Annotated in this window: 65 protein-coding genes and 1 riboswitch (1 of these 66 only partly in view); of the genes, 58 read left to right on the plus strand and 7 right to left on the minus strand. The window is 42.5% G+C overall.

Translation table 11 applies throughout. The features are described from left to right. Positions 1-7: 7 nt before the first annotated feature. The 9 genes from AC58UU_RS23935 to AC58UU_RS23975 all read left to right on the plus strand — a co-directional run bounded on the left by AC58UU_RS23935 (position 8) and on the right by AC58UU_RS23975 (position 6,723). Positions 8-733, plus strand: a complete 726-nt coding sequence (locus tag AC58UU_RS23935; RefSeq protein ID WP_497319427.1) for a class I SAM-dependent methyltransferase — start codon at positions 8-10, stop codon at positions 731-733. A gap of 151 nt (positions 734-884) precedes the next feature. Continuing rightward, the gene (locus tag AC58UU_RS23940) at positions 885-1,790 is read left to right on the plus strand and encodes an S-layer homology domain-containing protein (protein WP_497319429.1); all 906 of its coding nucleotides are present in this window, start codon (positions 885-887) and stop codon (positions 1,788-1,790) included. A 172-nt stretch (positions 1,791-1,962) separates the two neighbouring features. Then, entirely contained in the window at positions 1,963-3,009 is a 1,047-nt protein-coding gene (locus AC58UU_RS23945) for a rod shape-determining protein (protein WP_497319430.1), read from the plus strand. Between the two features lie 14 nt (positions 3,010-3,023). Continuing rightward, complete coding sequence (locus AC58UU_RS23950; protein WP_497319431.1) at positions 3,024-3,404, plus strand: hypothetical protein; 381 nt, start codon at positions 3,024-3,026, stop codon at positions 3,402-3,404. 15 nt (positions 3,405-3,419) lie between these two features. Continuing rightward, positions 3,420-3,680: a hypothetical protein gene (locus AC58UU_RS23955; protein WP_171644114.1), complete on the plus strand. Its 261-nt coding sequence runs from the start codon at positions 3,420-3,422 to the stop codon at positions 3,678-3,680. A gap of 139 nt (positions 3,681-3,819) precedes the next feature. Continuing rightward, on the plus strand, positions 3,820-4,170 hold the full coding sequence (locus AC58UU_RS23960; protein WP_497319432.1) for a VOC family protein: 351 nt from the start codon (positions 3,820-3,822) through the stop codon (positions 4,168-4,170). 23 nt (positions 4,171-4,193) lie between these two features. Continuing rightward, the gene (locus AC58UU_RS23965) at positions 4,194-4,670 is read left to right on the plus strand and encodes a GyrI-like domain-containing protein (RefSeq protein WP_497319433.1); all 477 of its coding nucleotides are present in this window, start codon (positions 4,194-4,196) and stop codon (positions 4,668-4,670) included. Positions 4,671-4,750: 80 nt separating this feature from the next. Next, the gene (locus AC58UU_RS23970; protein WP_497319435.1) at positions 4,751-5,296 is read left to right on the plus strand and encodes a GrpB family protein; all 546 of its coding nucleotides are present in this window, start codon (positions 4,751-4,753) and stop codon (positions 5,294-5,296) included. A gap of 197 nt (positions 5,297-5,493) precedes the next feature. Continuing rightward, a complete protein-coding gene (locus AC58UU_RS23975; protein ID WP_497319722.1) occupies positions 5,494-6,723 on the plus strand; it encodes an MFS transporter in 1,230 nt (409 codons plus the stop codon). A gap of 85 nt (positions 6,724-6,808) precedes the next feature. On the opposite strand, the gene AC58UU_RS23980 is transcribed toward AC58UU_RS23975, so the two are convergent. Further along, entirely contained in the window at positions 6,809-6,991 is a 183-nt protein-coding gene (locus tag AC58UU_RS23980) for a hypothetical protein (RefSeq protein ID WP_497319437.1), read from the minus strand. 140 nt (positions 6,992-7,131) lie between these two features. Here AC58UU_RS23980 and AC58UU_RS23985 point away from each other — a divergent pair, with 140 nt between their 5' ends. The 36 genes from AC58UU_RS23985 to AC58UU_RS24160 all read left to right on the plus strand — a co-directional run bounded on the left by AC58UU_RS23985 (position 7,132) and on the right by AC58UU_RS24160 (position 37,956). Next, positions 7,132-7,638: a DUF3189 family protein gene (locus tag AC58UU_RS23985; RefSeq protein ID WP_497319439.1), complete on the plus strand. Its 507-nt coding sequence runs from the start codon at positions 7,132-7,134 to the stop codon at positions 7,636-7,638. Between the two features lie 43 nt (positions 7,639-7,681). Beyond that, on the plus strand, positions 7,682-8,530 hold the full coding sequence (locus AC58UU_RS23990) for a VOC family protein (RefSeq protein ID WP_497319440.1): 849 nt from the start codon (positions 7,682-7,684) through the stop codon (positions 8,528-8,530). 294 nt (positions 8,531-8,824) lie between these two features. Beyond that, entirely contained in the window at positions 8,825-10,312 is a 1,488-nt protein-coding gene (locus AC58UU_RS23995) for a spore germination protein (RefSeq protein ID WP_497319442.1), read from the plus strand. Between the two features lie 19 nt (positions 10,313-10,331). Beyond that, positions 10,332-11,438, plus strand: a complete 1,107-nt coding sequence (locus tag AC58UU_RS24000) for a GerAB/ArcD/ProY family transporter (RefSeq protein ID WP_497319444.1) — start codon at positions 10,332-10,334, stop codon at positions 11,436-11,438. Beyond that, positions 11,438-12,565 carry a Ger(x)C family spore germination protein gene (locus AC58UU_RS24005; protein WP_497319445.1) on the plus strand — a complete coding sequence of 376 codons (1,128 nt, stop codon included), beginning with the start codon at positions 11,438-11,440 and terminating at the stop codon, positions 12,563-12,565. The genes AC58UU_RS24000 and AC58UU_RS24005 overlap by 1 nt, the downstream gene beginning before the upstream one ends. A gap of 126 nt (positions 12,566-12,691) precedes the next feature. Further along, positions 12,692-13,219, plus strand: a complete 528-nt coding sequence (locus tag AC58UU_RS24010; RefSeq protein WP_497319447.1) for a GNAT family N-acetyltransferase — start codon at positions 12,692-12,694, stop codon at positions 13,217-13,219. Positions 13,220-13,553: 334 nt separating this feature from the next. Then, a complete protein-coding gene (locus AC58UU_RS24015) occupies positions 13,554-13,787 on the plus strand; it encodes a hypothetical protein (protein WP_497319448.1) in 234 nt (77 codons plus the stop codon). A 164-nt stretch (positions 13,788-13,951) separates the two neighbouring features. Then, the gene (locus AC58UU_RS24020; protein WP_497319450.1) at positions 13,952-14,308 is read left to right on the plus strand and encodes a hypothetical protein; all 357 of its coding nucleotides are present in this window, start codon (positions 13,952-13,954) and stop codon (positions 14,306-14,308) included. Between the two features lie 68 nt (positions 14,309-14,376). After that, on the plus strand, positions 14,377-14,793 hold the full coding sequence (locus tag AC58UU_RS24025; RefSeq protein WP_497319452.1) for an Rrf2 family transcriptional regulator: 417 nt from the start codon (positions 14,377-14,379) through the stop codon (positions 14,791-14,793). 107 nt (positions 14,794-14,900) lie between these two features. After that, on the plus strand, positions 14,901-15,767 hold the full coding sequence (locus tag AC58UU_RS24030) for an SDR family oxidoreductase (RefSeq protein ID WP_497319454.1): 867 nt from the start codon (positions 14,901-14,903) through the stop codon (positions 15,765-15,767). Between the two features lie 132 nt (positions 15,768-15,899). Then, positions 15,900-16,196, plus strand: coding sequence for a hypothetical protein (locus AC58UU_RS24035; protein ID WP_497319455.1), 297 nt, complete (start codon positions 15,900-15,902; stop codon positions 16,194-16,196). A 104-nt stretch (positions 16,197-16,300) separates the two neighbouring features. Then, complete coding sequence (locus AC58UU_RS24040; protein ID WP_497319456.1) at positions 16,301-17,107, plus strand: uroporphyrinogen-III synthase; 807 nt, start codon at positions 16,301-16,303, stop codon at positions 17,105-17,107. Between the two features lie 359 nt (positions 17,108-17,466). Beyond that, positions 17,467-18,153, plus strand: coding sequence for a class I SAM-dependent methyltransferase (locus AC58UU_RS24045; RefSeq protein WP_497319457.1), 687 nt, complete (start codon positions 17,467-17,469; stop codon positions 18,151-18,153). A gap of 112 nt (positions 18,154-18,265) precedes the next feature. Then, complete coding sequence (locus tag AC58UU_RS24050) at positions 18,266-18,640, plus strand: Rid family detoxifying hydrolase (RefSeq protein ID WP_497319459.1); 375 nt, start codon at positions 18,266-18,268, stop codon at positions 18,638-18,640. A 573-nt stretch (positions 18,641-19,213) separates the two neighbouring features. Next, the gene (locus tag AC58UU_RS24055; RefSeq protein ID WP_497319460.1) at positions 19,214-20,689 is read left to right on the plus strand and encodes a phospholipase D-like domain-containing protein; all 1,476 of its coding nucleotides are present in this window, start codon (positions 19,214-19,216) and stop codon (positions 20,687-20,689) included. A gap of 264 nt (positions 20,690-20,953) precedes the next feature. Further along, a complete protein-coding gene (locus AC58UU_RS24060) occupies positions 20,954-21,427 on the plus strand; it encodes a MarR family winged helix-turn-helix transcriptional regulator (RefSeq protein WP_497319461.1) in 474 nt (157 codons plus the stop codon). Between the two features lie 47 nt (positions 21,428-21,474). Further along, complete coding sequence (locus AC58UU_RS24065; RefSeq protein WP_497319462.1) at positions 21,475-22,650, plus strand: ArsA family ATPase; 1,176 nt, start codon at positions 21,475-21,477, stop codon at positions 22,648-22,650. Between the two features lie 21 nt (positions 22,651-22,671). After that, a complete protein-coding gene (locus AC58UU_RS24070; RefSeq protein WP_497319464.1) occupies positions 22,672-22,917 on the plus strand; it encodes a hypothetical protein in 246 nt (81 codons plus the stop codon). 54 nt (positions 22,918-22,971) lie between these two features. Continuing rightward, positions 22,972-23,325, plus strand: a complete 354-nt coding sequence (locus AC58UU_RS24075) for a DUF6463 family protein (protein WP_497319466.1) — start codon at positions 22,972-22,974, stop codon at positions 23,323-23,325. An 83-nt stretch (positions 23,326-23,408) separates the two neighbouring features. Further along, positions 23,409-23,954 carry a DinB family protein gene (locus AC58UU_RS24080; protein WP_497319467.1) on the plus strand — a complete coding sequence of 182 codons (546 nt, stop codon included), beginning with the start codon at positions 23,409-23,411 and terminating at the stop codon, positions 23,952-23,954. Positions 23,955-24,174: 220 nt separating this feature from the next. Then, on the plus strand, positions 24,175-24,456 hold the full coding sequence (locus AC58UU_RS24085; protein ID WP_497319468.1) for a late competence development ComFB family protein: 282 nt from the start codon (positions 24,175-24,177) through the stop codon (positions 24,454-24,456). A 139-nt stretch (positions 24,457-24,595) separates the two neighbouring features. Further along, on the plus strand, positions 24,596-25,966 hold the full coding sequence (locus AC58UU_RS24090; protein ID WP_497319469.1) for an ABC transporter substrate-binding protein: 1,371 nt from the start codon (positions 24,596-24,598) through the stop codon (positions 25,964-25,966). Between the two features lie 64 nt (positions 25,967-26,030). Continuing rightward, the gene (locus AC58UU_RS24095) at positions 26,031-26,912 is read left to right on the plus strand and encodes a carbohydrate ABC transporter permease (RefSeq protein ID WP_497319471.1); all 882 of its coding nucleotides are present in this window, start codon (positions 26,031-26,033) and stop codon (positions 26,910-26,912) included. After that, positions 26,913-27,743 carry a carbohydrate ABC transporter permease gene (locus tag AC58UU_RS24100; protein WP_497319473.1) on the plus strand — a complete coding sequence of 277 codons (831 nt, stop codon included), beginning with the start codon at positions 26,913-26,915 and terminating at the stop codon, positions 27,741-27,743. After that, entirely contained in the window at positions 27,743-28,951 is a 1,209-nt protein-coding gene (locus AC58UU_RS24105; protein WP_497319474.1) for a trans-sulfuration enzyme family protein, read from the plus strand. The genes AC58UU_RS24100 and AC58UU_RS24105 overlap by 1 nt, the downstream gene beginning before the upstream one ends. Then, the gene (locus AC58UU_RS24110; RefSeq protein WP_497319475.1) at positions 28,917-30,104 is read left to right on the plus strand and encodes a GntR family transcriptional regulator; all 1,188 of its coding nucleotides are present in this window, start codon (positions 28,917-28,919) and stop codon (positions 30,102-30,104) included. The genes AC58UU_RS24105 and AC58UU_RS24110 overlap by 35 nt, the downstream gene beginning before the upstream one ends. Before the next feature lie 29 nt (positions 30,105-30,133). After that, positions 30,134-30,916, plus strand: a complete 783-nt coding sequence (locus tag AC58UU_RS24115; protein WP_497319477.1) for a phytanoyl-CoA dioxygenase family protein — start codon at positions 30,134-30,136, stop codon at positions 30,914-30,916. 223 nt (positions 30,917-31,139) lie between these two features. Beyond that, positions 31,140-31,898 carry a class I SAM-dependent methyltransferase gene (locus AC58UU_RS24120; protein WP_497319478.1) on the plus strand — a complete coding sequence of 253 codons (759 nt, stop codon included), beginning with the start codon at positions 31,140-31,142 and terminating at the stop codon, positions 31,896-31,898. 37 nt (positions 31,899-31,935) lie between these two features. Next, positions 31,936-32,661: an SDR family NAD(P)-dependent oxidoreductase gene (locus AC58UU_RS24125; RefSeq protein WP_497319480.1), complete on the plus strand. Its 726-nt coding sequence runs from the start codon at positions 31,936-31,938 to the stop codon at positions 32,659-32,661. Between the two features lie 25 nt (positions 32,662-32,686). Then, entirely contained in the window at positions 32,687-33,322 is a 636-nt protein-coding gene (locus tag AC58UU_RS24130; RefSeq protein WP_497319481.1) for a ThuA domain-containing protein, read from the plus strand. Positions 33,323-33,368: 46 nt separating this feature from the next. Continuing rightward, complete coding sequence (locus AC58UU_RS24135; RefSeq protein WP_497319482.1) at positions 33,369-34,559, plus strand: alanyl-tRNA editing protein; 1,191 nt, start codon at positions 33,369-33,371, stop codon at positions 34,557-34,559. Between the two features lie 170 nt (positions 34,560-34,729). Then, a riboswitch (cyclic di-GMP riboswitch) is annotated at positions 34,730-34,810 on the plus strand. 116 nt (positions 34,811-34,926) lie between these two features. After that, entirely contained in the window at positions 34,927-35,010 is an 84-nt protein-coding gene (locus AC58UU_RS24140) for a putative holin-like toxin (protein ID WP_367618672.1), read from the plus strand. A gap of 244 nt (positions 35,011-35,254) precedes the next feature. Beyond that, the gene (locus tag AC58UU_RS24145) at positions 35,255-36,217 is read left to right on the plus strand and encodes a S8 family peptidase (RefSeq protein ID WP_497319483.1); all 963 of its coding nucleotides are present in this window, start codon (positions 35,255-35,257) and stop codon (positions 36,215-36,217) included. Positions 36,218-36,385: 168 nt separating this feature from the next. After that, positions 36,386-36,550, plus strand: a complete 165-nt coding sequence (locus AC58UU_RS24150) for a YozQ family protein (RefSeq protein WP_171688122.1) — start codon at positions 36,386-36,388, stop codon at positions 36,548-36,550. Between the two features lie 90 nt (positions 36,551-36,640). Beyond that, on the plus strand, positions 36,641-37,327 hold the full coding sequence (locus AC58UU_RS24155) for a DUF7002 family protein (protein ID WP_497319484.1): 687 nt from the start codon (positions 36,641-36,643) through the stop codon (positions 37,325-37,327). 131 nt (positions 37,328-37,458) lie between these two features. Next, positions 37,459-37,956 (plus strand): DinB family protein, encoded by a 498-nt coding sequence (locus tag AC58UU_RS24160; RefSeq protein ID WP_497319485.1) that lies wholly within the window; start codon positions 37,459-37,461, stop codon positions 37,954-37,956. Positions 37,957-38,088: 132 nt separating this feature from the next. On the opposite strand, the gene AC58UU_RS24165 is transcribed toward AC58UU_RS24160, so the two are convergent. After that, entirely contained in the window at positions 38,089-39,345 is a 1,257-nt protein-coding gene (locus AC58UU_RS24165; RefSeq protein ID WP_497319486.1) for an ATP-binding protein, read from the minus strand. 225 nt (positions 39,346-39,570) lie between these two features. Here AC58UU_RS24165 and AC58UU_RS24170 point away from each other — a divergent pair, with 225 nt between their 5' ends. From AC58UU_RS24170 to AC58UU_RS24185, 4 genes are all read left to right on the plus strand, one after another. Then, positions 39,571-41,283 carry a spore germination protein gene (locus AC58UU_RS24170; RefSeq protein WP_497319724.1) on the plus strand — a complete coding sequence of 571 codons (1,713 nt, stop codon included), beginning with the start codon at positions 39,571-39,573 and terminating at the stop codon, positions 41,281-41,283. Next, complete coding sequence (locus AC58UU_RS24175) at positions 41,231-42,352, plus strand: GerAB/ArcD/ProY family transporter (protein WP_497319487.1); 1,122 nt, start codon at positions 41,231-41,233, stop codon at positions 42,350-42,352. The genes AC58UU_RS24170 and AC58UU_RS24175 overlap by 53 nt, the downstream gene beginning before the upstream one ends. Continuing rightward, a complete protein-coding gene (locus tag AC58UU_RS24180) occupies positions 42,324-43,547 on the plus strand; it encodes a Ger(x)C family spore germination protein (RefSeq protein ID WP_497319488.1) in 1,224 nt (407 codons plus the stop codon). The genes AC58UU_RS24175 and AC58UU_RS24180 overlap by 29 nt, the downstream gene beginning before the upstream one ends. A 66-nt stretch (positions 43,548-43,613) precedes the next feature. Continuing rightward, the gene (locus AC58UU_RS24185) at positions 43,614-43,814 is read left to right on the plus strand and encodes a CLC_0170 family protein (RefSeq protein ID WP_497319489.1); all 201 of its coding nucleotides are present in this window, start codon (positions 43,614-43,616) and stop codon (positions 43,812-43,814) included. A 93-nt stretch (positions 43,815-43,907) separates the two neighbouring features. Here AC58UU_RS24185 and fabF read toward each other — a convergent pair whose 3' ends face one another. Continuing rightward, positions 43,908-45,143: a beta-ketoacyl-ACP synthase II gene (gene fabF / locus AC58UU_RS24190; RefSeq protein WP_497319491.1), complete on the minus strand. Its 1,236-nt coding sequence runs from the start codon at positions 45,141-45,143 to the stop codon at positions 43,908-43,910. Between the two features lie 118 nt (positions 45,144-45,261). Here fabF and AC58UU_RS24195 point away from each other — a divergent pair, with 118 nt between their 5' ends. From AC58UU_RS24195 to AC58UU_RS24215, 5 genes are all read left to right on the plus strand, one after another. Further along, positions 45,262-46,116 (plus strand): helix-turn-helix transcriptional regulator, encoded by an 855-nt coding sequence (locus AC58UU_RS24195; protein WP_497319492.1) that lies wholly within the window; start codon positions 45,262-45,264, stop codon positions 46,114-46,116. A gap of 69 nt (positions 46,117-46,185) precedes the next feature. Beyond that, positions 46,186-46,650, plus strand: coding sequence for a DUF1905 domain-containing protein (locus AC58UU_RS24200; RefSeq protein ID WP_497319493.1), 465 nt, complete (start codon positions 46,186-46,188; stop codon positions 46,648-46,650). 220 nt (positions 46,651-46,870) lie between these two features. Continuing rightward, a complete protein-coding gene (gene desA / locus AC58UU_RS24205; RefSeq protein WP_497319495.1) occupies positions 46,871-47,926 on the plus strand; it encodes a Delta(5) desaturase DesA in 1,056 nt (351 codons plus the stop codon). Positions 47,927-48,004: 78 nt separating this feature from the next. Further along, complete coding sequence (locus AC58UU_RS24210) at positions 48,005-49,141, plus strand: sensor histidine kinase (protein WP_497319497.1); 1,137 nt, start codon at positions 48,005-48,007, stop codon at positions 49,139-49,141. Beyond that, positions 49,138-49,737: a response regulator transcription factor gene (locus AC58UU_RS24215; RefSeq protein ID WP_029197103.1), complete on the plus strand. Its 600-nt coding sequence runs from the start codon at positions 49,138-49,140 to the stop codon at positions 49,735-49,737. The genes AC58UU_RS24210 and AC58UU_RS24215 overlap by 4 nt, the downstream gene beginning before the upstream one ends. Positions 49,738-50,336: 599 nt before the next feature. Here AC58UU_RS24215 and AC58UU_RS24220 read toward each other — a convergent pair. After that, entirely contained in the window at positions 50,337-50,879 is a 543-nt protein-coding gene (locus AC58UU_RS24220) for an NADPH-dependent FMN reductase (RefSeq protein ID WP_497319499.1), read from the minus strand. Positions 50,880-51,012: 133 nt separating this feature from the next. Next, positions 51,013-51,390 carry a hypothetical protein gene (locus tag AC58UU_RS24225; RefSeq protein ID WP_497319501.1) on the minus strand — a complete coding sequence of 126 codons (378 nt, stop codon included), beginning with the start codon at positions 51,388-51,390 and terminating at the stop codon, positions 51,013-51,015. A gap of 153 nt (positions 51,391-51,543) precedes the next feature. Here AC58UU_RS24225 and AC58UU_RS24230 point away from each other — a divergent pair, with 153 nt between their 5' ends. Beyond that, the gene (locus tag AC58UU_RS24230) at positions 51,544-51,885 is read left to right on the plus strand and encodes a zinc ribbon domain-containing protein YjdM (RefSeq protein ID WP_497319503.1); all 342 of its coding nucleotides are present in this window, start codon (positions 51,544-51,546) and stop codon (positions 51,883-51,885) included. Positions 51,886-52,118: 233 nt separating this feature from the next. Further along, positions 52,119-53,099: an aldo/keto reductase gene (locus AC58UU_RS24235; protein ID WP_497319505.1), complete on the plus strand. Its 981-nt coding sequence runs from the start codon at positions 52,119-52,121 to the stop codon at positions 53,097-53,099. A gap of 53 nt (positions 53,100-53,152) precedes the next feature. On the opposite strand, the gene AC58UU_RS24240 is transcribed toward AC58UU_RS24235, so the two are convergent. Both AC58UU_RS24240 and AC58UU_RS24245 read right to left on the minus strand, forming a co-directional pair. Beyond that, a complete protein-coding gene (locus AC58UU_RS24240) occupies positions 53,153-54,670 on the minus strand; it encodes a response regulator (RefSeq protein ID WP_497319507.1) in 1,518 nt (505 codons plus the stop codon). Further along, positions 54,667-56,394 (minus strand): sensor histidine kinase, encoded by a 1,728-nt coding sequence (locus AC58UU_RS24245; protein WP_497319725.1) that lies wholly within the window; start codon positions 56,392-56,394, stop codon positions 54,667-54,669. The genes AC58UU_RS24240 and AC58UU_RS24245 overlap by 4 nt, the downstream gene beginning before the upstream one ends. A 183-nt stretch (positions 56,395-56,577) precedes the next feature. Between AC58UU_RS24245 and AC58UU_RS24250 the strand changes: the two genes are divergently transcribed. Then, entirely contained in the window at positions 56,578-57,483 is a 906-nt protein-coding gene (locus AC58UU_RS24250; RefSeq protein WP_497319508.1) for an ABC transporter permease, read from the plus strand. A 12-nt stretch (positions 57,484-57,495) separates the two neighbouring features. Beyond that, positions 57,496-57,671: the beginning of a carbohydrate ABC transporter permease gene (locus tag AC58UU_RS24255; protein WP_497319509.1), read on the plus strand. Its footprint extends 760 nt past the window's final position; 176 of the gene's 936 nt are visible here — the first part of the coding sequence; it begins with the start codon at positions 57,496-57,498; its stop codon lies beyond the right edge, outside the window.

The following is a 57,671-nucleotide window of genomic DNA, read 5'->3' on the forward strand; positions in this document are numbered from 1 at the left end:
AACAACAATGGATAATAGGATCAAAATCATTAGAAATGAAGAGCGAAAATATCATGAAGCTTGTTATGATAACTACAAATTATTTGAAGAGGGATCATGGCTCTCAAAACCAGTAAAAACAGTGATGGATACACTAACTCATTTTAACTCCAAAGAAAATCTCACTGTATTAGATTTAGGTTGTGGAGTGGGCAGAAACAGTATTCCAATTGCTGAATCACTGAAGGAACGCCAGACAGGACAAATTGTTTGTGTGGATATTATTGAATCTGCACTTAAGAAATTAGTAGATTATAGTGAACAGAATGGAGTTCGTGCGTACATAGAACCGAAGCTATCAGACATTGGAGACTATCTCATCGAAGAGAATCATTTTGATTACATCATTGCGGTTTCTGCATTAGAACACGTGGAATCAGTCCCGAAATTTACTCAAGTCTTAGAGAGAATGGCACGAGGAACGAAAGAGAACGGGATTAATTGCGTTATTATGAGCACCAACATACAAGAAATAGATGTAGTATCAGGAATGGAATTAGATCCATTTATGGAACTTAATTTGACAACAAATGAAGCGAAACAGTTATTATCATCGGCGTATCCAGACTGGGAAATAACCTTCACTAATTTAAAGGCATTGCAATTTAATATAGAGAGAAATGGGCGTAAAATTCTGCTTAAGAGTGATTGTTTGACGTATGTCGTTCAAAGAATTAAGGAGAATAAATTATAATAAGCAATTAAGTTTGAACTTCATTTAAAAGATGATTAGGCTGGGGGTAATCCTTCGGTTTTTATTTTTTTTAAAATCACTGAAACATTTATCACGTACTATACGTTTAGAGTTTGTAATAAGATAACCTACTAAAAGGAGAGAATTAACTATGAAAAAGATAGCAGCTTTAACTTTAACGACAGCTTTGGTCAGCAGTTTGACTTTTAGCAGTGCCTTCGCTTTTACGGATGTAGAGGAAGGACAAGCTGCAGCGATCTCTGCTCTACAAGATCGAGGAATCGTGAGTGGTATTGATAAGGATCATTTCGTCCCAAAAGGAAAGATTAGTTATGCACAAACCATTCAAATGATTGTTAAAGGCATGAACTTGAACTTAGATACGATGCGCTTCATTAAACAACCATTAGCTTCTGACATCTTTACCAACATCCCTAATGATGCTTGGTATGCAGATGCCTTTATCATAGCGCACTACAACGGTATGAACATTCCTAAGGATGTAAACCCGAACGCTACAATCACTCGTGAACAATTTGGAGAAATGCTAGTACGTGCTTTAGAAAAGAAGGGCAATTTCCCGCTAGTGAAAATGTTTATTCCGATCAAAGATGAGGCTCAGATCACTCCCGAATATCAAGGCGCTTTACAGCGATTACTGCTTTACAAAATTGCCGAGCTTGACAAGGAAGGTATGTTTAATCCCAAAGCTGAACTTACTCGTGGCCAAGCCGCAGGTTGGATCTATAATGCGATTAAAGTCTTAGACACACATATCCAAAAACCGGCACCTATTGAAGATGTATCCGTAACTGTGGAGAAAGTAACTGACGATGTGAACAAGGTTACCCTATCAAGAGGTCAAAAACCGAATTCTGGTTACAGTATTGCCATTCAAAATGTTCAATTTGACCAAAACGGTCAAGCGGTGATTTCGTATACCCTGCAAGATCCAAAACCGGACACGATGTATGCTGATGTGATGACGGAGGCGAAAGCAGTAACTTACGTTTCCTCAGCTTATAAAGCAGTAGCAGAACCAGCAGCTGCAAACTAAATTAAGTTTACTTGAGAGTGCCGCTCACCTATATGGTGGGTGGCATTTTTTGGGTTACCCCCCTAGAATGGCTGCTTTATGCGAACAAGTATGAAGATGCAGTTAAGTCAAAATCAACTAATATACACGCTACTATGGGCATTGTCTATTAAACAGCGAGAAGGAGCGAGTCATGTTAAAGAGATTAGAAGAACTGTTTGGTGTGGATTTGGGCACCTGTAATACACTTATTTATCAACAAAAAAAAGGGATTGTTCTGCAAGAGCCGTCTGTCGTCGCCATTCAAACGGATACGGGGGAAATTAAAGCTTTTGGTCAAGAAGCCTATAATATGATTGGAAGAACTCCAGCTAATGTGGAGGTTATCTATCCATTAAAAGATGGGGTAATAGCCAACTTCGATATGACCTTAGCGATGCTGAAATATTTTATAGGCAAAATAAAAAGAGGTTATCAATGGTTTCGCAGCTTCCAAGTGCTGATCTCCGTGCCTTGTGGAATAACGAATGTGCAGAAGCGTGCCGTCGAAGAGATGATTGTACATAAAGGAGCAAGGAGATCTATGACTATTGAGGAGCCGCTGGCTGCGGCAATGGGCGCCGGGCTTCCAGTTGCAGAGCCAATTGGTAGTATGGTCCTTGATATCGGCGGAGGGACAAGCCAAGTAGCCATCATTTCTCTTGGTGGAATTGTAGTAAGTGAGTCGGTTCGCCGTGGAGGCATGTCGATTGATCAGGATATCATTGAATATGTGAAGAAAACTTATAATATGGCCATTGGAGAACGTACTGCGGAGGAAATCAAGAAGAACGTCGCCGCTGTTGTGATGCCTGTAAAAGAAGTGAAGATGGATATAAGAGGCCGTGACCTCATGGAAGGTTTGCCTAGAACGATATCGATTTCATCGCAGGAAATTTACGAGATTATGGATGATTTTGTGAAATCGATTCTAGAATGCATTCGACTCGCGATGGAGAAATGCCCGCCTGAACTTGCTGGTGATGTGATGGAGCAGGGCATTCTGTTATGTGGGGGCGGCGCATTGCTGGAAGGATTGGATAAGCGGCTTCAGCAAGACATAGGCGTTCCGGTTCATCTAGCTGAGCACCCGATGGAATGTATTGCTCAAGGTACAGGAAAAATGCTAAACTTCAATGGGGCGATTATTATAGACCGGTCTGAAAAGATTGTGACAGAAGATCGAGAAAGCGTCCTGTAAAGGAGGCTTTTCTATTGAAGTTTAGAGCTGTATCTGATCAGACGAAAATGAATGTTATGCTTTGGAGTATTAAAAAGGAAATCATGAAAGAGAATAAGTATTTAGCATCCCTACCTTATGACCCTACGCCAATTATGGAGGTCGTGAAACTCCACATCGATAGATGGGACCCCGTAAAGCTTCTAGCGATGGATTGTCCGGATGATGAGTATGATGGTGAAGCGCGAACGATAACCATTTATATCACTAAACATCTAGATGATCTGGATGCTCTATCCTTTGGCAAGGCGATTAATAAGGTATTGGGTGATTCCTTTCGTGATGAATTTCAAGCAGACGAAAAGTCAATTGAAATTGCTTCAAGTATCATTCATTCACTAAGATCAGGCGTATAGAGATGGGGTGTTGTTGTGAGCGAAATGCTAAACAAATACTGTGCCAAAATATTCGGTAAAACAGGTGTTATTATCGAGATTGGTGTCGTTAAAAAAGTTGCGAGTAGGACGGTTCACGTCGATTGGGGAACCAAAACGTGGATCTATCAGAATAAAGATTTCATTTGGGCACCGCTATCTAAAGAAGAGTTTGAAGAGAAATATAAGAAACCTAAATTTTCTGAAGGGGCGCTTGCCCGAGCTTTGGAATTAGGTTTAAAGATTACTTATAATTAATACCTCAAAGAAGCCGTTCCTTGGTCATCAAGGATCGGTTTTTTTATTTGTTCATCTCAAAAATAATTTCATTTACATGGGAACAAATATTCGGTATTATGGATATGGGTATAAATACCAATTGTGGAGGTTGAATCATTTGGGGCGTGTTGTATTATTTGAAATGAATAGTCAAGATCCGGAACGTGCTGCAAGTTTTTATTCGTCTGTTTTTGGCTGGAAGATTGCAGAACCTAACTGGGGATACCACTCAGTGACAACAGGAAATGATGATAAATCTGGCATTAATGGCGGTATTTCAAAGGGACCAAGTGATTTTCCACACGGAATAAGAATTCAAATCGAAGTTGACAACATAGATGAGGCACTTACGAAATCCGTTGAGTCCGGAGCACAAGTTGTTAGAGGAAAGATGGAATTTGATGATTTTTATCTTGCTTATTTAGTGGATCCAGTAGGGAATGGGATCGGTTTAATACAGAATAAATAATCCATAGGAGAGGGACGATTACTTTGGAAAACAAAACGATGATTAAATATCACTGTGAGACTCTTCGAAGAGAGTATCAATTAGTTGGTCAGAGTCTTACAGCCAATTTTCCAAAAGGTTTCCCAGATGCTGCTCTACAAATACAAAGCCAATTTGCTGAGAGAAGACATGAGATCACAAATGCGAAGGATCAGGAAGTCGTATTTTCGCCATATATGTGCAATGGGATATTTGCTACCTATTTTGCTTGTCTTGAAGTGGATGATTTAACTGTAATACCCGAAGGGATGATTGGTTTTAAGCTCCCTGCCGTCAATTATGCCAAAATAAATTGTACAACCAAAACAATAGGTGAAGCGTACTCGAGAATATTTGAGTGGATGAAAGAAAATGGATATCAACAGAAGTTTTTGGATCAATCTTGTCCGATCGAAATATTTTACTATGAGGAAAACGTAGAGGAAGAAAACGTTGAAATATTAATACCTATAAAAGATTAATTAAATCAAGAGGCGTGTTCTTTAGAAAAGATCACGTCTCTTGATATTTTCTTTTTTATATTTCCAGAGGAGAATGGAACATGGAAGATCAGTGGAGAATTGCGGAGTACAATTCAGAATGGAAAGACCTATTTCATGATATTGGATTAAGGTTAAGGGGCTCTTTAGGAAACGTGGCAGTTCGTATTGATCATGTTGGATCCACATCAATTGTTGGTTTGGATGCTAAACCGATCATTGATATTCAAATTTCTGTAGTTAAATTTGATGATGATTCTAGTTATAAATCTAAAATCGAAGAAACTGGCTTTATTTTAAGGAAAGAGAATCCTGATAAAACCAAAAAGTATTTTCGAGAATTGCCAGGAAACAGAAGAACGCATATACAAGTTAGGCACGCTGGGAGTTTTTCAGAACAAAAAACGTTACTTTTCAGAGATTACTTGCGAGAACACTCACAAGATTGTTTGAGATACGCGTTGGAAAAACATAGATTAATGAATTTATTTAGAAATGATCGAACAAAGTATGTTGAAGGCAAAGGGCCAGTCGTTTGGGAGATATTACAGCGAGCTCATAGTTGGTCTCAACAAGTTGGATGGAAACCAGGCCAATCAGATATGTGAGTTAAGGATTATTTGGTGTTATAGGCCTTCTATAGTTGATACCCATATTATGTTTAAATCTGTCACATTTAATCCGATGGGTAGAGTGATCAACTTGAGGTTTGATAATTAGTTTGCAGAGGGAGTGTTTTTCGATAATGTAACACAAAATAGGATCAGGCAAGCTAATGCGATGATTAGGAGAATGCGTTTTGGATGTGATTAAAACAAATTTGTTACGTGAACCGGCAAAACGAAAGTTGCTTTTCAGCACAGGTATTAGCTGGTTGTTCGACGCTATGGATGTAGGGATAATCTCGTTTATTGTTGCTGCGTTAGCAGTCGAGTGGAAATTAGGTGCACAGCAAATTGGGCTGTTGGCAGCTATTAATTCGATCGGAATGGCTGTAGGGGCTTTATTAGCGGGCTCGCTTGCTGATCGTTACGGACGAAGAATGGTATTACTTGGAACGCTAATTATTTTCTCGGTTGCTAGCGGACTCTCTGCCCTTGCCACTAGCTTTGTTATCCTATGTGTCCTGCGTTTCGTTACTGGAATAGGACTCGGTGGAGAACTTCCTGTCGCGTCAACTCTTGTTTCTGAGTCGTTTCCCACTAATGAAAGGGGACGTGCTGTCGTTCTGCTAGAAAGCTTCTGGGCTTGCGGGTGGATCGTCGCGGCGCTTATTGCTTACTTCGTGATTCCTACATATGGCTGGCGTGCGGCCTTTGTCATCGGTGCGCTGCCGGGCTTATATGCTTTATACCTCCGAAGATCGATTCAAGATTCACCACGATTTACCGAGCTGCGTAGCCGAAAATTGTCGTTCAGCGAACGTATAGCTTCCGTATGGTCATCTAAATATCGAAGATCTACCGTAACACTTTGGATTTTGTGGTTCACGGTGGTATTTTCCTATTACGGAATGTTTCTATGGCTTCCAACCGTCATGGTTCTTAAGGGTTTTGGTCTCGTAAAAAGCTTTCAATATGTATTAATCATGACGTTGGCACAGCTTCCAGGTTATTTTACCGCTGCTTTTTTCATTGAGAAATTCGGCCGTAAGTTTGTGCTCGTCACTTATTTACTGCTGACTGCAGCAAGCGCATTATGGTTCAGTAATGCTGAAACGGAAGGGATGTTGATAGCAGCCGGTGTTAGCTTATCTTTTTTTAATCTTGGTGCATGGGGAGCAATGTATGCTTACACGCCTGAGTTGTACCCGACTGAAGTACGCTCTACAGGTGTTGGGCTTGCCGCATCCATCGGACGTATTGGCGGTATCATTGGTCCGTACCTTGTAGGTTTGCTGGTGGCGAGTAATAGAGCAATCACCTCCATTTTTATGGTATTCTTCGTAGCGATTGTCATCGGAGCACTCGTTTTATTGTTTTTTGGCAAAGAAACCAAAAATACGGACCCCGATTATGCACCTGATCCTACCTAATGGCTATTCCTAGATGACGGAGATACAACAAAAAACCACGCAACTGTGCGTGGCTTCTCTTTATTTTTCTCTAATTAGTTACAAATTACGTTGTCTCACGTTCAATGATTTCATCTAGTTCTGAACTGTGCTCGTTAGCTGCTGCAATGATTTCTTGATCTACCTTATTTTTTCCTTGCATGAGCTCTGCCGCTTGCGCCTGATTGTTCAACTGTTTCACCTCTTGGCCGATCCCATGTGCTCCTTGATGTCCACTGTTTGTTGTCATTGTTAAGAATGCTCCCTTGCTGTTATTTATAAGGATACAACAAACTGTAATATGCACGAGAATAAGGTTGTTTTATTCATTATAGGAGATAATGAATAAAGAAGTTTTATACAATATTCTCTGGATGGTGAGTATGAACAATGATCTATATTTATAACGATTTCGGGGGAACACATACAACAGCTTTAGCTGCAGCATATCATCTCAAAAAGTTAGACTGTTCCCACGAGCCTACAAAAAATGAGATACTGAATACACACAATTTCAATAAACTAGTTTATAAAGACAGAGGGAAGTTATACTTTCATGGCAAGGATGAGGATGACAATAAAGTATACACAATGGGCAGAGGAAGGTCTAAAATCTTAGTTCCGGGTGTTTTTAATCTTATTGATATGCTAATTGAAGAAGAGGTTCTCGACGAAAAAATCATATTATCCAACACGTCTCCAACTGTGCCTTTTGCAATGACATGTGGTGGTATGCTTTCACGATGGTTAAAAATTGATTTCATAGGTGTGCCCTTATTGGTTACTGGAGCAAAACAAGCGTATCAAGACATCATTAATCTCGTTCAACATACGAAGCAGACCGCGAAAACGTCAACTTCCCAATTAATTATGCTTGATAATAAAGAATTCAAGTAAGTAAACAGGTTTCTAAGATACAAACTTATTGGGAGGCACTCATATGAAGTTTCATCAAAAACCAAATACATTTGTTAGTCATGTACATTTAATCGTTGAACAGCTTGAAAGGTCTTTATCGTTCTACCAAGGCGTATTAGGATTTCAAATTTTGGATCGCACAGAATCCTCAGTTTCACTGACTTTAAACGGAAAGGATGCACTGTTGACCCTAGAGCAGCCAGCAGATGTCTTAGCGAAAGAACCACGTCGTTCCGGACTTTATCATTACGCGATACTTTTGTCGGGTAAGAAAGAGTTGGCAAAAGTCGTTCAGCACTTCATTGATATCAAATACCCGTTACAAGGCATATCCGATCATCTTGTAAGTGAAGCGATGTACTTGGCGGACCCAGACGGTAATGGGTTGGAAATTTATGTAGACCGTCCTTCTGAAAGCTGGGAATGGATTGGGGAGCAAGTCAGCATGGCAACCGAACAGGTTGATTTACGCAGTCTTTTGTCTGAAGCGAATGGAGAGAAGTTCACGGGTTTGCCGTCTGATACCATTATGGGGCATATTCATCTACATGTATCAGACCTCGAGAAAGCAGCCGAATTTTATCTCAATGGACTTGGGTTTAAGGTTGTTTATCAAATAAGCAATCAAGCGCTCTTTATTTCGAGTGGAGGATACCACCATCATATTGGATTAAACATCTGGAACGGTAAAGGCATACAAGCGCCATCTCGTAACAGCGTTGGTCTGAAATATTATACGATCGTATTTGCTGATGAAATAACTAGGGATGGTGCAATAAAGAATCTAGATTTGTTGGGCTATCCTGTAAGTGAATATACAGCAGTCGACCCATCAGGAAATCATATTCTGTTAACTGTTTCCATGGATTAGATGCAATTTGGAAACATCTCTTTGCCGAAAGGTCTGTCGATGGTCCTGAAGAAAGAAAGTGGGTCAAATTTCGAGAAGGGCAAACGCCCGACTATGATTTGTTGGCCAAACTTCTCATCCAGGCATCCAGTTCACTTAAAGAGGACAAGTTAATAAGTAAACGGGCCTCGCGCCTTTAAGAACCCTCGCAGCCAACGCGATGGTTTTTTGCGTTTTGCAAGCTATATGGGATTGTTTTCCTGACATTTTGACATACTATGCGATATGGCATTGTGAAACGAGGGATTGTTTAACATGCAGAACATGAAAAACGACATACCTGCGGATATTATCGAGTTGGAACAATTGCTCGAAGAGGCTCTTAATGGAAATCCCAATTTAATTGCCAAATATGTCGTGCTTGGACAGCAAACAGCCGCCATCTATTACATAGAAACTCTAGTTGACCAGAATTTGCTTCAAAGGGATATTATTCAACCTTTATTGACTTTTGTCGATGTGCCTTCAATCAATGAAACAGAACGATTTCCCGTTGCAGGAATTGTTGAGGTTAAAGTTATTCAGTCTGTTGCGGAAATGTTATTGCTCGGATGGGTGTATCTTCACAGCGATGATAGCCGCTTCAATTTTCTGTTGAATGTTTACAAGCCGCCTAATCGTAGCTTTTCGAAAGCTGAGATTGAAAGTCAAGTATTTGGCCCACAGATTGCATTCAACGAAATTTTAAGGTCCAATATAGCCTTGCTTCAGATGTACCTGCCGAGTCCAAACTTATGTCAGGAGAACTTGGAAGTTGGAGTGGAAATCAAGACACAAGTGGCGATGTTTTATATCAAAAATCTTACAGATAATGAGCTCGTTAAACGAGTGCGCGATAGGATCAATAGTCTTGAGATAGATGGTGTGGTATCTAGTGCACAACTAGTACAGTTAATAGAGGATAATAAATTTACGATCTTCCCACAGTTTGTAATGACCGAACGTATAGATCGTACATCGTATTCCCTATCAGAGGGGAAAATTGTACTGTTTGTTTCCGGAAGTCCGTTTGCCATTGTATGCCCATCGACGATGATGGATTTCTTCTCTTCCGCGGAAGACCATCAAGTTCGGTGGAATATGGCTACCTTTTTCCGGCTTTTGCGGGTTGGAGCCATGGTTTTATCTTTATTATTCACCCCCATCTATGTAGCTGCATTAACGTTTCATTATGAAATCATTCCTTCCGCCATGGTCGTGCCGCTGGCTGAATCACGAACACGAGTACCATTTCCCCCCTTAATGGAAGCTTTGTTTCTAGAAATTACGATCGAGCTGCTTCGTGAAGCAGGCGCAAGACTTCCGACCAAGATTGGTCAAACTATCGGAATCGTAGGTGGTATCGTCATCGGACAGGCAGCCGTACAGGCAGGATTTACAAGTAATATTCTCATCATTATCGTAGCGCTAGGAACGTTGGCGTCGTTTATTACACCGATTTATCTAATGGGTATTACGATTCGTATCATCAGGTATCCAATCATTATACTTGCAGGTTTTTATGGAGGAATTGGGATCATGATTGGTATCTGCTTTTTGGTGATTCACCTACTTCGTTTAACTAGTCTGGGTCAGCCTTATTTGTATCCCCTCTATCCATTTCGAAAAGGGGACTTGAAAGACAGCATTTTGAGACTACCTTTCTCTTTTTTGCGCGAACGCTCCATGTTTACCCATGGCGATGACACCTTCAGGTTTGTGGAACAAGAGACTGTGAGTAGCCACGGAGATATTGATGAATAGTGGACAAGGAGGAGTTCAGGTGAAGACTGGTAGTCCTCCAAAGAGATTGATGTTTAGTTCATTTCTCTTATTCTTTGTTATTCTTGCCAATCAGGTAGGTACTGGTTTGTCTGGATTTCAACGAATCATTTTCCAATCGGCGGGGCATGATGCGTGGATATCCGTCTGTATGGCTGGGGCATGGTCTCATCTAACGGTTGGAGTTATGCTGCGAACTCTTAAGCTGAATCCGAATATGGACTTATATGAAGTTCACAGAGACCTTTATGGTCGATATATCGGGGGGATAATCAACACAATTGTTATGCTGTATATGCTAACTGCCGTCATGGTGTTATCCCGCAATTATGTGGAAATGGTCCAGACTTGGATATTCCCTGACCTGCCAACATGGCTGCTTAGCGCTTTCTTGGCTATGTTAATTATTTATGGCGTTCTTGGCGGTATTCGGATTGTTGTTGGGATCGCCTTTATGTCGGTAATTCTGACAATATGGTTGATTGTATTTTTGTACTTTCCGTTACGATATGCAGAATGGACACATCTTACACCGATCATGGAAGCAAGCATTTCCGAGTTAGTTCAAGGTATGTTTAAAATGTCATTGACCATCGTCGGGTTCGAAATTCTGATGTTTGTGTATCCTTTTGTTCGTAACAAAGAACATGCCCCCTTGGCCGCTCATTTGGGACTTTTTACCACCACGATCATCTATGTAGCTGTTATGGTGGTCACGCTTGTTTACTTTAGTCCTGGACAATTATCGAAGACCGTTTGGGCTACATTCAGCCTTTTTAAAATTGTTGTGTTTCCATTTCTAGAACGCTTTGAATATGTGGCTATCTGTGTATGGATGTTGGTAGTCCTCCCTAACTTAATGATGTACATGTGGGCAGCTTCCAAAGGAATTAAACGAATATTTGGTTGGAAGCAAAAATATGCCCTTTACACCTTTGCCCTTATATTGGTTGTTGTATCAATCTTTTTTAAAACACGCATACAGATTAATACTTTAAATGACATCTTTTCGAAAGTGGCTATTTACTTTGTATTTGGTTATCCCTGGGTACTTTATGCTGCTGTTCTGCTCAAAAGACATTTTCAAATGAAAAGAGGAGGGATCTAATGAAGAAATCCCTGCTAGTTCTGTCGGTTATCGTATTATTTATTCCTATCTGGACAGGCTGTGTGCAAAAAAGGATTTTGGAAGAATTAGGACTCATCGTCATTGTTGGTTATGATCCTATAGAAAATGACCGCATCAAGGGAACGGCACTGCTCCATCAAATAGATCCGGAAGCGAAAGAAAAGGTTCAGGTTGTCGTTACAACAGGTAACACAAGCAAAGGGATTCGCAATGCTCAAAACCGTGAAGTATCTAAGCGTGTCGTTAGTGGACAGCTCCGAATTGCCATGTTTAATGAAAAGTTAGCCCGGAGTGGGATCTTATCCCTTACCGATACACTCTCAAGAGACTCTGCCATTTCGGATACGATGTATATAACCGTCAGTAAAGGGAGCACGGAAAATATCATCACGCATCGATTTCCGGAAATAAGCAATATCGGAACCTATCTTTTTAAAATGATCCGTCAAAATATTCAAGGAGAACAAATCTCCTCATGCACGCTTCATGAATTTATTCATGACGTTTATTCTGTAGGAAAAGACCCGGTTCTCCCTATTATTGAGCGTAATGGCGACGAAATAGCATTGAATCATACGGCAATTTTTCAGAATGATAAGATGGTAGGAGAGCTTAGGGTGGACGAGTCTTTTGTTCTAAAACTTATTCGAGATCGTTACAGAGCCGGCGCTTTGGAGTTATCTTTGGATACGGAACCTTTTCGACAAATGAAGTCTGGTATTCAGACAGATAAAATTAATATCGTGATAGAAAATATCGCAAGTTCCAGTAAAATTAAGCTAATAGACCCCTCAATTCCGTCATTTTCTGTCCATATATCTATGAATGCCAGGATTCAAGAGATTTCGAACGAGTTGAAATTAGGAGATCCAAAGGTCGTTCATGCCCTCGAAAACGAGATTGCCAAGCAATTGGTCCGCCGTACGAATCAGCTTATTGCCAAAACTCAAGCGGTTCGGTCAGATCCGATTGGTTTTGGTGAAGTTCTCCAATCAAAGGTGCGACACGCCAATCTGACAGATGAGAAGTGGAGGGAGATGTATCCCAAAGCCAAGGTTCAAGTGGACATCAAGGCAATTATGGTTCGCTCAGGAGTGATTGAGTAGTAGTTTTAAGCCTCAACCCGTTCGTGATCGCAAGAAGGAAGCTTAAAACTTGATGAGGATCATGGTTCAGAAGTAAAATGAAAATGTACATATTATGACATGAATTCCTTAGTAGGAGTGTGAAAGATGCTAACTCGAACGAACGAGCTGCAGGTAAGGATCGAGCCTTGGGCAGAGGCTGATCTTGCACTTCTGTATCGCATGAATGCACCAGAGATGCTGGAACACTTGGGTGGTCCGGAGACGGAGGAGCAAATTCTGGCGCGCCACAAACGCTACGTCGAGATAGGCGGCAAGGGGAAAGGCCGTATGTTCAGCATCGTTCTGCTTCCAGAACTAGAAACGGTCGGCAACATCGGGTACTGGGAACGTGTTTGGCAGGAAGAGACCGTGTACGAGATCGGTTGGGGCGTACTACCGACTTTCCAAGGCAGAGGCATTGCAAGTGCAGCAACCGCGGCGGCTGTTGCCAGCGCCAGAGCGGAACAGAAGAACAGGTACATTCACGCATTTCCATCGGTCGATAACCCCGCATCGAATGCCATTTGCCGGAAACTCGACTTCAAGTTCAATGCCGAGTGCAGCTTCGAATACCCGCCGGGGAGCTTCATGAGATGCAACGATTGGAGATTGGACCTAACTGCTTCAACATAGGATGAAGCAACTCTTTATGTAATGAACGTGTATAATTTGAATCAGATCAGCCATAATACTTATGACGGTGAAACAAGAGAGGTGTGGTTCCGTTGTACATTCAACGAGATAAATACCAGGGAAGTTGTTTTTGAATCCGAATAGAAGCGAGGAGATGTGCCGCAAACACTTAGTGTAGTACATGTACTGCAATAATGGATGAGGTATAGACCAAGCCAAGTAAGGATCAAGGCATAAGTACCATCAATCAATTCACCGTCAAGAAGAACTCCGAAAGGAGTTCTTTTTCTTCGTAACTAATAATGAGCCATAACACTAGAAGGGTGAGAATAATTTGACAACTACTGAAAATTCCAATAAACAATTGATTGAGCTAACAACTATTCTTAATAATTGCGTATCGATGGAACTAAGAGTGAGAAAATCCGAAGTAGAAATGGCAGTGAAAAAAATGGAAGAATACGACTTTAAATTTAAGAATTCATGGGCTTCCATGGAATTAGCCGACCATATTGTTATCGAATTTTGGAAGAAAGATCTCATTAAGGATTCAAAGATTAATGAGTAAAATGCAAGGAAGATTGAGTTTAGGGCTGTCTCAAGGTCAATGACCTTTGGGCAGCTCTTTTTTTAATAAATTATTTAAAAATGGATGAACGATTTCTCATACTCAGTCGTACTATAGGTGTTTCTACAAGAAAATCGAAAATATATAAAGCGGAGGTAGTTAAAATGGCTAGAACAATTGAATTTACGAAGGATGCTCTTATACTTCATCTAACGGGATTGACAAGTGCTGCTGCTTTGAAACAACGTGTTGAAATTCCGTATTCGGATATAATGAATGTCTCTATAGATGACTTTAAGTTATCCATGTTTCAAATTAGAGTGGGTACCTCAATAGCTGACATTAGAGAAGGACGTTTTCTGATTGGAGATAGATGGTGTTTCATTTCCTATGAGGATCATAAAGATGTCGTCATACTTGAACTGAATAATCATAAGTTTGGAAAAGTTGTTTTTCAAATTGAGAATCCATTGGAAATCAAAGAACTTATTTTGGAGCGTTTAATGAAAAAAACGATGTAACTGACATGACAAGCTTGACTTTGATGTTAGTTAGAACTATACTGGTTACAACGAGTGGGTGATGATGAATGAAACAGATTAGCAGTCGATTTTCGATAGCTGTTCATATCCTGTCGTTAATTGCGACCATTCCAACGGAGTGTACAGGTGATTTCATTGCTGGCAGCGTGAATACGAATCCTGTCATTATTCGCAAAATTATTGGGATGCTGAAGAAGGCAGGACTCGTTGACGTACGTGCTGGAGTTGGCGGAACATCGCTGAGTAAGGATACGGACCAAATTACATTACTTGATGTATACCGGGCAGTGGAAGTGATTGAGAATGGGGAGTTATTCAATTTCCATAACCATCCCAACCCCAACTGTACGGTAGGAAGAAATATTGAATCTGCGCTCCGTGCAGAAATGCGGGATGCTCAATCCGCGATGGAACAAAGATTGTCTAACGTTTCCTTGCAACAACTCATATCTAATTTTAATTAAAAATAGCTCTTAAGTGAGCTAATTTTTATAACCAAGTTGTAACCAGTATGGTTATAACTGCGGCGATTCTAACTCATTATTAAATAATCCGATGGAGGTTTTTACAAATGAAAATTCTAGTAACTGGTGCTACGGGACAATTAGGATCAAAAGTAGTGGAGGCTTTACTTGCATCCGTACCTGCTGAAAGATTAGCTGTTAGCGTAAGAGATACGGAGAAAGCAACCGAATTAAGTTCTCGGGGAGTTGAAGTACGCCATGGTGATTTTGATGATCCAGCATCTCTTGATAAAGCTTTCGCTGGTGTTGACCGCTTGCTTATCGTTTCGACGCAAGGGGATAACGAAACTCGAATTCGTCAACATTTAGCTGCTGTATCAGCGGCTGAGCGCGCTGGGGTTGGTTTCATCGCGTACACTAGTGCCACAAACGCAGAGGAAAGCTCTCTCTTTCTTGTGCCAGTGCATCGTGCGACAGAGGAAGCGATCCGCAAAACGGGAATTCCATACTCATTCCTGCGTAATAACTGGTACATTGAGAACGAGATTGGAACGATACAAGGCGTATTGGCGGGTGCACCGCTCGTGACATCGGCAGGGGCTGGCAAAGTAGGGTGGGCTTCTCGCGGAGATTATGCACAAGCGGCAGCAAATGTTCTTGCAGGTAACGGACATGAGAATACGGTTTATGAGCTATCGGGCGCACTGATTACGCATGAAGACCTCGCGGCGGTTCTGTCTAAGGTCCTTGACCGCGAAGTTCCTATTCAGCAAGTTGACGATGAGACTTACGCTAAAATCATGGCCGGTGCAGGGGTTCCTGAACAAGTCGTTCCCATTCTAGTTGCCATCCAAAGTGCGATTAGAGATGGCGTTCTAGAAATAGAGAGCAACGATCTTCAGACACTTCTTGGTCGCCCGGTTACACCACTGAGTGAAGCGATTGAAGTTCTTGTGAGCGGTTTGAAGTCATAAAACGAACATAAACTAGTCAATTAAGCCGCAGTCTTTTATAGACTACGGCTTTTTGTGATTTTTTGGTTTACAACTAGTTCGTTCAAGCTATTATGATATTTTGAGAAATTGGATGGTATAAAAAGAACCAAAGTGGTTGATGAAATTCAGATCAATTTCCTATATAATTTCAGCGAAGGGCCAATTTTACAAAGAAAAGGTGGTTATTATATGAATATGTATATCTATTTTGGGATATTTTCAATCATACTATTATTTGGTTTAGTAGTTACCTTTATGGTTGGTTTTTCTCGTAAGAATCGTGAAGGCGATCAAACCTATTTCCAAAAAACAGAGGTAAAATGGGTTCGACTTACATCTTTTTATGTGATTTCAATTGCTGCAGGATTGTTAGCCTTGCTAGCGTATATTCGTTATTCGATCGGGTAAAAATGGCCACGCCTTCGCTACACAATGCGAAGCGTGGTCATTTTAAAATTATTTGAAAACAAGTACTATTAAAGGGACGGCATTCAGAGGGGGATTTATAGAAAATGAAAAAGCTTAACAACAAGAAAATCGTAATCGCAGGCTCTAGAAAAACAGAGGAAATGAGCCTACTAATTGAGAAGCAGGGAGGTATCCCTGTTATTCGTCCTTTGCAAGGCCTTTTATATTTTGATGAGTCAGCGATTGAACAAGAATTATTATTTTGCGTGAATAACAAGATTGAATGGTTTGTTCTTACAACAGGTACTGGAACAGATACGCTGCTGGGTGCTGCAGAACGGTTAGGAATTCATTCAACCTTGATTCGGAAAATGAAAGAAGCGAACGTAGCGGCACGTGGATATAAGACGTATGCTTTACTTAAGAAGTTGGATATTAAACCTGAAATAGTTGATGAAGATGGAACGACACAAGGTTTGATCCGAAGTATGGATCTTTGCGATTTCGCGGGTAAAACAGTAGTTGTCCAGTTACATGGCGAACCTCAGCCCAATTTGATCCAATTCTTAGAGAATCGAGGGGCGAATGTTATTCAACTGCTGCCATATCGGCATGTAGAACCGGAATCATCCACTTTGGAGACGTTGTGTCATGAGCTTTCAACGAAATCGATAGACGCTGTTTGTTTTACTACCGCGGTGCAGGTGCGATACTTGTTTGAATATGCCAAACGTCAAGGGATCGTGGATACAGTTCGAGAATCGTTCAAGACACGAGTAAAAGCAGTAGCGGTCGGCAAAGTAACGGAAGAGGCTTTGAGAGAAGAAGGATTAGACCTCGTCATAGTACCTGAAAGCGAACGGATGGGAGCCATGATTATTGAATTAGTCAAGTATTATGAAAATCAATAGTTACTTTGATTCGGACCAAGGGAGTTGTTTGGTAAACTCTTGAGAAGCTTTTAGCATTGAGGTTCCAACGAGTTCTGCAACTTTGTTATAAACATTAGATAAGCCGGCATGAGCTGCTATTTTGTGGCGCTCATGCCGGCTTATTGTTTTATAATGGAGACTTATAAAAACTTGGAAAAAATCAACTACAAGCTAGCTTTGTATGACTTACAAGTGAAGGAAGTAATGAGGCTTCCGTAGAGTGTTAATTAAGCACAAATTATGAGAAAATGCAGGGAATTTTTGGGATTTATCGAATTAATCAACGGGTGGCTAAATGATTGAAGTAATTATTCGGTCTTGAGGATGGAGGTAAATGTTTGGGGATTGAGTGGTATGACATGATAGCCAGAAAAAATGGTGGGTATAAAAGCACTGCCATTTATACAATTGAAGGAATTTCAGCCGAAGAGATTTTTGAACAGAGATTAACGAGCATGCTGCCAACTTTTAATTCTGTCTTAGATGCAGGCTGCGGTCACGGGGAATTTACTAGGAAGATGGGGAGAATAGGAACTGATCTTACTGGTTTTGATAACTCATTAGAAATGATAAACATTGCTAAATCAAGCTTAGCGGAAGCTCACTGCGAAAACGTTAAATTTGTTTATTGTTCTACCAAGGGGGAACTGGAACTGCCTTTTAATAATGATCAATTTAATTTGATTTACAATCGAAGAGGCCCAACTTCAATATTAAATCATAGCAGAATCCTAACAAGCGAAGGCACGATATTCGGCATTCATTCTGGTGCGCTAGAGAAAGTAAAAGAGCGATTACTCGTAAATGGATTTATAAATATTGAGATAGAAGAATTTCAAGACGCCATCTATTATTTTCCCAACGAGAGGGAATTCGCTAAGTTTTTAACGGATACACCTGGTAACCCAGATTATACAATGCCAGCAATGAGTAAAGAGCTTCAACGAAAGGTCAAAGAACATATCATTAATGGAAAAATAGGAGTTAGAGAATATAAATACATATGGAAAGCTACTAAACCATAACTGTTTAGGTTAAATCGAGAAGATGGCAGCTGCACTCAAAATCTTTCAACACAGCGCTCCGCGACGAATCACTAGAGATCCTTGGTCTGAAACACGAAACTGGAGGTATACCATGAAAGAAGTTATTTTTACAGAGAAAGCACAAAATCCAGAGGGAATGCCCTATTCGCAGGCAATTAAAGTAGGTAATACGGTGTACGTAGCTGGACAAGGACCTTTTGATCCTGAAACTGGTAGGGTAGTAGGCAATACTTTGGAAGAACAAGCGACAAGGGCATTAGAAAACCTCAAAGCAATTTTAGAAGCATCAGGCTCAGCTTTGAAAGATGTTGTTAAAGTAACTGTCTTCCTTGGAGAAGGAGCAGGCTTCGATGAATTTAATTTGATTTACAAAGACTACTTCTCAAAACCATATCCAGCTCGAACGATAGGGCCTGCAAATATGGGTTTTATGGTTCAGATTGATGCAATAGCTGTGATTGAATAATAGAGCAAGGAAAGAATGTGAGCTCCATAAACAAAAAGTTACTGCGGACTTTAACATGCTTGTGCTGTTCGCCGTTGATATTTGTAGCCATGTATTTTGATTATTTTTATAAAATTACATATTTTTATTTCATAGCTATTGTAGTTCCATTCATATTTATTAGAAATTATAAACACCTAATAATAGTTTTCATATTATCATGCGTAGTTTCTATTTTACTGGTGAATATTTATATCCCAAAAACTGAAACTTTCTTTAAACCATTTGGACAAATCCTAGAGTTGTTGGTAGTGATGGAAGCAATTATTTTTGGACTCATGCAGTTATTGTTTTTACTGATAATTAATTTTATTAGGAAAATTAGAAAAAAACAAAGATTGTGATACTGGAACCGCTTAGTTTCTTTAACAGGAAACGAGCGGTTCTTTTATTTTTAAGTAAAAGTGCTTTTCCAATATTTTAGTATGCATTACGGTGCGTATGTGAATATTAAGAAAAAGCTTTGTTGGGTAAGTTTTTGATGATTATTACTTAATATGTTGTGCTTTGAATTTATATTTGGGGGGCTACTTCATGTCGTTTATTGGACTTTACATCTTGAATACAATCTTTATGTTAATCGTTGCGATCCGTGAAGTACGTCGTCCGGAAAAAGCTTTGAATTGGCTAGCCATAGGTCTGATATTTCCTGTAATTGGATACGTAATATATCTCATCATTGCCAACCCATTGCGTTTTCGTAAAATAAGACTCACATCTCCGAACAACGTGTCAGACCCGTTACCTGATTCGTTCAGCCCTTCATCCGCCATCATCGCTAAATCTATAAGTCAGTTGACAGTACATGGACTTAGGAGTGGCCGAGTTCAGCTGCTTACGAACGGCATAGAAACCTATGAGAAACTATTTGCATCTCTACAGAATGCGCAAAGAACTATAGAAGTGGAGTATTACCTATATCGGGATGACCAGATTGGCAAACGAATGACAGATATCCTGATTGAACGGGCCGAAGCTGGCGTGAAGATTCGTTTTATTAGAGACGGATGGGGGAGCAAGAAATTTCCAAAACATCAGATCTATCGGATGATGGATGCCGGAATTGAATGCAGGACGATATTTCCATTGAGTTTTCCTTGGATACCCACTTTGACTTATCGGGATCATTGTAAGATTGTCGTCATCGACGGAATTGAAGCTTTTACAGGTGGTATCAATGTTGGGTATGAATATACAGGATTAAAGCCGGATGTAGGGTTTTGGCGTGATACTCATATGCGATTAGTCGGGGAAGTTGCAACTGATCTTCGGACTATTTTCAATGAACATTGGAATATTGCTACGCAGGAAAAGATTCCGAAGAAGGCTACACCTGGAATAAGAAATAGGTCACAGCATATTACTCCAGCTAGAAAAGTTTCATTTTCCGGATGGTCGGAAGAATGGGGGGCGGAATTGGATGAGGGCGGTGATCCCGTTTCAGGCACAGACTCGTTACATCATGCGTACATGCAAACGTTAGAGGGGAATCCTGGAATTCCTACTGAAGTTATCCGGCAGGCTTACTTCATTTGTCTGACACAAGCGGCTAAGACCATTGATATAACAACGCCTTACTTTGTGCCCGAATCAGATATCATTATGGCTTTGAAGGCAGCCGTGGCACGCGGAGTGCGGGTAAGATTGTTAGTCCCGCGGCATGTTAGTCCCGCAATAGTGGGGTCTGCGAGTCTTACATATTATGGAGAATTGATTGAAGCAGGAGTTCAAATCTATATCTATGAGAAAGGCATGGTTCACGCAAAGGTGATGATCATTGATGAAGAAATGGCTGGCGTAGGTTCGGCGAATTACGATATGCGAAGTTTTCGTCTAAATTATGAGGTCATGGAACTCTTATACAGCGCCGATGTGGGACGGGAACTCACTGAGCAATTCGAGCGTGATCTCCTTGAATCCGTTCCTTTGCAATTGGAAGAATTGACACAGCGCACCTATCCACAGCGCATAATCGAGCAAGCAGCGCGCCTTTTTTCTCCTTTATTATAGAACCACCTAGATTCGAAAAGGTACTTACGGAGCAGGACGCCATGACGACCAGCTTCTTGACAGAATTTATATGTTTTGGGGTAAGCGAAATTTCACCGCGCGAAGCTCGCACGCTAAGCGCCGAAAAGGCGCTTATAGCTCGTCGCACCGCGCGCACCTGATAAATTCCAGCTTAGAATAGTTGACATTACTACGATTACGTAGTAATTTAACAGTAGGAATTAATTACGATATCGTAGTTTATTGAAAGAAGAAAGGAATTTCATGCAGCAGCTGTTTGAGCTTATTTTCAAGAATGGACTTCGTCCACTTAGTATGTTTCCTGATACGACCTACCTGGAACTGCAGCTTACGAGTTCTGATTTTTCCACATTGTTGTTGCTGAAATTTCATGGGCAGCTGACAATGTCCCAAATGGCAGATCACTTGGGTGCGCCTCTTAGCACGGCGACAAGTATCGCCAAACGGCTTGTTCGAAAAGGCTACATCTATAGAGAGAAATCGCTGCAAGACCAGCGAATCATTGTTAATCGATTGACGGAAGACGGGGAACTGATAGCCGAAGAGGCGCTAGGTACGATGAATGTCATGTTTGGGCGTATTGAAAATGCCTTGACGGCTGAAGAGCTTCAGCAATTTATTCATCTCTCGTTGAAAGTGGCTAAAGCATTGCAGCAGAACGCAGATCCAGCCGGACCTTCGAAATCGCCGCAGACGAGAACGATTGAAATCGATTAATTTTTTTATGCAATTACTACGAAATCGTACTATTGGAGGTGCTAAGCTTGCGCATTATTATTTATACAGGTAAAGGCGGAGTGGGAAAAACCAGTATCGCCGCAGCAACGGCTTACCAAATGGCAGCCGAAGGAAAGCGAACGATCGTTATAAGTACGGATGCTGCCCACAGCTTATCGGATTCGCTCGGTATTCCGCTGCAGCACGAACCCATATTAATTCATGAGCGATTGTGGGCACAAGAAATCGATAGCTTAAAGGAAACACAGCGGTATTGGGGAAGTGTTCGCAATTGGTTCTCGAACTTTATGCAGTGGGCCAAACTGGATGATATCGGATCTGAAGAGCTAATGGTGTTTCCAGGGTTTGAAGAACTATTCAGTCTCTTGAGAATTAAAGAGCATGCCGAAAGTGGACTGTATGATGCAATCATTGTGGATTGCGCACCGACTGGAGAAACACTTCGTTTGCTAAGCTACCCCCAGCTCCTTCGATGGTGGGTGCGAAATATATTTCCTTACGAGCGTAAAATTCTCAAGCTGGCACGCCCGATTATGAAAGTGACCAAGGGCTTGGAACTGCCCAGCGACGATGTAATGGACAGCTTCAGCCAAGTTGTCGATCAATTGGAAAAGCTGCAGCAAGTCATCGCTGATCCCGAAATCACGAGTATTCGCCTTGTCGTTAATCCGGAGAAAATGGTTATTTCCGAAGCGCGGAGAGCTTTTACAAACCTCAACTTATACGGGTTTCACACCGATGCGGTCATTGTTAATAAAGTGCTTTCCGAGGAAGCATCTGAAGGGTACTTCGCGCAGTGGAAACAAATTCAGAACAAGTACGAAGAAGAAATTGTCCAATGCTTTAGTCCTCTGCCGATCTTAAAAGTACCTCTAATGCCTCTTGAGGTTGTTGGGAAGGAGATGCTTGAGCGCGTAGCAGCAGCGGCTTTCCACGATCGGGAATGCGGAGCAATTCTACACAGAGGAATTATAGAGGAAGTGAAGAAAACAGAAGCAGGATTTGAACTCCGTATCTCGCTGCCTTTTACCGAAAAGCAACAACTCCAATTAAATCAAAAAGGCGATGAATTGACACTTCAGGTGGGCAGCTATCGACGGATCGTTGCACTGCCGAGGATCTTACTGGGGCGAAGGGTGGAAGCGGCACGTCTTGCGGACGGCATACTGACCATACATTTCGGTCTGAATGAAGAATCGTAATTAGGAAGGAGGAGATGGTTCATGAGCATCCGTACAAACCTACAGGATTTAGAAAACATTGCGCTCCTCTTCGAGGATATTAAAAACATCGCTGTAGCAAGACTCGTTCCAGAGGCAGCAAGAGCTCATTTTCGACAAGCGGAAAAAGAAGCCTTATTAGGAGTCAAATCTCTGCTTGATGCGGCTATTGTCCGGTTGGAAGAAGATGATTCCATGAAACAAGTGAACGAAAGTAATCATTTGAAACAGATTCCTGTTGAGGATTAAAGCTAATCTTACGTTAGATAGTTTTACAAGAACGAAACTTTAGGGAGGTGCAGCGTGGCCATACAGAAGCACAGCGGATGGATGATGGAGTGGACTTCTTATATTCATAATGCTGTCGGTTTGATATTATGTTGGAAACCGCTCAACGATATGGTGAAAGCGGGTGTGTGGAATTCCGTTGATCAGTCCTTCGACAGGATGGCAGCTATCTGGTTTTTATTTTTTGGTGTTTTGTTGTGGATTATTGGACGAATGATGCGTTGGCTGACCAATGAGAAAGGCCTTGCGATTCCACGTTTTGCAGGCTGGCATATACTCATTTTGTCTGTTGTAGGGGCAATAATAATGCCTATATCGGGATTCTGGCTCGTCATTCCGCAAGGGCTTTATCTCATACAAAAGTCTTAAAACGCATAAACACTACTGACATACAGTTGTCAGTAGTGTTTAGTATACTTAAGGTACATGAATCGAGAGGAGCTAATAATATAATGAAAACAGACGAAACTTTGAAACGATTTGAGGTACTCACGTACCAATACCTGGAGGAATTACATCCGTTGAGCATAGAGCAATTGAAGCTACAACCAAATGAGAATGAATGGTCGCTTGGACAGTTGTACCTCCATCTCATCAAAACAGCTCTCTACATGCAGATTGGCAATATTGAGAAATGTCGAAGTCAGAGTGCAGATGCAGTCGATACTGTAGGAGAAAAAACGGAAGCGGGAGCAGCAGTCTTTGCACTAGGTGGTTTTCCACCTGAACGTATTAGGGTTCCAGCTTCTCCTCAATATACGCCCGAGCAGCCAGCTAGTAAGCAGCAGATCATCGATGGCATGCATGCCGTGCTCCAAAGAATGAAAGAAATCGAGCCTTTGCTTGAGGACATATCTCCGAGATGTACCGCGTTGCATCCAAGATTAGGCGCGCTTAACGCGAAAGAATGGTTTGCACTCATTGAGATGCATTATCGCCATCATCTTCTTCAGTTAGAACGTTTGAAAGCATTCTTAAACAGCACGGAAATCGTATAATATCAGCAAAACGAGGGAGTTCCTTATAAGCTTCTCTCGTTTTTTTGATTTCGAAAAAAGATGAAGTTCAATAAGGGTTCCTTTTATGTCAGCCTAACACTTACTAAACATATTCATGATTGAATATGAACATGAGACTTTGATCAAAGGTTGATGAATAAATCATAAAGTCGCTCTAGTTTAGTGAGATAAATGTTGGTATAGAGGAGTTTGAACAAGTATGGGATTAGTTAATGCAGTAGAAGCAATCGTTAGCAATTTGTATGAAGAGTTTCAAAAAAGCTATGATATCAAATGCGGTTGTCAGCATTGCAAAGAGGATATTCTTGCTCTAGTTTTAAATCGTATACCTCCCAAATACACGTCGAGTGAAAAAGGTCAGCTCTATATCAAAACCCTCTATTTAAATCCACAACTGCAATCCGATGTCATGAGAGAGCTTATGCGAGCTGCTCTTATCGTTGAGCATAAACAAAACCATGTTGTTATTGAAGGGGTATAAAATAAAAGAAAAAAACGCTGATGACATATAAGTGTCATTAGCGTTTTTTTATTTATTAAACAAAGCGGCAGCATTAAGACATATCTATTTAATTAAGACAATATAGTTGAATATGACTAAATTGAGGAGGGCGTTAGATATGGGGGCAGCTGTGGTCAAAGGATGGACAACTTTGTTTGCCGGCGTTATGTTATTGGGTTCCTTAGCAGGGTGTAGTGGGAGTGGAAGCTCCGAGAATACGGCAACTCCAAGCGGAAGTTCGGCAGCACCAAGTGAGAGCGTGAAGAGCACTGAGCCACCGGCCAAGCAAGTAACGCTTCATATGATTGAAAGTTTAACGAGTCCGGAACGCACCAAACTGCTTCAAGATGCCATAGCTCGGTTTCAAAAGGACAATCCGAATATTAAAGTGGAGCTCATATCACCGCCATTTGATCAAGCGGACAATAAAATCAGAACAATGCTTGCCGCTAAGCAAGAACTCGACATTCTCGAGGTACGGGATCTGAACATTGCCGAGTATGTGAATAATGGTTATTTGGAACCATTAGATACCTACGCATCGAGTTGGGCGGATAGTAAAACTCTCTCTGGTACGTCCAAAGTTGTAGGCTCGAATAATGGCAAACTCTATTTTATTGCGAACGCTCTATATCAAAGACAAATGTTTTACCGGAAAGATTGGTTCGACGCCAAGGGGCTTACTGCACCGAAAACGTGGGAAGAGCTGGTCGATTCTGCCAAAAAGTTGACCGATCCGAAGCAAAATCGATACGGTTTCTCCTTCCGCGGAGGTCCTGGAGCTAACGGCAACTTTGACCATATGATTTACGATTATAACGATAAAGTGATGAATCTCGACGATGCTCCGTTTACGAAGGACGGTAAGACGGTGTACAGTACACCTGAAGCTAAGCAGGCTTTGGAGCTGTACAAGAAGCTTTATAAAGAGGCGTCGCCACCGGATTCAATCAACTGGGGATTCCAGGATCAGGTTCAAGCCTTTACATCTGGGGTAACCGGTATTTTACTGCAGGATCCAGACGTTATCAAGGTGCTTCAGGATAAAATGGATCCCAAAACACTAGAAACGGCAGCGATGCCACTCGGTCCTAACGGCAAATCACTGGTCAGTACAGGAGCTGCAGGATGGGGTGTAACAGCGAATTCCAAAAGTAAGAACGAAGCTTGGAAATTGATATCTTATCTCTCGAGCCCGAAAGAAAATACGGAATTTTCTAAGCAAATTGGTACGATACCGATTCATACCTCAGCGACAGCCGATACGTTCTTCCAAACAGGCCCTTACAAGACACTGCTAGATATGACTGCAAAAGCAGATGTTTTCGTCAACTTTACACCGCCGTTCAAATATCCAGGCAACGGGAGCTGGGGGGAGCTGAGCATGAAAGGGCAGCAATCCTATTTACTCGACAAGAAATCGACTGACGATACTCTGAAGGAATGGGATAAATTTTGGTTAGATCAGAAAGCAGGAATGAAAAAATAAAGGAAGTAGTTGGAAGCGGCGGGCGGTCATCGCTTGCCGCTTTTTCTTACCGGGGGGTGTTCATGTGAGTTCTCGGCAAAAATTCATTCTCTCTAGCTTGCTACCCGCACTGCTGCTTGTATTGATTTTTACATACTATCCCTTCTTCAAGGGAGTGGTGATGGCTTTTCAAAATTACAAGCTGTTCAATTTGAAGCAAGTGCATTTTGTCGGTATACAAAACTTCGTTGATGCGTTTCGAGATCATCAATTTCTTGCAGCACTGAAAAACAGTGCCTACTGGGTGTTTTTCTCCTTAATTTTGCAATTTCTCTTAGGGTTCATCCTGGCATTGTTTCTAAACAAGAAATTCTGGGGACGAGGCGTGTACCAAGCCTTTATTTTTTATCCATGGGCATTATCGGGATTTCTGATTGGCCTTATTTGGAAGTGGCTGTTTAACTCGCAAATCGGCGTCATCAACGATCTCTTATTGCGTTTTGGTATTATTGAAGATCGGATCGGGTTCTTGTCGGATCCCAAATGGGCAATGTCCTCTGTTATCGTCGCCAACGTATGGTACGGGATTGCCTTTTTTACCATTATGCTGCTGGCTGCTTTGCAATCTATACCTTCGGAGCTGTACGAAGCAGCGAGTATCGACGGAGCGAACGGTTATCGAAAGCTGCTTTATGTAACGATTCCGTACATCATGCCGACCATCATCGCCACAACGCTGCTGCGGGTCATATGGATCTTCAACGATCCTACGCTCATTTACGGCATGACGAATGGCGGACCGGGAGGGGCGACCCACATTTTGTCTTCTTTGATGCTCAATAAAATTATTTATGACGGCGATTATGGGGCTGCATCAGCAGTCGGGGTCATTATGATCGTCATGTTGTTTTTGTACACTTTGTTTTATTTGATGGTTACTAAGTCGGAGAAAGTAGGTGACTTCTAAATGAAACGAAATTACGGGTATCGGATCATAAAAGTTGCCTTTCTTTTCGTGTACTTAGTCATTATGGTGTTTCCGTTATACTGGATCGTCATCACCTCGTTAAAGCCGCAAAAGGAAATATTCAGTTATCCCGTCCATTACTGGCCCGAGCAATTCACACTTCAAAATTACGTCAACATCTTCAAAGTATCTAAGTTCAACGTATATATTGCCAACAGTCTTCTCGTTTCGATTTCTTCTGCTCTGATCGTAATCGTGATTGCCATATGCAGCGCTTACGTACTCGCTCGATTTCGGTTTCGCGGCCACAAGCAAATTATGCTCGCATTCTTCGTAACGCAGATGCTCCCAGGCTTCATTGCTCTGGCTCCGCTTTACATGATGATGTCAAACTTGCATCTGCTTAATCAGCGAATCTCATTGATCCTCATGTATACGGTCATCTTGATTCCGTTCTCCACGATAATGCTGCGAGGCTTTTTCCAGCGAATTCCTGCCAATCTGGAGGAAGCGGCGATGATCGACGGCTGTTCCCAGCTGTCTGCCCTCATTCGAGTCATTATCCCGATCATGATGCCGGGCATTTCCTCGATGTTCATCTTTGCTTTCGTTCAGAACTGGAACGAGCTTTTCTTGGCCGTCATGTTTATCGATAACGAATCGTTAAAGACACTGCCGGTAGCGATGAATTCTTTTATCCTCAAATTTAATGTGGATTGGGGCTCTATGTCCGCCGGAACTGTGCTGTCTGTACTGCCGACGATACTTTTGTTTGCCTTAGCACAGCGATTTATTGTAGAAGGATTAACCCAAGGGGCGGTGAAAGGGTAGTGAGCGCAAAGGAGAAGCTTTATTCTATTGTGGCGCATGATGCGCACGATGATCGTCATCATGGCGCCATCAGTGTTCCCATTTATCAGACGAGTTTATTTTCGTTCGATACGTACGAGCAATTCAACTTGGCAAGACTTGATGAGCAAGAAAACTTCGTGTATTCCAGAGGCAATAATCCTACGGTGAGGTACCTGGAGGACAAGCTCGCCCAGCTGGAGCAAGGGGAAAGAGCCAAGTGCTTTTCATCCGGAATGGCGGCGATTTCGGCAGCGATTATGTCCATAGTCAAACAGGGTGACCACGTCATTTGCACACATCAGGCGTATGGACCGACACGAGAATTTCTAGGCGTCTACTTGCAAAAGTTTGGGGTCGAAACGACCTTTGTCGATGGCAGCTCATTGGAAAACTGGAAACGTGCGGTTCGACCAAATACCAAACTGCTGTATTTGGAGAGTCCGACTAGTATGATGTTCCAGCTCCAAGATATACGAAGTTGTGCGGCGTTGGCACAAAGTATAGGAGCAGAAACGATTCTCGATAATTCATGGGCAACGCCTTGTCATCAAAATCCGCTCACGATGGGGGTTAGCCTCGTCGTCCATTCGATCACGAAGTACATTTCCGGGCATAGCGATTGCGTGGGGGGCGTTGTGGTTGGCTCCCATAGATTCATGGACCCACTGATGTCGACGGAATATATGTTGTTCGGCGGCATCATGACGCCACAGACAGCGGGTTTGGTTACTCGGGGGCTGCGTACACTGCCAATGCGGATGCAGCGGCATGAAGTGAGCGGGCTGAAGGTCGCGGAATATTTAGGCAGGCAACATTATGTCAGGAAGGTTAACCATCCGGGGTTAACAAACCATCCTCAGTATGAGCTGGCTCGTACACAAATGTCAGGGTTTAGCAGTTTATTTTCGTTCGAATCCCTTGAGTCGGTTGCCAAATTAAGGGCTTGGGCGGACCGTCTGCAGTATTTCCGGATTGGAGCCAGCTGGGGTGGTTTCGAAAGTTTAATCAATGTAAATGCCTTAAATAACAATGATCAGCAAACAGGTTCGCTTGTTCGACTCTATATAGGTTCCGAGGATCCGGACGATTTAATTCGGGATATGGAAGAAGCATGGCGATGTGTCATACTGAGTCCTTCTGAGGGGGAGATATATGAACAGAATGCGGGTATCAGCCAGGACGGATGAACGACAACCGCTATACTTGCAGATTCAAGAGCATTTTAAACAGTTGATCCAATTAGGAGCAATGGAGGAAAATGACAAATTTCCAACAGAGAAACAGCTGATGGAGCAATTCGGTGTCAGTCGAATGACGGTTTCCAATGCGCTTACACAGCTGGCGAAAGATGGATGGATTTACCGGATACCGGGGAGAGGAAGCTTCGTTAGTCCAGAATCCCGCACACAAGCAGATGAGAGCCTGGAGAACAAGCAGCTTGAAGCTACGGATGTGAAGGAGCATGATGAGCGTGCTTCCTCCCGCAAAATGATCGGCTTCGTTCTACCCTTACTGGAGGATTTCTTTGCTATTCGACTTTTAAAAGGAATCAATACTGTGTTAGAGAACACCGATTATTATGTATCTATTGTGCTAACTCACAATAGCAAGGAACGGGAGAAGGAAGCCATTCAGGAGCTGATTAAGAATGGGGCCGTCGGACTTATTATTTTTCCAATTGATGCGGAAACGTACAACGAAGAAATCTTGGTACTAAAACTGCGGAAATTTCCTTTCGTGCTCATTGATCGCTACTTGCCAGGCTTTGATACCCATTGTGTCTGTTCGGATAATTGGATGAGCGCTCAATTGGCGGTTAACCATCTGTGGGAGTTAGGACATCGGGACATCGCTATTTGCTCCGATATTCCGATCAGCACGGTGACTGTCGACGAACGGATTCGCGGCTATATGGAAGCACTGAAGCAAAAAGGCTCGATGATTAACCCAGCTTTAATTGTGACAGATTTTCAAGTGACGGATACGATCCCAACTGAAAAGCACCCGTTATATCATTATCTCAAATATTGCACAGCAACCGCTTTCATTACATTGAATTTGAAATTGGGCTTGAATATAACCAGTATTGCTAAAAAATTAGGAATAAATGTACCGCGCGACCTCTCTATTATAACGTACGATAATCCCTCATCCGAGTTAGATGGAAACCCTACATTCACTCATATAGACCAGCACGAGCAGGAAATTGGCGCTAAATCGGCTGAACTTTTGTTTAAACTACTGAATAGCCAGGAGAGTGTGACAGAGACCACTAAAGTGATCGTAAAATCGGCTTTAGTGTTAGGAGAATCCACTGGAAAACTATTGGTTAAGAAATAATCATTTGTTTAAAAAGGAGGAGCTTTACTATGAATCCTATTTCTAATCCAGGAGAATTTACGGAGCTCGATCGGTTTATGTTTGAATCATGGGGCTATCTGGTTATTCCTAACGTACTCTCCGAAGATGAGGTGAAGGAATGCCTAGAAGCATCCATCCGGTTACACGAGTCAGCCGACGCTAAAGGTTGGGCACAGGTGGGAAAAGGCTATGAAACGGAATCCTCTTTGGAGCGATTGATTGATCATCCCGCTGTATTGCCTAAAGTTAGGGCGCTTTACGGAGATCGCTTCATTTTACAGTCCGCATGGTGTACCAAACAGCCAGCTTTCGGCGGAGTGGGGGGGTGGCATCAGGATGGGTCAGGTGCTTATGAATTTAGTAAACTCGGATATCCGATTCCGCTGATTCAGCTTCGAGCTTCTTTCTTATTGACGGACCAATCCATTCCTAGAACGGGGAATATGGAGATGATCCCAGGCAGCCATAGAAGCCAAGTGCAGCTTCCGGGTGCGATTAGAACTGCTAAGGATGATGTTCCAATCGGTCATGTCATCTGTGCACCGGCGGGATCGGTATTATTTTTTCATAATGCCGTCTGGCATCGGACTTTCGCTCATGATGGTGATTACGACCGATATACGATGCACTATATTTATAGTCCGCCTTGGGTTCGATGCTCAGATCGTTTTGAGAATAATCAAGAGTTCTTAGACCGCACAACTCCGACACGCCGTTATTTAATGGGACAATTTGCAAGACCGGATGCGCCCTTCGGAGCTAGCTATCCTGCCGAATTCGAGAAGGGTTGAAGTTGTGGAAAATGTTGAATGGCCGCGAATTTAGCGGTCGTTTTTTTTGTGTTTTAGTGCTGTGTATTTGTTATGGACTTTTGCCAAATAATTGAATATGATATAAATATATATTATGAAACATTGTTTCATCAAATGAAACAAAAGTGGTAATTTCTTAACACATCAACAGTTGGCCGCTTTGTTTGTAGAAGGATATTTTATCTGATGGGAGAGGTATGAGATGAATAATAATAAAGAACGTTTTTCAAATCGCGTTGATACCTATGTGAAATTCCGCCCGAGTTATCCGAAAGAGGCTATTGATTATTTGTACGACGTCGTTGGTCTGCATGCAAATGCAGTAATTGCGGACATCGGCGCAGGGACAGGTATTTTTTCAAAGCTGCTCTTACAAAGAGGGAGCCAAGTAATCGCTATTGAACCAAATCAAGCGATGCGGGAAGCCGCTGAGCAAATGTTGAACGGAGATGCAAATTTTCGTACTGCGGTGGGATCTGCTGAAGCGACTGGTCTACCTGATAAGTCTGTCGACTTTATCGTTTGTGCCCAAGCGTTTCACTGGTTTGATCGCACGGCCGCACAAGCCGAATTCCATCGGATTCTGAAGCCTGGCGGGAAGGTGCTATTGATCTGGAACTCGCGTCTGGAACATGGCAATGCATTTAGAGAAGAGTATGACTTACTGCTTCGTACATTTGGAAGCGATTATGAAAAAGTTACTCATAAAAATATTTCGCAGGAAACACTGGCGTCTTTCTTCAAGAACGACAGTATGCAGCTAGAGCGATTCGCTATTACTCAGGTTTTCGATTTTGAAGGTTTGAAGGGGAGGTTGATGTCATCTTCCTACATTCCCGTACCTGAGCATCCCAATTTTGCGCCGATGATGACGGAACTGCAGCATATATTTGAACGGCATGAGCAAGATGGAAATGTGTTTTTCGACTATGAAACCGAAGTATATTGGGGAGAGGTTTAGTAAAACGCGATCAACCAATACGGGGGAGGACGATCGAATGTCGAACAATAAAACGGCTTGTGTAACCGGAACGGATAGAGGGATAGGTCTAGCGATTACGAAGTCATTATTGGAAGAAGGGTATAAGGTTTATGCGGGGGGTATCATGGAAACTAACGCAGAAATGGACGTCTTGGTTGAGCAGTTCCCTAATCAGCTGCACGCATTTGTATTGGATGTAGGATCAGACGAAAGCGTAAAGAAGGCTGCTAGTCTCATTAATAGCAAAACTTCAAAACTGGATATCTTGATCAACAACGCGGCTATCCTCGGTGATACTCAGAAGACAGTGAAAGATGAGCTCGATTTCGACGAGATTCAGCGCGTGTACAATGTGACTGCCCTCGGTGCTATCCGAATGTCGAACGCATTCATTGAGCCGATAATGAATGGCGGTAAGCTAATTGTCAATATTTCTTCGGAAGCTGGCAGCATTGGCAATAGCGGGCGTGAAGCATGGTTCGGGTATTGTATGGCTAAAGCTGCGCTCAATATGGGTTCCACGATCATCCATAACCAGATTCGAAAAGAAGGCGGACGTGTCATCATTCTCCATCCAGGTTGGGTTAAAACTTATATGAGCGGTAATTGGAATGATGCGGGTACTTATACTGCGGAGCAAGCGGCAGCCAATATTTTGAATCGAATAGAGGAAAATAAAGATACGCTGCGCGAAAAGCCGGTTTATCTTGAAGCAGACACCGGAAAAGAATTGCCTTGGTAAAACAAAAGGTGGGGGAGAAGAGCGCATGAGTGATAAAACGAATGTACTTTTGGTTGGTGACGACACAGATGCTCCATGGCATCCATTGGAACCTGCCAAGCAGGAGCTTAGCGGGATTCTTGGCGAGGATTTTCTGATTACGAGTACGGAGGATTACAACCAATTCACGCAATTGGATCGAAAACAATTCCAACTTTGCATATCCTATACGGATTGCTGGAATCGAGATCTGTCACCGGAACAAACTTCAGGTATAATTCAATTTGTGGCAGGTGGAGGCGGCTTGCTTGTCATCCATAATGGCATTTCGGTTCAACGCAGCTACGAGCTGATCCAGATGATCGGTGCAAAGTTTACTGGCCATCCCCCTTACCAGTCTCTGGATTATTACGGATCTGTGGAAAATCATCCATTGCTCGAGGGTGTTGAGGACTTCAGCATGGAGGAAGAGCCATATATGTTCGAATTTGACCCTTTCACCAAGAAAACCGTTTTTCTAGAATACGAATTTGATGGAAACAGGTATCCAGCAGCCTGGGAGCAAGCCTACGGTCTTGGGAAAGTGATCTATTTACAACCCGGGCATCATGCCCCATCATTTAAACCGGAAGCTTACAGGCGTCTAGTGCTTAACAGCGCACGTTGGTTAAGTGCTAAGTGATAAATGCCTTATTTCGTAATGGCTAGCAAGCAGAAAGGAAATCATCATGTCCATAAAACTATATTACAATTCCGCTTACGTAACCGAATGGCAAACAGACATACACCAAACTCTTGAAAGAGAAGATGGGTATTATGTCATCCTGAAGGAGACGGCTTTCTACCCACATGGGGGCGGACAGCCCTGCGATTTTGGGCATATTAACGAAATTCCTGTGCTTGATGTGATCAATGAAGAAGATGAAGTGCTGCACAAGCTAGCACGACTGCCCGATGAGAGCAAGGTGACTTGCCAGATCGATTGGAATAGAAGATTTGACCATATGCAGCAGCATAGTGGGCAGCATCTGCTATCTGCGGTTTGCCGCGACCTCTATCAGGCCACGACGGTAAGCTTTCATTTGGGTAACGATTATGCCACCATCGATGTGGAGCAGCCAGAACTGACATTGAACCAGCTTGCTTCAATTGAGAACGAAGTAAACCGGCAAATTTATCTGAATAACAGCATTGTTAGTTATTTTATTACCGAAGAAGAAGTAGCTCATATGCAGCTAGTTAAACAGCCCAAAGTCACGGGTCATATTCGTATTGTTGAAATAAAAGGTGTAGAATACAACGCTTGCGGTGGGACACATGTCTCATCAACGGGCGAAATTGGCATGATTAAGCTGCTGAAAGCAGAAAAACAAAAGGGAAACACTCGGATTTACTTCTTGTGCGGATACCGCGCCCTGAAGGAGTTTAATGAAAGCCAGCGGATTTTGGGTGTCTTGTCCTCCAAATTCAACACCGGTAAAGACGAGATTATCGACCGAATTGAAAAGTGGGAAAATGAACAGAAGCAGCTGCAAGTTGAACTGGCTGCTCTCAAAGAGAGAAACAACGCTTATGTAGCGCAGGAGCTGTTATCAAGCAGCGATGACAAACTGATAACAAGTGTTTTTGATGACAAGACGCTTAAAGATTTGCAAAGTCTGGCGGTGAAGCTAGCTTCAGAAAGTGATACTCCAGTATTGTTTGCTACTTCTGCGGAAAACAAAGTTATTCTTGCTAACAACAGTAGTTCTCCACTTTCTTGCGGAGCCTTCTTCAAAGAATATGTGGGAAAATTCAATGGGAAAGGCGGAGGTAGCGATATCATTGCGCAGGCGGGATTCCAGACCTGGGAGGAAGCCTTTGCTTTCTATGAGTTCACAAGACGGCAAGTTCATGAGAACTTAAGGGCGGAGATTTAGCATACATTGCTTTTGAACTAGTCGAAAGACGATTTTCTATGGTTCGGTGTATTTCTTGATTAAGTTCGACAAATTTGTTGTATGCACTTACAATCTATAATGTGACTAACTCCCTATATTCTTATATAATAAATAGGCATATAATAGATTTACAGTATATAGAAGTCTACCCACGTTATTGGCAAAACCGTTTAAAGGCGGTGACGCAAAGCTAGAGGGGCTAAGGGAAACTATGCCAGCCAGCTATCACATGAGGGTAGGCTTTTTCTGTCCAAAATGACTCTTTCTAGATACTTTTGTTAGATACTAGGCCACCCGGATCTCCCTTTCGTCAGAAAGGAGGAGGGTAAAGGTGAAACCAGATGAAATGATAAAGTTGATTCTACAATTTGGGAGTTTCCTCTTGGCATTGTTAACTTTTATAGCCTTAATTATTGTTAGAATACACTAAAAAACCTACCCCTTCGCCGCTAAACGATCAGGTAGGTGTGTATGAACCATTAGCCCCAGGAGGTCCCAAAAGCCAATGTATCTAAAAAACAGGAGTGTTGGTAGCACTCTTGTTTTTTTTAGCAAATTACAACGATAAGGTAAAAATGTTCTCCCAAATAATAGCATAGAGATAACCCGTCGATCAACATCAAATTTGAATGAATCAAGCTTTATTATTTTAATCCTAATGAGGAGGAATAAAAATGGAGCGACAAGTGCATGTGATTCCGTTTCAAGTTCTTGAGAAGATTGAACAGGTCAATGAGATTCCAACCGGGGTGGAAATGATTCAAGCCCCAAAAATCTGGAATCAAACCAAAGGGAAGGGGATAACGGTTGCCATACTGGATACCGGTTGTGATCTCACTCACCCTGACTTAAAAGAACGAATTATAGGCGGAATTAATTTTACGAATGATGATGGCGGCAAGACGGATGTATACAAGGATTACAATGGTCATGGCACGCATGTTGCGGGAACCATCGCTGCGACCAAAAACAATAATGGTGTTGTCGGTGTAGCTCCTGAGGCTAATTTGCTTATTATTAAGGTTCTTGATAAAAATGGATCTGGTCAATACGATTGGATAATTAATGGCATTAACTATGCGGTCGAACAAAAAGCGGATATTATCTCTATGTCCCTTGGCGGTCCAGAAAATCTTCCTGCGTTACACGAAGCCATTCAAAAAGCCGTAGCCGCTAACATTCTTGTGATTTGTGCGGCAGGTAATGAAGGCGATGGCGTTGATTCAACAGATGAGTTTGACTATCCAGGTTGTTATAACGAAGTCATAAGCGTAGGTGCGATTGACTTGAAGAGACACTCTTCCAATTTTTCGAATTCGAACAATGAAGTCGATCTAGTGGGCCCTGGAGAGAAAATTTTATCAACCTATTTAAACGGAACCTATGCGACATTAAGCGGAACTTCTATGGCAACTCCACATGTCTCCGGAGCAATGGCGCTAATAAAAGTACTTGTGAATACAAGCTTCGAACGAAATCTCACAGAGCGTGAGCTGTATGCCCAATTAATTAAAAGAACCGTCCCCCTAGGGAATTCTCCAAAACTTGAAGGCAATGGGCTTGTCTATTTAAATGTAATGGACGAGCTATCCGAAGTATTTAATCCCAAATTCGTTGCTAAATTACTGAGTTTATGATGAATAGCGAAAGCTGGCCATTTATGAGTTGCAAGGGAACCGAAATCCGTTTATTGACTTTCCACACTTAGCAGAAATACTTAAATAAGATATGCAAATAGTAGAGAATAAGAACGGTCTGAAAGTACAAACTATATTGGATATAGCAGGCAAATGGAGGTGAGTGCGGTGAAAAATGATAAGGAATCTCGTGACAAACAATTAGAAGGCAGTTCACTTACGCATGAACAACTTTCGGATGTATATGCAGCGGGGACTAGTGACGGTATACATCAGCTTGCAGAGGGGAAGGTCAAAATAACGGACGAGCCTTTTGATTCCGGGCAAAAATAAAAAGAAGCCTTGACCGCTTGCCGGTTAAGGCTTTTTAATACGTAAAAAAGTAGGGGCGAACAATATGGTGAAAGTTAGAGGAGCAAAACGATGAGTGATGCTGTTGTAACTACAATAACAAAAGGTAAAAGCAGAAAGCACATATTCCATTTTACAAGAGTAAGGAATTTACCGGCTATTGCTCATCTCGATCAGCTATTGTCCAGTAATCAAATAAATCCCATCTCCACAGGTGATCGCCGATTAAAGCCTGAGAAAGTGATTTATCATGAATATTCGATCACCCTAAATGCTCATCTGAGGATAGCTAACAGCATGATAGATGCGGCAATCACACAGGAACAATTTCGGGCTTGTTTGAATAGTCATGTGTTTTTTTGGCCCACCTTAAGGGATTGTAAGAAAATGATGGACACCTATGCACGAAGAGAACCGGATGAAGAGTTTGCTGTTCTGGAATTTGACGCTCACGCATTGATATCCGAGCATTATGCCACAGTGAAGCTATCTAAATACGATTCAGGGAGCTCGCCGCGATTTCCAACTCGTTGTTCCTACAAGAAAAGCTTGGATATGTTTCTGCCTTTAGATGAATTCATGATCGTACTTAATAACTTAGTGCCAACAAAGGCATCCGAAATACGAGAGATATTAATTGAAGGTCAAGTAACCAGTGTGTCTAAGTATTTGCAATCCATTTACGTCAATAAAAGTGAAGATGTACCTGAGAGCTGGAGGAGCTTGACGCAGCCTCTGTCAGATTTAAGTGCAAGATGATACCCCAAACATAACGACCCACTAAGCCGTTAATGATCAACGGAAAGTCGGTATTTCTCAACCCACTGATCCAACCATTGTGTTAATCTTATTTATGTAGTTACAAAAATGTAATCTAAGGAGGATATGAAATGAATAAAGTTGAGTTGTTGCTTCACGGATGGGATAGCTGCTATGAGAAGGAAGACTGGTATCCGCCACTAACTGATGCGCTTAAAGAGTTAACTGCAGAGCAAGCCAATTGGCGGCCTGAGGGCGAACATGTCAATACGATCTGGGAAAATGTCCATCATCTGATTTTTTATAAAGAGCGGTTATTGAAAAGAATGACGGGTGAAGAATCCGATTATCCTGAGGAACTAACCAATGACGATACTTTTGCCGTGCTGTCAATGTCGACTAAGGATTGGCAAGCAACCTTGGATCGTTTGCAATCCGTTCATCAGGGAATTCGTGATCGGATCGCAAGCTGGGAAGAGGAAGAATTCGAGCACATTTTCCCGAATCGAACTCTACCCGTTGGCCGGTGGGTGAATAGCCTCATCATGCATGACGCTTATCACACGGGTCAGATCATGTTCATTCGTAAGCTGCAGGGGTCTTGGCCATCTCGCCGTTCTTTTGAATAGTGGGGTTACGACTATCTCTAAAGTTGGGAAATTGATTAAGTAGAAAAATCCATATTGTGGAATGAAAAAAAGACACCCCAGGTGTCTTTTTTCTTATTCATCTCGAACTTTTAAAACTAATAAAGCGAATAGTCAGTTGGTTAAAGGTAAAGAGATAATGAATTCTGTTCCTTTTCCTAATGTACTACGAACATTGACAGCACCGTTCATCGAACGGATTAATTGATACGAAAATGTTAAGCCTACTCCTGTCCCTTTGCTTTTCGTTGAAAAATAAATGGTGCCAAGCCGCTCCAGCTGCTCGCTGCTCATGCCGATCCCATTATCATGTATGGTGATCTTTGCATAGAGTTGGGATTCGGGGGCGATACGAATGATGACTTTTCCTCTTGAGATATAAGAGCAAGCCTCAATAGCATTTTTTATAAAATTAATGAGTAGTTGTTTGATTTCATTTGGATTCGCAGATATATAAAGTTCATGCCCCTCATTGTGTACCTCTAATGCGACGTTATTCATGTTAGCGTATGGTGTTATGACATCTATAACGGAGTTTAACTGCGGCACAAGATCCATTTGTTCATAAATTGGAATGCTAGGTTTAGCTATGGATAGATATTCGGAAAGAATGACTTCCGTCCGCTTCATCTCTTCAACACAAATATCAATATAATAGTGGGTCTTTTCTTTTGAGAGAGAATCATTACGGATTAATTTCAAGAATCCCATTACGGCTGTAAGTGGATTACGCACTTCATGGGCAAGGGAGGCGGCGACGTGAGCGATGGTTTCAACTTTTTCGTTTTGAAGATATTTCTGGAATAGCTGCTTATCTGAAACTGCCTTATTGAAAAGGGAAATCAATAACCAAATACCCAGGGAATTTTGTACGGGCATAATTAGGATATTAAACGTCAAGTTCTCGACTATATACTTGCGTTCAGTTACAAGCATTACACAAATAGGTATAAAGGAAAAGCTTAACCCAGCTATGAAAGTTATTAGGTTACGGTACTCGGAGCGTCGGCGATATAAGATGGCTAACAGGATAGATAGGTTGAATGTAATCACAAGAATAATCATCGCTGAGAACAGTCCTTGTCCGCCAATTAGTACTCGGTACAATACAAACTCAACAAGCAATAGAAGTCCAGTAGTCATGCCGCCGTACACCATTCCGAAAAACATGATCACGTTACGGATGTCAAAAATGATTCCGTTCTGCACGCTAGAATGAAAGGTCATGGACATAAATAGGCAAATCATACACGTAAAATTGATAAACCGTTTTGAATAGTTTGCGGTTTTATCACGGTAGTAGATGTTATACAGAACAAAGGGAGTTAGGGCGAATAGTAATTGCAGCAATACATCTTTTATATAAAGCATAATGGCCCCCTCGCTAGTTCGGAAATAATTTACCATACAGTTATTCGATATATCAGTGGAAACTTCCTCTTTGGGGTTACGGTTGGAAAGGCTCTTCAGGATAGATTACCTATTCTCATGTATATTATTGGGAAAATGGATAAAAATACGGAGAAGGAAATGAAAGGGAATCAGGAAGAATAGAACATCTTGGGACTGTTTTCAGGAGGTGGTGATAACGTGGCTATGTGGCAATGGTATAAACGAAGGTCTAGAAAAGTATCTCAAAGCCAGCAACCTCGCATGATTCCACCAAAGGAGCCGCCTGCACATCAGGTTTTGGAAGAAAATGAAGAAGGGAAAATCACGCCTCTTCTCGAAGAGACGATTTCCTTCGTTGATAAGATACTTGGTGAAAATGACGATTTTGTTATGCACCGGTTTCGTATATTTGATCAGTACCCGGCTGTGCTTTTGTATTTCTCAGACTTAATTGAGAAGCAGTATTTGAATGAGCATATTTTAAAACCGCTGATGTTATCGTCGACTAACAAACAGGGGAAAGCGAAGAACAGCCGCCCCTTAAAAGATGTATTATTTGCAGATACGCTGTATGCCTGTGAAGGGAGAACAGAAGGACAGTTATCTGAGTTGATCCAAGCCGTTGTACAAGGAGAAACGGTTCTCGTAGTGGATGGGTTGGAGGAAGCGCTGCTATTCAGTACACGAAATGTGGACAAGCGCTCAATCACGCAACCTGAAACGGAACAGGTCATCCGCGGAGCACGTGAAGGATTCATAGAAATGTTGGGCACGAACCTTTCGCTGCTTCGCTATCGCCTCCCGACACCGGATCTACGGGTAAAAACGATTAAGATAGGACGTGTAACCAAATCTAAAGTAGCTATCTGTTACTTGGAAGGGATTGTCAATCCCCAACTTGTTGAAGAGGTGTTCAGACGACTAGCGTTGATAGACATTGATGGCATTCTTGATGTTGGATACTTGGAACAGTTTATTGAAGATAACCATCTATCCCCGTTTCCGCAGATTCAGAATACGGAACGACCGGATAAGGCTGTCGCCAATCTACTGGAGGGCAGAGTTATCCTTCTGGTCGACGGTTCCCCCTTTGCCCTCATATTGCCGACTGTTTTCAGTCAGTTTTACCAGACGGTTGAAGATTACTCGGAACGATTTCTTTTGGTTAGTTTTATTCGGCTAGCGCGACTCGTAGCTCTTATTTTCTCCTTGATTTTCCCTTCGTTATATGTGGCCTTGATTTCTTTTAATCCGGAGCTCATACCAACAGAGTTTGCCGTGGCCGTTGCGGGTGGGAGAGCCGGAGTGCCTTTTCCATCTCTAATTGAAGTTCTGGTCATGGAGGTTTCCATGGAGGTGCTGAGGGAAGCGACTCTGCGTCTGCCGCAGCAGGTTGGGGGAGCGCTATCGATTGTCGGTGTGCTAGTCGTCGGACAGGCCGCGGTTGCTGCAGGATTCATCAGTCCAATTACGGTCGTAATCATCGCCTTAACAACGATCGGTTCTTTTGCTACACCGGCGTACAACGCGGCGTTGGCGTTAAGGATGCTGCGCTTTCCACTTGTGATTTTGGCTGGTATGTTTGGCTTGTATGGCGTGATGATCGGACTTATCCTGATCGCTAACCATATGCTTTCATTAAAATCGTTCGGGGTGCCTTACTTGAGTCCGATTGTCCCAGGAAATTTCCAAGGGATGAAAGATACATTGGCTCGGCTGCCACTCTGGTCCATGCCAAAGAGACCGGCACTCTTGCATACGCCGAATGATAGCCGTCTAGGAATGAAAACGAAGGAAATGAAGCATCCGCCAAGCAATACCTTAGATCCATTGAAAGTAGGGAATATAAGGAGGGACATAGAAGATGGAGTATCCTCGTCAAGTAACGATGATTCAGGCAGCGATCATTCTGATTAGTACGATTATCGGGGTAGGTGTTTTAGCACTCTCGCTTTTTGCTGTCAGAGCCTCCGATTCGGGGGCGCCGCTCGTAACCATTATAGGTATCTTAATCGGCTCTCTGGGACTTTGGCTTGTTACCGTACTCGGCATGCGCTTTCCAACTCAAACGATTATTGAATACAGTGAAGTTCTTATCGGTAAATGGACGGCTCGGGTATTCAGTGTCTTAATCATCGTTTTCTTTTCCGTACTCACAGCACTGGCTTCGCGGGAATTCGGTGAAGTCGTAGTGACTTCCGTTTTAACGAAAACGCCACTGGAAGTGACTGTTATTGTGATGCTGTTATTAGCTGCGGTATCCTCACGTGCTGATATGACAACCTTTACCTATTTCCATCATTTTTATTTCCCGCTTATTGTATTCCCGCTTGTATTGATTGTCGTTCTATCGCTGAAAAATGCGCAATTGGTCAATTTACTGCCAATATGGGGGAATGAACCGAGCGGCATGTCAAAAGGAATCCTTACCATGGCTGCCTTGTTTCAAGGATCTTTCATCATGACCATCGTAATTCCTGCTATGCGTAAGCCGGATAGAGCGATGTTGGCAAGCTTAGTCGGCATGTTGATTTCGGGGGGACTCTACTTACTCATTGTGGTTGCTACAGTTGGCGTATTTGGAGCAGAGGAAATTAAAAATTTAGTTTGGCCTACCTTGGAATTAGCCAAAACCACATCGCTGCCCGCTAACATCCTGGAGAGGTTAGATGGCGCCTTTCTTGCCGTTTGGGTCACAGCGGTATTTACGACATTGTTGTCAACCTATTACTTGGCCATTCACTTTTTAAGCCAACTGTTACATTTGCGCGATCACAAGCTGTTTTCATTTTTTCTGATTCCTTTCATCTATGTCATTGCCATGTTTCCCCAAAACCTGCTGCAGATGTATGGCATTATTCAAATTGTTGGTCGTTGGGGACTGGTCATCACAGTCTTCTATCCATTGGTTCTATTGATCGTAGCCCTCGTTCGCAAGAAAGAGAAGGGGAGTCGGGGTGATCAACGTGTGGCGAAAACGGATTAGCCTGGTTCTTGTTTTTCTATTGCTTTTACCCATGCTTACGGGATGCTGGGATCGTTTAGAAATCGAAGATCGAGCCGTAGTTTTAGCCATTGCCATCGATGAAGCCAAACCGCAAGAAGCGAAGGAAAGCAGCAATGCAACGCAAATACTTAAAGATCCTAAGCCGAATAGAGGATTAATACGTATCACCGTACAAATTGCCGTTCCGGGACGCATTCCTTTGGGGACGGGAGGTACTGGAGGTGTTCCAGCCGGGCAGAAACCAGTCTGGGTGCTGAGCAGTGTTGGGAGTACCATCGATGATTCTTTGATGAATCTGCAGCAGCAGTTGGCGGATCGCTTATTCTTCGGTCATTTGCGTGTAATCGTCGTATCTGAAGTGATGGCAAGGAAGGGGATTGAAAATGAGAAAGATTTCTTCCGTCGTCAGCCGCAGGTAAGAAGAACAGTATGGATGGTTGTGTCCAAAGGGAAAGCTTCGGATATCATGAGAGCCACTCCCCAATTGGAGCGTGTTCCCACCTTATATCTAGTGGCCACTTTAGATCGCGCCAAGGAAATGGGTAAACTTCCGAATAATTTCCTAGGCGTTTTCTATAGTGCTAGTTCTGCTAAAGGACAGGAAGGGTCTCTCCCTTATCTGGATTTGAAGAAAGAATCTAACATTGAAATCGCCGGATTGGCTTATTTTAAAGGTAACAAAATGGAGGGAATCACTACGCCACTGCAAATCGGTCACTTTATGGCGATGAAACAAATCAATCCTGGAGGATACAGCGTCATCTCAAAGATACCTGGATCAGAAACCACTTTCATATTTCAATCTACCCATCGTAAAGCGAAAATTACTACGGAGATCAAAAATGGTAAAATTCATGCGACAGTTGTGAGTCAAATAGAAGGTGATTTACGGGAAAAATCGGATGAAAATTTGACGTTAACGAAGGAAACGATTAAAAAATTAGAACAAACCATAGAAAAGGATGGGAAAATTGGTTTCGAAAAATTAATTCACCAGACCCAAAAGGACGGTTGCGACATCTTCGGTTTCGGGGAAGACGTGCGTGCTTTCCATCCTTCCTATTGGAATAGGGAAATTAAAACTAAGCAGAAGTGGGAAGATATGTATCCTGAAATGTCCGTTGAGGTAAGTCTACGTATAAAAATCCGACGAATTGGTACGAAAACCAAATAATCCGTTAAAGCTTGGTTCCATGCTATGAGTTTTACGACCGCGGCTCGGGTGAGAAGGGGTTCGACAATGATTACCTTTAACTATTACACGGTTTTGTTGTTACTAATTTCTGGGATCCTCATTTTAACTTTCGATGTTAGAATCTATGTGAAGACTGGTATGATCAAAGAAAAAAAAGGTGCCCTTATTACAGGGTGGCTCAGTATAGCCCTCGCTTTCATTTCATTTTGCAGCTACTTTATTTATGAGAGATGGTTCTGGCATTAGACTTCCTGAATTCGTCATGGAATAAACCTAATCCATTTAGCTATGCTGAACGGATTAGGTTTATTTTGTATGAGAGTAGATGGTAGGGATTACTTATTCATGCTTTTTGAAAATGAGGACGGCGTTATGCCCGCCAAATCCGAATGAGCTGGACAAACCGTAACGAAGTTCAGCTCGTCTCGCAACAAGTGGTACATAATCGAGATCACACTCGGGATCTGGATTTTCTAGATTAATTGTCGGAGGGATGAGGCCGTCCTGTAAGGTTTTGATCAGCGCGACCGCTTCTACACCGCCCGCTGCGCCGAGCATATGGCCGAGCATGGACTTATTTGCGCTAATAGGCACGTCATACGCACCGTGACCAAGCAGCCGCTTGATAGCGAGCGTCTCTGAGAGATCGCCAGCGATCGTGCTCGTCGCGTGCGCGTTGATCGTGTCGATCTCCGCCGCGGCGATCCCGGCGTCGGCGATCGCTTCGCGCATGGCTCGGTAGGCCCCCGAGCCTTCAGGATCGGGCGCCACGATGTGGTAGGCGTCCGAGGTCGATCCATAGCCGATGAGCTCGGCATGGATCCGCGCCCCCCGACGCTCGGCATGCTCGAGCGACTCCAGCACGAGCACGCCGGCGCCTTCGGCGGCGACGAAGCCGTCCCGCTCCGCGTCGAACGGGCGGCTAGCCTGCTCCGGCGCGTCACAGCGCGTCGACAGCGACGTCGCATTGCCGAAGCCCGCCAGCGCGAGGTCGGTGATCGTCGCTTCGGCGCCACCGGCAATGACGGCGTCTGCGCCTCCGCGCTGGATAAGCTTGAAAGCTTCGCCAATGGCGTTGTTGCCCGTGGCGCAAGCGGTCACTGGAGCTAGCGAGGGGCCCTTGGCTCCGAACAGGATACTGACTTGTGCCGCCGCCATATTGGCGATCATCATGGGTACAACGGTCGGACTCACGCGGCCAGGTCCGCGGGTCAGCAACGTGCGATAATTGTCCAGAATCGTCTGAATACCGCCTATACCAGAGCCAATATAGACGCCGATACGTTCCTCATTCGTGGAATCAATGACCAATGCTGCATCATCAAGTGCCTGCTTGGCCGCGGCAACTGCAAATTGGCAGTATCGGTCCATCCGGCGTACATCTCGCCGACCAACAGCTGCTTCTGCATCGAAATTCCGAACCACACCAGCAAAATTGGTTTTATAACCCGTTACATCCATATGATCTATTTTGCTAATACCTGATTTACCATCCGTAAGATTCCCCCAGAACGTATCCACCTGATTCCCAATGGGTGAAATGACTCCCATCCCTGTCACAACTACACGTTTCATTTGTTATTCCTCCTAATGGTTATCTTTCCATTAGAATGTCACACTCTTTATCCTATTACAAGTTACGGTTTATACTGGTATAATAGCTTCTATGATAAATGCGTAGGAGGATTATGGCGTGGATACAAAGGAACGGTTACAGGCGCTATCAGAGTTTTTAACTACTCATCGTGCTAGAATCCAACCCAGTGAAGCTGGGGTGCTGGGCGGGAGTCGTAGACGAACACCTGGCTTACGCAGAGAAGAAGTCGCGTCAATTGCAGGTGTCAGTACGACTTGGTATACCTGGTTAGAGCAGGGAAGAGATATCAAGATGTCCGTGCAAGTACTTGACCGTATCGCATTAGCTTTGCAGCTTAATGAGGATGAACGCCAGTATCTCTTCATGCTGGCTCTTGAGCAGCCGGCACCGACCACATTTGTAGATCATATACCTACGGTCAGCCCAGCGTTAAGTAGAATCCTGACAGAACTTCATGATTGCCCCACGATTATTTCAGATCGTAGATGTAATATTGTTGGATGGAATCAAGCTGCCGCGGCTATATTCCTAGATTTCGCGATTATCCCTGTAGAGCAAAGAAATATGATATGGCTGCTTTTTACACGTAAAGAATTGAAGGCTCTGGCTGTAAACTGGCATGATTTTGTAAAGGGATTCTTGGCGATGTTTCGATCTTATTACGGGCAATATGTGGGGGATAACTGGTACAGTGAGTTCATCGAGCAGATCAGTGAGCAAAGCCAGGATTTTAAGGCTTTTTGGAACCAAAGTGATGTAAGTTCAGCCCCCGAAGTGTTCATTGAATTTAGGCATGCCAAAGTGGGAAAGATGCTGTTCGATTTGACCACGCTTCAAGTACAAGGACGTAACGATTTAAGATGTAGTGTATATACACCTTCTCCTGGTTCGGATACCGATTCGAAAGTCAGACTTTTGATGAGCAAATTAGAAGATCAGGACCATGACTAATGCGTTTTAACAATTTGCAAAGCATATCGCTTTAACAGTTGATCAATTCATGGAAGAGGTGACTTTATAATGATTATATTTCAAGCAAATCTTTATCGACCAGACGCTCCAGGTACGTGGACATATGTAGAGTTTCCATTCTCGGTGGAAGAGAAGTTTGGGGTAAAAGGACGGGTTCCAGTTAAAGGGGAGATTAATGGCTTTAAATTTCGCAGTTCGCTTATGGCGCAAGGAGAAGCACGTCACATTCTCGTAGTGAATAGCGTTATTCGCAAGGCCATTAACGCTGAGGCAGGAGAGCAAGTTGACATATGTTTGGAAAAAGATGATGAAGATCGAGAAGTTACCGTGCCTGATGACTTGAATGCTGCATTACTCGATAAGGATGAAGCTCGTCATTTCTTTGAGCAAATGTCTTATTCCAGTCGAAAAGAATACTGTGATTGGATTGAAAGCGCTAAGAAAGCTGAAACAAGGATCGCCCGCATAGAGAAGGCAGTAGAAAAGCTATCGGCAGGTCAGCGTCTAAAGTAAGAATGTCGTATGTATATCAAATCCATGTGAAAAGTGCTGCTATTTCGTAATTTACGAAGTAGCGGCACTTTTTTTCATATAGGACATGACATTTGTCATACCCGCTACTTGACGTTTATGACTACAACGAAATGAAAGCGATATCTATAATGAAGATAGGATATTGCGACTTACGTTCGACAACATGACTCGCTTACCATACCCGAGGAGGAACTATTCAATGACCCAATCTACGCTATCCAATTTAAAGAAACAGGTTGCACCTTATGAAAAATCAAATACGAAGGCGAGTGTTAAACAGCTGCTCAACACTATAGGACCTTTATTGCTGCTGTGGTATGCTGCGTATTTAAGCCTTTCGGTATCTTATTGGATAACGTTGCCGATTACGTTCATTGCTTCCGGGTTCGTTATACGGACTTTTATCATTTTCCATGATTGTTGTCACCAATCGTTCTTCAAAAGCCGTCGAGTTAACGATATCATCGGTACGATAACGGGTATCCTTACACTCTTTCCTTATCAACAATGGAAGAACAGTCATTCTATACATCATGCAACGAGCAGTAACCTCGAGAAACGCGGCACAGGTGATATGTGGGTTCTTACGGTCGACGAATATGCGGCTTCTCCATTATTACGCAAAGTTGCCTATCGATTATATCGGAATCCATTGATTATGTTTGGACTTGGCCCCATCTTTTTATTCCTAGTTACTAACCGTTTTAATACAAAAGGTGCGAAGCGTAAGGAAAGAATCAGTACTTACTTAACTAATGTTTCCATCATCGTTTTATATGCATTTATGAGTTGGGCAATTGGATGGCAGTCGTTTGTTATGATCCAAGCTCCGCTCCTTTTCGTAGCCGGCTTGCTGGGGATTTGGTTGTTCTATGTACAGCATCAGTTTGAGGATTCCTACTTTGAGAACGAAGATGAGTGGAGTTATGTAAAAGCCGCGGTAGATGGAAGCTCTTATTACAAGCTGCCCAAGCTTTTACAATGGATAACCGGAAATATTGGGTTTCATCATGTGCATCATTTGAGTCCGAAAGTGCCAAATTATAACTTGGAGATGGCGCATAACGCAACCCCGCCGCTGCAAAAAGCAACGACGATTACAATTAGCACGAGTCTGCAATCGTTACGTTTCCGACTTTGGGACGAGCAGAACAAAAAGTTTGTCGGTTATAAAAATAAAAAACAGGTGCTCCCTAACCAAGATAAGCAGGATTCTTTGGGGAACAGCATAAAAGTCCGTAAATCGGTCATATAAGGAAAATAATCCAGTCCAATCATGTTTATGTTAAAATAGAATGAAATCAATGGCGAAGAAAAAGAGGGTAAAGGGACCATGCAAAAGTGGCATCAAATTTTTCACAAAAAAACAGGTCTTAGTCCGTATGTGTGGGTTGTCTTTTACATCCTCCCTTTTTACTTCATATTTCGTTCTTCTGCTACTTACCAAATTGTATTAGGCACTAGTATGATTATTGTATTCTTTATCTGCTACGTGCTTTCTTTTGTCTCTAAAGGTTGGCTCATGTACTTCTGGTCGAGTGTTCAAATTCTGATTTCAATCACCATGACCTTGCTGTTTAGCTATGTATATTTCTCGTTGTTTTTAGCATTTTTTATTGGCAATATTCAAAGTCGAGCCGGATTTATTACGTTGTACACCATTCATCTTGTAAGCACAATTGTCACGATCAACTATGGATTTGTATCCCAAAACCCTGTATATATTACGCAGCTGCCATTTGTCATCATTAACGTGATTGGCGTAATTCTCCTTCCAGTCACCACGTACAACCGAAACAGGAGTGATAAACTACAGGGTCAGCTAGAGGACGCAAATAAACGAATTTCCGAGCTGGTAAAGCTGGAAGAACGCCAAAGAATCGCTCGCGACTTACATGATACACTTGGTCAGAAGCTCTCATTAATTGGCTTAAAGAGTGATTTGGCGGGAAAATTAATTAGCAAAAACCCGACTCAAGCACAAGTTGAAATCAATGATGTTCGGCAGACGGCTAGAAGTGCATTAAAGGAAGTTCGAGAAATGGTTACGCAAATGCGAGGTACAAGACTCGAGGATGAGATGTTTCGCGTTAAGCAGATTTTGAAGGCAGCTGAAATTGACCTTATTTTGGAAGGGGACCCTCAGTTAACGAACACCTCCCTGATGAACGAGAATGTGGTGAGTATGTGCTTAAAGGAAGCCATTACCAATATTATTAAACATAGCAGCGCTTCGACCTGTTCGATCGCCATTGAGCCATCACAAACCGATTTGGTTATTAAGGTGGGGGATAATGGGGTCGGCATGGCCAAAGAATCTGTTGTTTTACTTGGAAATGGTCTGCGCGGCATGAAAGAGCGGCTTGAGTTTGTAAACGGATGTATGGAAATTGTTTCAAACAATGGAACGACGATTATTATTAAAGTACCGAATGCCTTCAAACCACCTGAAAGGGAGGCGGGGATATGATTCGAATTGTAATTGCCGAGGACCAACGAATGCTGCTTGGCGCACTTGCTTCCTTGCTGGATTTGGAAGAGGATATGCAGGTCGTTGGTACAGCAAGCAATGGCGAGGATGCTGTGAGACTGGTTCATCTTCATAAGCCAGATATTTGTATCATGGATATTGAGATGCCAGTGAAGAGCGGATTAGACGCGGCTGAGGAACTAAAGGGGTTTGGCTGCAAGGTGATGATACTGACTACGTTTGCCCGTTCCGGATATTTTGAAAGGGCTGTGAAGGCAGGTGCCAACGGGTATTTGTTGAAAGATAGCCCCAGTGAGGAACTCGCTACTTCGATTCGCAGTATCATGGCCGGCCGCCGCATATACGCATCAGAGTTAGTAGATGACGCATATGGGGAAGAAAATCCATTGACCGAGCGGGAGAAGGAAGTGCTGATCCTAATCGCCGACGGTAAAAATACGAAGGAAATCGCCGATCAAATGTATATAACAACGGGAACAGTCCGCAACTACATTTCTGTAATCCTTGATAAACTCAATGTAAGTAACCGTATTGAGGCTATTATGCGTTTTAAAGAAAAGGGATGGTTCAAGTAGCACATATGGCTAAAGAGGGGCTGTCTCAAAAGTGTTCGCATGATTAGAACGTCCCGAACTTTACACAAAAGAACCTCCAATTCCACTAACACAGTGGGGATGGAGGTTCTTTATTGCTGATTTGACATGTAAAACAAATCCATTTCTATTTTGAGTATAAACCTAGCCTGTGTTTAGGTCATTTAAAATATCTACATTGTGCTATGGAATGAATAGGCAAGCTAGGTGTGCTAATTCCTTTTAACTATCGAGGTATCACGTGTGATAAGACAACAGATCATGCTAATGTTCTGCACAGCGTTACATTCTGGGAGCTTTAGCGAACAATAAGCAAACGTATCTTGCTTAAGCATCCATAACAGGAGCTATTCGAACAAATAAGCAGCTTAAGTTGCCCTATTTTGTTCGCATGATAGAGAATGTCTCAAATATTACACAAAAGAACCTCCAGTTCCACTAATTAAGTGTGGGAGATGGAGGTTCTTTACATATGAAATTTGACTCTTAGTGGGTGATCGATAATCATAAATTGGCTTTTGAGACAGCCCCTTTTGATTTTCATAATAGTAAAATATGAGCAATAAGAAGGCGAATTTTAATTATGAACAAGCCTCTACAAGATTTTCAAGCAGGGATCTTAAACCTTTCTCGGTTATAGCATCAGTAATGACGCCCTCTTTATTAAGTTTTAAGTTGATGTGAGGGATCATCATGGTTCCCCCCTCGACAATTTTGGCATTGATCATGTTCAGCGTAAGCAGAATTGAATCATGCGCCTTGTCGCCGCCCATAGGAGTGGGGGACGCGGTGACTACCGCTGTCGGTTTATTCATAAATTGACATGAAGATACTAGCCAGTCTAATGCATTTTTCAAAACCCCAGGTACTCCATTCCCATACTCTGGTGTGCATATAAGAACAGCATCCGCTTCGTTAAGTCGTGTGCGAAGATCTAGTACTGATTCTGGTCCGTCATCGACATCAAGATCAGGGTTAAAATGTGGTAGATCACCCAACCCGTTATATACAGTAAAGACCATATTTTCGCGGGCTAGAGCTATAATAGCGTGCATAAGGGCTGTATTAGAAGACTTCTGGCGAAGACTTCCCGAAATGGCTAACACTTTTATTGTTTTCTCCATCCGAAATCATCTCATTTCTTTCGTTGTTTCCTTAATCTTACATGGTTCGATACTTAAAAGTAAAATAACATGAAAAAGAGCAGCTGCTGCAGCAGCTTGCTCGTTATGAAATAATTTCAGCTATAAAGTGAAGCTATTTTATTCTTATTAAGCTTCGTTGAAGCACCGTATCCCCTTCTTGTGGCGTAAAGGGTGCATTCGTAACACCAGTTACATTCGTTACTAATTTGCGATCATTATGTGTAATCCGAACCTCATACTTAAACTTTACCTTTGACACGTTTGCAAACAAGAAAACCGATTTATTAGGTGCAACCGTTACCGTACACTTTTTTGTGTTGCAAGGACTTACCTTCAAGGGAATCGGTGAACCCGTGGACCAGTCAAACACTTGTACCGTAACCTTGCGGGAGCACTTTATATTGAAGTTAACGACATCGACAAGGGCAAACTTCGTTTTATTTGGCCTCCGCAAAATACCAGTAGAGAATGTAACTCGCTTTGCAATCATGCTATCACTTCTCCTTCATTAATTAATACAGTAAATGCAAAAGCGGCAAGTGTGTTTGTACATTTGTACGTTACGAAGGAAGCAGGGAGGGTTGTTAATTTGAGAAGACTATGGCAGTATATAAGCATATAACGAATGGGGGAAATGAGATTAATGCTAGAATTACCAAATTGTCCAAAATGTCAATCGGCGTACACGTATGAAGATGGGAATCTATTGATTTGCCCAGAATGCGCGCATGAGTGGACTTTAGAATTGGAAACGGAAGATCGTACCGATAACAAAATTGTTAAAGATGCCAATGGAAATGTCTTAAATGACGGTGATACGGTTACAGTCATCAAGGACCTTAAAGTAAAAGGAAGTTCATCCGTAATAAAAATAGGTACAAAAGTTAAAAATATACGATTGGTTGATGGAGATCATGATATAGATTGCAAAATTGATGATTTCGGAGCTATGAAATTAAAATCTGAATTTGTTAAAAAGGTTTAAGCTTGAAAGTCGCGCTAGTCGCGGCTTTTTTTATTATTTTCAGGCTATTTTTTCAGCAAAATAGTACTAACTTCTAGGTAAGTAGATTACCCTAAGCCAACTATGTTAAGGAAAAGTGCGTACTTCTGAAGCTTCCCAGATTCAGGTATGATAATGATGGAGATATGAAAAAGTAGATATCACTTCACGCTGGAAACGAGCTTTGCTCTATAAAACTACTGGAGGAGATAAAGATGAAATATAGTTACTTAGGTCGTTCGGGCTTAAAAGTCAGTAAATTGTGCCTTGGAACCATGAACTTCGGTGTAGATACAGAGGAAAAGGAAGCTTTTCGAATCATGGATGCTGCATTAGATGCTGGAATCAATTTTTTTGATACAGCAAATATTTATGGTTGGGGAGAGAATGCGGGGCGTACCGAGGAAATTATAGGTCGCTGGTTCGCACAAGGCGGCGGACGTAGAGAGAAAACGATCCTAGCTACGAAGTTCTATGGAGACATGCATGATGTGAACGACGGACCTAACCGGGAAGGCGGGCTTTCCGCTTACAAGCTTCGTCGTCACTTGGACGCGTCATTACGCCGCTTACAAACGGATCATATTGAGCTTTATCAAATGCACCATGTAGATCGCAACGTATCTTGGGATGAGCTGTGGGAAGCTTTTCAAGTTCCGGTGTACCAAGGGAAGATCGGCTATGTAGGGTCTAGTAACTTTGCAGGTCGTGATTTGGTGAAAGCGCAATATGAAGCCAAAGCTCGTCATCTTATTGGTCTCGTGTCCGAACAGCACAAATACAGCTTGCTATGCAGGCTGCCTGAACTCGAGGTACTACCAGCGGCTCAGGAACTTGGAATTGGCGTAATTGCATGGAGCCCGCTAGATGGCGGACTGTTAGGCGGCAATGCCTTGAAGCCGATTGAGGGCTCGAAAAGAGCAAGTAACCCTGACAGAGTAGAGAAGTTTCGTGCACAGCTGGAGGCTTTCTCGTCTTTAAGCAAGGAACTTGGTGAGAGTGAAGCGAATGTGGCCTTGGCATGGACGCTTGTACACCCAGCTATGACAGCACCGATAATTGGGCCGCGTACGTTAGAACAATTTCAAAATACACTGCGTGTTGTTGATATTGTACTGGATGAATCAACGTTGAAGAGACTAGATGAAATCTTCCCGGGTCCAGGGGGAGCAGCTCCTCAGGCATATGCTTGGTAAAAAGGAAAAAAGCCGCGTTATTCGCGGCTTTTTAATTTCGAAAAGGAAATTCATCACGAAGAAATTCCAAGCCGGTATTGCCCTGGGGTGATGTTTTCGAATTTTTTAAACACTTTGAAAAAATGCCGCGGATTTTCGTAACCTACAAGCTCTGCAATGGTGTTGATCGGCCACTCCGGATTCTCTTGCATGATTTGCTTGGCTTTGGCAAGTCGGAACGTATGCAAATAGTGAAGAAAGGTTAGTCCCATCTCTTTCCGAAACAACATGCTGATGTAATTGGGATGCATTTGCACATGATCCGCAACAGCATCGAGTGATAAATCCAGCTTGTAATTTTGTTCCACGAAAGCGACGATTTTATCGATTGCCTGTGTGTGCGGTTGGTGGCGATCGGTGCTGCGTGCATATCGAACTAGCTGCGCGATGATCTCCGATACACTGATATTCTCAAGCGGGGTGCTGCTGGGCGAAAAGAGTTTGGTTGCCGCGTGTTCACCCCAAATGGATTCAGGCGTTAGGCCAACACTTTGCAAGTAGACACCAACACAGATAAGAAACTGCTCACGCAGCTTGTTATTACAATCGACATGGCCTGAAAAATGAGGCAGTATGGACTGGATGTCCTTCTCGATCTGCTCGATAGAAATCTGTTGGGCTAGCGAATGTTCAATATATTGAACAAGATTATCATAGTCAGTATGTATGTTCGCTGACTCTGGTCTATATATCGTAAAACTGCTATTGGAAAAGTACCGATTGAATAACATCGCTGCCATCGCTTCAATATACAGATCACGCAAGTTATCGTTATCGTTCTTCCTCACACTGATTCCAATGCAATATCCGCTGCCCAGTGTCCTCTTCGTATCGAACAACTCACCACATGCTCGTTGAAACTCTTCGTCTGTCGGTACATGCACACCGTTCGCAATGAGAACCGTTTGTCGTAAAAAGCGGGAATGGACGGTGTACGTTTTCTTGCAAACGTGCGACAGAAGGGCACAAACACCTTCCAGACGTTCGGAAGTCAACAGGGGAACACTCTCGTACGCCTGGAATACGATGATCGTCGTATATGGATAGGGAAGTAGGGTGTACAGCTGTTCAGGCTTGAGCGGCATGTCCTCAATTGGCGTATTATAAAGGATATGCTCTTTGATAAGCAGCAGGTCATGCTCAATGGTTTGCTGCTGCTCCTCCCAAATTATTCGCTCAACTTTCGTGAGTACAGTGAGAAGTTCTTCTTTATTAATCGGCTTCAACAAATAATCGATGACTTGATAGCGCAGAGCTTGTCTAGCATAGGCGAAATCGCCATAACCAGTTAATATAACGAAACGGCTGCAAAGATTCAGCGTTTGTATTTCTTTAATAAGAGCGAGTCCGTCCATTTCCGGCATATGAATATCCGTAAGGATCAGGTCGGGCTGAAAATAGGCTAGCTTTTGCAGCGCATCAACGCCGTCGGAAGCGCCAACGATCTCGATAAACGATGTATTCGCTTTCTGGATCATGCGGATAATCCCATTTAAAATAATTGGCTCATCATCGACAACCATCAGCTTCATTGTGATGCCCCCTTAGCTAACTTGAGTATACATGTCGTCCCCTTGTTAAGCTTACTCTCCATTTGAATACCCGATCGTTCACCAAAAAACATTTTCACGCGTTCGTTTACATTGAAAATACCGAGACCCCCGCCATCCGTCTGCAAGAGATGGACATCCATTTTACCGTTTAAGACGCCTTGAATGAGTACTAGCCTTTCTTCCTCAATGCCTGCACCAGAATCCTCAACGGAAATGAACATAAACGCGTAATCTTCCCAAATGCGGATCGAAAGCGAGCCTTGTTTTCTTACATTCGCGATCCCGTGAACAATGCTGTTTTCGATAATCGGCTGCAGTATATAGTGGGGACAAATAAAGTTATCGATAACAGCGTCTATAACAAAAGATACTTGCAGCCGGTCACCCATCCGAATTTGCTGAATTTTGATATAGTCTTTTACATTTTCTACTTCTTCTCCTAGCGATGTCTCGTTTTTCGTTCCTGACAAGCTGTAGCGAAATAGTTTGCCAAGCGTATAGGACATCTCAGCTGCTTCCGGGTCATCGTTCGCTTCTGCTATCATGCGAATTGACTCGAGGGTATTGTACAGAAAATGAGGCTTGATTTGCGCCTGCATCATGAGATAGGCCGATTCCTTCCGCAGCATTTCCGAGCGGTGAACGGTATTTACCAACTCATCCATGCGCCTGATCATCGCATTATAGGCAGAGGTCAGATGTCCGACCTCATCCTTATTAATTTCCCCATGATAGAGTGGGAAATGGTTTTCATCAACCTGACGCATATGTTTGGAAAGCTTCAAAATGCGCTTCGTAATTGAACTGGCGATCAGGTAGTAGATGCCGGAAAGTAGTAATAAAAGGATGGACACCGTTAAAACGAGTACGTACTTGTTTTTCTTGATGCCAATAAAGACGTCATCAACTTGCTCAATCATGACAAACTGCAGCTTAAGGCTTTCGGCATAAAACGATTCAATTAGCATTTTATTTCCGTTAACCTGTTGATACGAGTATTTTGCGTTCGATTGGAAGACATCGGCAAATAAGGTCTGTTCTGAATCCTGAGATAAGTGGATTTTTTCCACAAGAGAAATGATTTGGTGATCCTGATCAAGCACATATAAATTGCTTCTATTGTTCAAATTTAGCGATTCTAACAAAGGTTTAATTAATTTCGAAGTAACTTTGATATCGAGGAGACCGATATCTTGTTCAAAATTCCGGTTTCCGATTTTATGGACAAAATGTAGGTTGATGTCTGGATTCGACCCGTTTTTTATCGTAATCCATTTTCCGACACCAAGAGGGAGTTTCTTGATGCTCTCGTCCAACTTGGATTCGTCCATCTTGGCCATTTCGGGCCGAAATATCATACCATTCTGCTGCTCCATATAGATGGTCATTCCGTCGATCAGTCGATTGGATGACAAAATATAAGAGAATAGGGGTCTGATATAGGTTAAAAAATTAGATACCTGTTCGAAATCGGTCCGGTAGTTCCCACTTAAATAAGCAATGGTATTCGAATTATTTTGAAACAATTGATAAGCGGATTCGATCTGTACCGTGCTTACATTTAAGTTGTTAAGCACCTGATTAACAATTTTCTGTCTACCTTGCGCATACTCTTCGAGAAAACTGTTGTAATTCTGGTTATACAGAAACAGACCGAACGAAATAATCGGAATGAAGATGATGACAATATAGCCTATTGCCATTTTTTTCACAATCGACAAGTTTTGAAAGTTAATCGTTGGCTTTGTTATGACTCATCGCACCACCTTATGAACGGACACTCCTGCTTAAGAATGATCCCTATAAATTTAATTCTAGCTCCTTTATCATAGATCCTGTAAGCGCTTAACATTATCTTTAACGTAAATGCAGTGAGGGGGAGTATCATGAGTATAGCACTTAGAATGGTAAAGAAAAACTGGCAACTCTATCTGATTATCTTGCCGTCACTCGTATATTTGATTATTTTTAAATACGTACCTATGGCTGGCGTGCAAATTGCTTTTAAAAATTATATGGTTACCAAAGGGATATGGGGAAGCGATTGGATTGGTTTTAAGCATTTTGTAGACTTTTTCAATTTGCCTATTTTTTGGAGGGTTATCAAGAACACATCGCTGCTTAGCCTTTACTCGCTTCTTATCGGGTTTCCGGCGCCGATTATACTCGCTCTTGCACTGAACGAACTGAAAAACGGGGTTTTCAAGCGGGCCGTACAGCTGGTCACATTCGCGCCGTACTTTATTTCAACGGTCATCATGGTTTCGATTATTATGCTTTTCCTTTCCCCGCAGCTTGGCTTCATCCATCTCTTGGCGGATAAGTTCGGGTTTCCAGCGGAAAATATTATGTCAAAACCGGAGTATTTTAAAACCGTGTATGTACTTTCCGACGTTTGGCAGTTTACAGGTTATGCCTCGGTCATTTATATTGCCGCTCTAGCAGGGGTGGATCCGCATTTGTATGAAGCGGCCAAGGTGGATGGTGCGTCCCGTTTTCAACGGATGATTCATATCGATTTTCCAAGCTTAATGCCGACAGCCGTCATCTTGCTCATTCTGAATGCAGGGCAAATCATGAACGTTGGATTCGAGAAGGTGTACCTGATGCAAAATGCGATTAATGTTGGGACGTCTGAGGTTATTTCCACCTATGTTTACAAAATGGGCTTGGTAGGAGCGAATTTTAGTTTCTCCGCAGCAGTCGGACTGTTTAATTCAATCGTTAATTTGCTGCTGCTCATTGTGGTCAACTATGTGGCAAGAAAAAATTCTGAGACGAGTTTGTGGTAGGAGGTAGAAAATATGGCTAATCCCGAACAGACATTGATGCTAGAAGTGCGAAAGTCACCTTCCCGCATTCTTGAAAACAGTGTAGACAGATTGTATTTGTTCTTTGTCTATTTGTTTTTGATCATATGCTTGATTATTGTAGCTTATCCGCTCATCTACATTGTTAGTTCATCATTCAGCTCGTCATC

The organism is Paenibacillus sp. JT22N1 (genome assembly GCF_059692155.1).

Coding starts and splice junctions, on each gene's coding strand:
- AC58UU_RS23935 (WP_497319427.1), top strand. CDS start 8: ATGGATAATAGGATCAAAATCATTAGAAATGAAGAGCGAAAATATCAT.
- AC58UU_RS23940 (WP_497319429.1), top strand. CDS start 885: ATGAAAAAGATAGCAGCTTTAACTTTAACGACAGCTTTGGTCAGCAGT.
- AC58UU_RS23945 (WP_497319430.1), top strand. CDS start 1,963: ATGTTAAAGAGATTAGAAGAACTGTTTGGTGTGGATTTGGGCACCTGT.
- AC58UU_RS23970 (WP_497319435.1), top strand. CDS start 4,751: ATGGAAGATCAGTGGAGAATTGCGGAGTACAATTCAGAATGGAAAGAC.
- AC58UU_RS23980 (WP_497319437.1), bottom strand. CDS start 6,991: ATGACAACAAACAGTGGACATCAAGGAGCACATGGGATCGGCCAAGAG.
- AC58UU_RS23985 (WP_497319439.1), top strand. CDS start 7,132: ATGATCTATATTTATAACGATTTCGGGGGAACACATACAACAGCTTTA.
- AC58UU_RS23990 (WP_497319440.1), top strand. CDS start 7,682: ATGAAGTTTCATCAAAAACCAAATACATTTGTTAGTCATGTACATTTA.
- AC58UU_RS23995 (WP_497319442.1), top strand. CDS start 8,825: ATGCAGAACATGAAAAACGACATACCTGCGGATATTATCGAGTTGGAA.
- AC58UU_RS24005 (WP_497319445.1), top strand. CDS start 11,438: ATGAAGAAATCCCTGCTAGTTCTGTCGGTTATCGTATTATTTATTCCT.
- AC58UU_RS24010 (WP_497319447.1), top strand. CDS start 12,692: ATGCTAACTCGAACGAACGAGCTGCAGGTAAGGATCGAGCCTTGGGCA.
- AC58UU_RS24020 (WP_497319450.1), top strand. CDS start 13,952: ATGGCTAGAACAATTGAATTTACGAAGGATGCTCTTATACTTCATCTA.
- AC58UU_RS24025 (WP_497319452.1), top strand. CDS start 14,377: ATGAAACAGATTAGCAGTCGATTTTCGATAGCTGTTCATATCCTGTCG.
- AC58UU_RS24030 (WP_497319454.1), top strand. CDS start 14,901: ATGAAAATTCTAGTAACTGGTGCTACGGGACAATTAGGATCAAAAGTA.
- AC58UU_RS24040 (WP_497319456.1), top strand. CDS start 16,301: ATGAAAAAGCTTAACAACAAGAAAATCGTAATCGCAGGCTCTAGAAAA.
- AC58UU_RS24050 (WP_497319459.1), top strand. CDS start 18,266: ATGAAAGAAGTTATTTTTACAGAGAAAGCACAAAATCCAGAGGGAATG.
- AC58UU_RS24055 (WP_497319460.1), top strand. CDS start 19,214: ATGTCGTTTATTGGACTTTACATCTTGAATACAATCTTTATGTTAATC.
- AC58UU_RS24060 (WP_497319461.1), top strand. CDS start 20,954: ATGCAGCAGCTGTTTGAGCTTATTTTCAAGAATGGACTTCGTCCACTT.
- AC58UU_RS24070 (WP_497319464.1), top strand. CDS start 22,672: ATGAGCATCCGTACAAACCTACAGGATTTAGAAAACATTGCGCTCCTC.
- AC58UU_RS24080 (WP_497319467.1), top strand. CDS start 23,409: ATGAAAACAGACGAAACTTTGAAACGATTTGAGGTACTCACGTACCAA.
- AC58UU_RS24085 (WP_497319468.1), top strand. CDS start 24,175: ATGGGATTAGTTAATGCAGTAGAAGCAATCGTTAGCAATTTGTATGAA.
- AC58UU_RS24090 (WP_497319469.1), top strand. CDS start 24,596: ATGGGGGCAGCTGTGGTCAAAGGATGGACAACTTTGTTTGCCGGCGTT.
- AC58UU_RS24100 (WP_497319473.1), top strand. CDS start 26,913: ATGAAACGAAATTACGGGTATCGGATCATAAAAGTTGCCTTTCTTTTC.
- AC58UU_RS24110 (WP_497319475.1), top strand. CDS start 28,917: ATGAACAGAATGCGGGTATCAGCCAGGACGGATGAACGACAACCGCTA.
- AC58UU_RS24115 (WP_497319477.1), top strand. CDS start 30,134: ATGAATCCTATTTCTAATCCAGGAGAATTTACGGAGCTCGATCGGTTT.
- AC58UU_RS24120 (WP_497319478.1), top strand. CDS start 31,140: ATGAATAATAATAAAGAACGTTTTTCAAATCGCGTTGATACCTATGTG.
- AC58UU_RS24125 (WP_497319480.1), top strand. CDS start 31,936: ATGTCGAACAATAAAACGGCTTGTGTAACCGGAACGGATAGAGGGATA.
- AC58UU_RS24130 (WP_497319481.1), top strand. CDS start 32,687: ATGAGTGATAAAACGAATGTACTTTTGGTTGGTGACGACACAGATGCT.
- AC58UU_RS24135 (WP_497319482.1), top strand. CDS start 33,369: ATGTCCATAAAACTATATTACAATTCCGCTTACGTAACCGAATGGCAA.
- AC58UU_RS24140 (WP_367618672.1), top strand. CDS start 34,927: ATGATAAAGTTGATTCTACAATTTGGGAGTTTCCTCTTGGCATTGTTA.
- AC58UU_RS24145 (WP_497319483.1), top strand. CDS start 35,255: ATGGAGCGACAAGTGCATGTGATTCCGTTTCAAGTTCTTGAGAAGATT.
- AC58UU_RS24155 (WP_497319484.1), top strand. CDS start 36,641: ATGAGTGATGCTGTTGTAACTACAATAACAAAAGGTAAAAGCAGAAAG.
- AC58UU_RS24160 (WP_497319485.1), top strand. CDS start 37,459: ATGAATAAAGTTGAGTTGTTGCTTCACGGATGGGATAGCTGCTATGAG.
- AC58UU_RS24165 (WP_497319486.1), bottom strand. CDS start 39,345: ATGCTTTATATAAAAGATGTATTGCTGCAATTACTATTCGCCCTAACT.
- AC58UU_RS24170 (WP_497319724.1), top strand. CDS start 39,571: ATGTGGCAATGGTATAAACGAAGGTCTAGAAAAGTATCTCAAAGCCAG.
- AC58UU_RS24175 (WP_497319487.1), top strand. CDS start 41,231: ATGGAGTATCCTCGTCAAGTAACGATGATTCAGGCAGCGATCATTCTG.
- AC58UU_RS24185 (WP_497319489.1), top strand. CDS start 43,614: ATGATTACCTTTAACTATTACACGGTTTTGTTGTTACTAATTTCTGGG.
- fabF (WP_497319491.1), bottom strand. CDS start 45,143: ATGAAACGTGTAGTTGTGACAGGGATGGGAGTCATTTCACCCATTGGG.
- AC58UU_RS24200 (WP_497319493.1), top strand. CDS start 46,186: ATGATTATATTTCAAGCAAATCTTTATCGACCAGACGCTCCAGGTACG.
- desA (WP_497319495.1), top strand. CDS start 46,871: ATGACCCAATCTACGCTATCCAATTTAAAGAAACAGGTTGCACCTTAT.
- AC58UU_RS24210 (WP_497319497.1), top strand. CDS start 48,005: ATGCAAAAGTGGCATCAAATTTTTCACAAAAAAACAGGTCTTAGTCCG.
- AC58UU_RS24215 (WP_029197103.1), top strand. CDS start 49,138: ATGATTCGAATTGTAATTGCCGAGGACCAACGAATGCTGCTTGGCGCA.
- AC58UU_RS24220 (WP_497319499.1), bottom strand. CDS start 50,879: ATGGAGAAAACAATAAAAGTGTTAGCCATTTCGGGAAGTCTTCGCCAG.
- AC58UU_RS24225 (WP_497319501.1), bottom strand. CDS start 51,390: ATGATTGCAAAGCGAGTTACATTCTCTACTGGTATTTTGCGGAGGCCA.
- AC58UU_RS24230 (WP_497319503.1), top strand. CDS start 51,544: ATGCTAGAATTACCAAATTGTCCAAAATGTCAATCGGCGTACACGTAT.
- AC58UU_RS24235 (WP_497319505.1), top strand. CDS start 52,119: ATGAAATATAGTTACTTAGGTCGTTCGGGCTTAAAAGTCAGTAAATTG.
- AC58UU_RS24240 (WP_497319507.1), bottom strand. CDS start 54,670: ATGAAGCTGATGGTTGTCGATGATGAGCCAATTATTTTAAATGGGATT.
- AC58UU_RS24245 (WP_497319725.1), bottom strand. CDS start 56,394: ATGGCAATAGGCTATATTGTCATCATCTTCATTCCGATTATTTCGTTC.
- AC58UU_RS24250 (WP_497319508.1), top strand. CDS start 56,578: ATGAGTATAGCACTTAGAATGGTAAAGAAAAACTGGCAACTCTATCTG.